The following is a 57,671-nucleotide window of genomic DNA, read 5'->3' as shown; positions in this document are numbered from 1 at the left end:
ATGCAGCGACGAAAATGCAACGCATGCAAATGACATCCTCCCTCCCAGCATCGGCGCAACGCTGGATCGCGCCCAGCCTGCTGGCGCTCGTCGCCATGGCGGGTTGCGCTTCCGCACCGCCCGTTGAAAACCAGGCTGCGGCGCCATCGACGGCAAGCCCCGCGCCAGCGCCAACCCCCGCTCCGTCCACATCTTCCCCGATGGGCGAGGCCGAGCACGAACAGAAATTCGCCCGCTGGGTCGCGGACTTCCGCGCCAGCGCCCGCGCGGCCGGCATCGACGAGGCCACGCTGCACCAGGCCTTCGACGGCGTGCGCTTCGTACCGCGCGTCGTCACGTCCGACCGCGCGCAGCCCGAATTCACGCGCACCGTCTGGGACTACCTCGACGGCGCGGTGTCGGCGCAACGCGTCGCCCGCGGCCAGGAGAAATTGCAGCAGCTGCGCGCCACGATCGACAGCGCGTCCGCGCGCTACGGCGTGCCCGCCGAAATCCTGGTCGCGATCTGGGGCATGGAGAGCAATTACGGCAGCAACGTCGGCAGCATTCCCACCATCGACGCCCTGGCGACGCTGGGCTTCGAGGGCCGGCGCGAGGAATGGGCGCGCGGCCAGCTGCTGGCGGCCTTGAAGATCCTGCAGAACCGCGACATCGAGCGTGCGCAGATGATCGGCTCGTGGGCCGGAGCAATGGGCCAGACGCAGTTCCTGCCCTCGAACTTCCTGGCCTACGCGGTCGACGCCGACGGCGACGGCCGCCGCGACATCTGGGGCAGCGTGCCCGATGTGATGGCCTCGACCGCGAACTTCCTGGCACGCTCGGGATGGCAACCCGGCCAGCCTTCGGCCATCGAGGTCCGCCTGCCGGCGGGATTCGACTACGCGCGCGCCGATGCCGATATACGCCAGCCTGCTGCGCAATGGGCCGGCGAGGGCGTGCAGACCATGAACGGCACGCCGTTGCCGGCGCTGGACGGCACCTCGATCCTGCTGCCGGCCGGCGCGCGCGGGCCGGCCTTCCTGGTCGGGACCAACTTCCGCACCATCCTGCGCTACAACAATTCGACCAGCTATGCGCTGGCCGTCGGCCTGCTGGCGCAAAAGCTCGCGGGCAGCGCCGGGGTCCAGGCAGCCTGGCCGCGCGAGCTGCAGTCGCTGAGCAGCAGCCAGGTGCGGGCGCTGCAGACGGGGCTGAACGCCCGCGGCTTCAACACCGGGACACCCGACGGCACCATGGGACCGGCCACGCGGCGCGGCGTCCGGCAATACCAGCGCAGCCTGGGACTGCCGGCGGATGGGTATCCGACACTGGAGTTGCTGCAGCGGCTGCAGTGACGCGAGTGGCACTGCGCGTGGAGGCCGGCATGCAGCCCTGGACGCCGATGGCGGGGCGACGGCGGATGGGGCGGCCAATGCGCTTCATCCGCCCCGCCGCGCCGCCTGGGCTAGGATAGCCGGGCTCCGCGGGTGTGACGGGGCGCGGAACAGGACAGCCAATGGAATTGCGGCAGCTGCGCTACTTCGTGCGCATCGTGGAAATGGGCTCGATGAGCCGGGCGGCACGCGAACTCGACGTGGTGCAGTCGGCTTTGAGCCAGCAGATCACGCGGCTGGAGAGCGAGCTGGCCGTGCGCCTGCTGCAGCGCACGCCGCGCGGCGTGGTGCCGACCGAGGCCGGCGTGGCCTTCTTTCGCGAAGCCCAGCTGGCGCTGCGCCATGCCGACCAGGCAGTGCGCAGTGCCCGGCGGTCGCGCCTGTCGGGCTCGGTCAGCCTGGGCCTGGCGCCCACCACGGCCACCATCCTGGCGCTGCCGCTGATGCGGGCCATGCGCGCGCGCTATCCCGACGTGCGGCTGCACCTGGTGGAAAGCATGTCGGGCCATCTCGCGGAGATGCTCAATGCGCGCGCGCTCGACATGGCCGTGCTGTTCGACTCCCGTCTGCATGGCAGCGAGGGCGGCCAGCCACGCCCCGGCGGCCGGCGCTGGCAGGTGCACCCGCTGATCGAGGAGCAGTTGTACCTGATCCGTTCGCTGCGCCATCCGCAAGGCGGTGCGCTGCCTGCAGCCATGGCGCTGGGCGACCTCGCACGCGAGCCGCTGATCCTGCCCACGGGCCAGCACGGCCTGCGCAGCACGCTGGACACGGCCTTTGCGCAGGCGCGCTTCACGCCGCATGTGGTGCTTGAAGTCGACTCGCTTTCCATGGTCATGGCGGCCGTCGATGCGGGCCTGGGGTCGACGCTGCAGCCCTGGGCGGCAATGAGCCGTTTCGAGGACGCGGCGCAGCGCTTCGATTCGGCATTGATCACCGACCGCGATGCACGGCGCACCAATTTGCTGTGCACCCTCTCCGAGGACGAGCTGTCGCCGGCCGCGCTGGCCGCGCGCGTGGTGCTGGTCGACTGCGTGCGCGAACTGGTGTCCTCGGGCGCGTGGAGCGGCACCACGCCTATCCATCACGAACGCTGATACCCCCATGCGCCGGGTCCCCTGCACCCGGGCCGCATCGATTCCTACAGTAGAGCTCCCCCCGAGAGAGAGACTGCAAGGAGAATTTCCATGGACACCGATGTTCTGGTCATCGGTGGTGGCAACGCTGCCCTCTGCGCCGCCCTGATGGCGCGCGAGGCGGGCATGCGCGTGCTGCTGCTGGAGTCTGCCCCGCGCGCCTGGCGCGGCGGCAACTCCGCCCACACCCGCAACCTGCGCTGCATGCACGACGCGCCGCAGGACGTACTGGTCGAAGCCTACCCCGAGGAGGAATACTGGCAGGATCTGCTCAAGGTCACGGGCGGGCTCACCGACGAGCATCTGGCGCGCCTGGTGATCCGCGCGTCCTCGACCTGCCGCGACTGGATGCGCCGCCATGGCGTGCATTTCCAGCCGCCGCTGTCGGGCGCGCTGCATGTCGCGCGCACCAATGCCTTCTTCATGGGTGGCGGCAAGGCCCTGGTCAATGCCTATTTCCGCAGCGCCGAGGCGCTGGGCGTCGAGATCCGCTACGAAGCGCCCGTCGAGCGGCTCGAGATCGAGGATGGCCGCTTCGTTGCCGCCTGGTGCGACGGCCAGCGCATCACCGCCAAAAGCTGCGTGCTCGCGGCCGGCGGGTTCGAATCCAACCGCGAATGGCTGCGCGAGGCCTGGGGCCAGAACGCGCGCGGCGAATGGCCTTCGGACAACTTCCTGATCCGCGGCACGGCCTACAACCAGGGCGTGCTGCTGCGCCACATGCTCGAGGAGCACCAGGCCGACCGCATCGGCGACCCGACGCAGGCGCACATGGTGGCCATCGACGCGCGCGCGCCGCTCTACGACGGCGGCATCTGCACGCGCATCGACTGCGTCTCGCTGGGCGTGGTGGTCAACCGCGAGGCCGAGCGCTTCTACGACGAAGGCGAGGACTTCTGGCCCAAGCGCTATGCGATCTGGGGCCGGCTCGTGGCGCAGCAGCCGGGCCAGGTCGCCTATTCGATCATCGACGCCAAGGCCATCGGACGCTTCATGCCGCCGGTATTCCCGGGCATCGTCGCCGACAGCCTGCCGGAGCTGGGGCAAAAGCTCGGCCTCGATGCCGGCACCTTCATGCAGACCATGGAGCGCTACAACGCGGCCTGCCGCGTCGGCAAATTCGACCACACGGCGCTGGACGACTGCCACACCGAGGGTGTGGCGCCCGCCAAGACCCACTGGGCCCGGCCGATCGACACCGCGCCGTACTACGGCTATGCGCTGCGCCCGGGCGTGACCTTCACCTACCTGGGCCTCAAGGTCGACGACACCGCCGCCGTGCGCTTTGCCGGCCAGGCAAGCCGCAACCTGTTCGTGGCCGGCGAGATGATGGCCGGCAACGTGCTGGGCAAGGGCTACACGGCGGGCGTGGGCATGTCGATAGGCACAGCCTTCGGCCGCATCGCCGGACGCAACGCGGCCCTGGCCGCACAGGGCCGGCCCGCCGTGGCCGGCGCCGTCCAAGACTAGGAACCGATTCATGCAAACCCTGTACTCCCTGACCGAAGACGCCAAGGCGCTCGCCTCGGGCCAGCCCGTCGCCGCCAGCAAGCCCGTCCACAAGGTCATTCCCATCCAGACCCTCACCCCGGAAGCCGAGGTGGCGCGCGCGCTGCAGATCTGCAATGCCTGCCGCTATTGCGAGGGCTTCTGCGCGGTGTTCCCGGCGATGACCCGCCGGCTGGAGTTCGCCGCGGCCGACGTGCATTACCTCGCCAACCTGTGCCACAACTGCGGCGCCTGCCTGCATGCCTGCCAGTACGCGCCCCCGCATGAATTCGCCGTCAACATCCCCAAGGCCATGGCCGAGGTGCGCGGCAAGACCTATGCCGACTATGCCTGGCCGCCGGCGCTGGGCAGCCTCTACCGGCGCAACGGCCTGACGCTGTCGCTGGCGCTGGTTGCCGCGCTGACGCTGTTCCTGGTGCTGGCGGTGGTGCTGCAGGGCAACGGCCTGGGCGCGCTCTGGGGCGCCGAGCTGGGCGGCGATTTCTACCGCCTGTTCCCGCACAACCTGCTGGTGGGCATGTTCGCGCCGGTGTTCCTGTTCGTGGTGTTCGCGCTGTTCATGGGCGTGCGCCGCTTCTGGAGGGAGGTCAAGCCAGCGACCAGCGGGGCCGATGTGAACCGGCCCGCCGCGGCCGAAGCCGCATCGGACGTGCTGCGCCTCAAATACCTCGACGGCGGCCATGGCAGCGGCTGCAGTAACGATGACGACGCCTACACCCTGCAGCGCCGCCGCTGCCACCACCTGACGTTCTACGGCTTCATGCTGTGCTTTGCCGCGACCTCGCTGGCCACGGTCTACCACTACGTGTTCGGCTGGGCCGCGCCCTATGACCTGCCCAGCCTGCCCAAGGTGCTCGGCGCGATCGGCGGCGTGAGCCTGATGCTGGGCACGGCGGGCCTGTGGCGCCTGAACCGCCGGCGCCATCCGGAGCATGGCGATCTGCAGCAAAAACCCATGGACCTGGGCTTCATCGCGCTGCTGTTCCTGGTCAGCGCCAGCGGCCTGGCCCTGTGGCTGGGGCGCGGCACGCCGGCGCTGGCGCTGCTGCTGTGCCTGCACCTGGGCGCGGTTATGGCGCTGTTCGCCACGCTGCCCTACGGCAAGTTCGCGCATGGCGTGTTCCGCACCGCCGCGCTGCTGCGCCACAACACCGAGAAACGCCAGCCCAACCCCATCGGGCTGGGTGCGGACTGAAGCGCAGTCCCTGCCATTTCCAAAAACCATACGAAAACCATAGGAGACTCCCATGCAACGTCGCACCCTTTTGCATACCGCACTGCTGGCTTCCTCGGCGCTTTCGCTGGCCACGCTGGCCCAGTCGCAGGACTTCCCGCCCAGGAAACCCGTGACCATGGTCGTGGGCTTCGCCGCCGGCGGCGCCGCCGATGCGTCCGCGCGGCTGATCGCCAAGAAGCTGGGCGAGAACATCGGCCAGAGCGTGGTGGTGGAGAACAAGGGTGGCGCGGGCGGCAACATCGCCCACGGCCAGGTGGCCAGCGCCGCGGCCGACGGCTCGGTCATCCTGTTCGGCTCGGTCGGTCCGCTGACCATCGCGCCGCACCTGATGAAGCTCAACTACGACCCGTTCAAGGATCTCGCGCCGATCTCCGGCGGCGTGAACTTCCCCAATGTGCTGGTCGTGCACCGTGGCGCGGGCGTGAAGACGCTCAAGGACTTCGTTGCGCTGGCCAAGAAGAAGCCTGGCAGCGTGGACTACGCCTCGACCGGCGCGGGCTCGGCCTCGCACCTGGCGGGCGAGCTGTTCAACCAGCGCGCGGGCGTGGAAATGGTGCATGTGCCCTACAAGGGCGGGGCGCCGGCGCTGCAGGACCTGCTGGGCGAGCGCGTGACCAGCTACTTCGCCGCACCGCCCACGGCCATGCCGCATGTCGAGACCGGCAAGCTGATTCCCCTGGCCACGACCGGCCTGGCGCGCCCGGCCTACCTGCCCGACATCCCCACCGTGGCCGAGGCCGGATACCCTGGCTTCGAAGCCCTCAACTGGTATGCCTTCGTCGGACCCGCGAAGACGCCCGCAGCCATGCTCGATCGCTGGAACCGCGAGATCGTCAAGGTGCTGAACGACGAGGAGGTCAAGAAGGCCCTGCTGCAGCATGGCCTCACGCCGCAGCCGACCACGCGCGCGGAACTGGCGGCGTTCATGCAAAAGGAATACGAGCAGTGGGGCAAGGTGGTGCGCGAGCGCAAGCTCAGCGCCAACTGACCCATTGAAGCCAGCCGCGCATGGCCGGGAGCAGTCCAGTCCGGGTCCTATGCGCGCCCCTTCGATTCCAGCAGCATGTCGAACAGCAGCTGCGCCGCGGCGGGAAGCGCCTTGCCGCGCCGGGATATCAGCCCCAGCGTGCGCGAGACCCGGGGTTCGGTGAGCGCAATCGCCGCCAGCCCCGCCTGCCCGTCCGGCGGCAGCGCCATCCGGGGCACCACGCCGATGCCCAGCCCGGCCAGCACCAGGCTGACCAGCGCCGGCACATGGTTGACCTCGCAGAACCAGCGCGGGCGTTGCTCCACATGGGCCAGCGCCTGGTCGATGAGAAAGCGGTTGCCGCTGCCCTGCGCCAGGGCAATGTATTTCTCCGCGCCCAGTTCGCTCCAGCGTACCGCCTTGCGCTTTGCCAGGGGATGGCGCTTGGGGCAGGCCAGCACAAAAGGTTCCTCGATCAACGGCTGGAACTCGATATCCGCTTCCTGCGTGCCGATGTAGGTGACGCCGAAGTCGGCTTCGCCGCGCGTCACCGCCAGCAGCACGTCGCTGGAGGCTTCATCCAGCACGCGGATGCGGATGCGCGGATAGCGCCGGTGGTACTCGGCAAAGACGCTGGGCAGGAAATAGCCCACGGCGGAGGGCACGCAGGCCAGCGTCACCTCGCCCGAAAGCCGCTCCGCCACATCCTGTATTCCCAGCAGCGCGCTGGCCAGTTCGTTGAGCACATTGCGCGCCTTGGGTACGAAGGCGCGGCCCACGGTGGTCAGCTCGACCTTGCGCGTGGTCCTGGTGAAGAGCGCGACGCCCAGTGCATCTTCGAGCTTGTCGATGCGCCGGGAGAGGGCCGACTGCGACAGGTGCAGCGCCTGCGAGGCGGCGCGCAGGCTGCCCAGATCGGCCACGGCCAGGAAGGCGCGCAGGTCGCCAAGATCGAAGTTCATGCAGTCACTTTCTTGCGTACAACGCAAAAATTCCTCGGATATTTGCACTTTACAGTGAATCAGGTGGATCGCAAGATGGGCACCAGAGGCAGGCACACAGCCGCCCATATCCAGGAGCAGGAGACAAATGAACGCCCATCACCATCCGCAGGCCCGCCGCCGCACCCTTGCCAAGGCTGTCCTTCTGTCGGCCATCGCCATTGCCACGCTGTCGGGTCCGGTCACGGCCGCCGCGCAGGAGTGGCAGCCCACGCGCCCCATCCGCCTGCTCGTGCCCTACGGGCCCGGCGGCAGCTCCGACGTCATCGCGCGCGCCATGGCGCTGGAGATGGGCCACGCCCTCGGCCAGTCGGTGGTGGTCGAGAACAAGCCCGGCGGGCAGGGCTCGATCGCCATGATCGAAGGCGCCCGGGCCGCGCCCGATGGCTACACCCTGGTGCTCGGGCATGTGGGCACGATGGCGGTGAATCCGGCCATGATGCCGAAGCTGCAATACGACGTGGACAAGGACTTCGCGCCAGTCACGCTGCTGACCCGGGTGCCGATGCTGTTTGCCGTCGGCCCGTCGGTCAATGCCAAGTCGCTGGACGAGTTCATCTCCCTGTCCAAGGCCCGGCCGGGCAAGCTGAACTACGGCTCGGCCGGCAACGGCAGCGCCGGGCACCTGGCGTTCGAGATGCTCAAGGACACGGCCCAGGTGAACCTGACCCATGTGCCCTACAAGGGCACGGGTGCGCAGATGACCGACCTGCTGGCGGGAACCATCGACGCGGCCTCCGCCGGCCTGCCGGGCTTCCTGCCGCACGTCAAAGCCGGCAAGCTGAGGATTCTTGCGGTGGGCGCCGCCGAGCGGCTGCCGGCGCTCCCGGACGTGCCTACGGTGGGCGAACTGGGATACCCGGGCTTCGAAAGCTCGCAGTGGTTCGGCCTGATCGCCCCGGCCAAGACACCGCCCCAGGTCATCGAACGCATCAACAAGGAAGCGCAGAAGGCGCTGAGGGCGGCCTCCGTCAAGCGCCGCCTCGAGGAGGACTCCAGCACCGCCGTGGGCTGGGGCCCCAGGGAATTCACCACCTTCATCACCTCCGAGAAGAAACGCTGGGGCGATGTCGTGCGCAGCGCGAAGCTCCAGGCCGACTGACACCATTCATTTTGTCCCTATGGATTGCAACGCCATGAACGCACGCACCGAAAACCAGATCCTCATTCCCGAAGACCAGCTGCGCAAGCTGGGCCAGGACGCCTTCCAGGGCCTTGGCCTGCCTGCAGAGCACGCCGCCGATGTCGTCGAGATTCTCCTGCTGGCCGATCTCTTCGGCCTGTCCACCCACGGGCTCAGCCGCATCGAGTCGTATGGCGAGCGGATCGACGTCGACGGCATCGCCAAGGCGGCTCAGGTCACCCAGGAGCGCGTGGCGCCCGGCATCTTCCGCGTCGATGGCGCCAACGGGGTCGGGCCCCTGGTGGGCATGCAGGGGCTGCGTGCGGCGATGGAGGCGGCGCGCGAATGCGGCATCGGCGCGGCCTTCGTGCGCGGCAGCAACCATTTCGGGCCGATCTCGCCCTACAGCTACATTGCCGCCGAGCAGGGCTTTGCCAGCATCATCGGCAGCAATGCCACCACCACCATCGCCCCCTGGGGCGGCAGCGATGCGCGCCTGGGCAACAGCCCGCTGGGCTTCGGCGTGCCCGGCCCGGACGGCGCGCACTTCCTGCTCGACATGGCCATGAGCGTCGTGGCGCGCGCCAAGATCCGCAATGCGCTCAAGGCGGGAACGTCCATCCCCGACAGCTGGGCCACGGATCCCCACGGCCGCAAGACCACCGATCCCAAGGCCGCGCTCGACGGCTTCCTGCAGCCCATCGGCGGTCACAAGGGCTATGGGCTGGCGCTGATGGTCGACCTGTTTGCCGGCTTGCTGTCCAATGCGGCCTATCTCACGCATGTGAAGTCGTGGGTCGATGCGCCGGACGAGCCGCAGAACCTGGGCCATTTCTTCATCCTCATCGACGTGCAGCGGCTGGGTTCGGGCGCTTGGCTTGCCGAGCGCATGAAGGACTTTGCGCAGATACTGCACGCAAGTCCGGCGGTGGAAGCCGACAAGCCGGTCATCGTCCCGGGTGAAATCGAGCTGCGCAACATGGCGCGCCAGCGCGCGCAGGGCATTGCGCTCGGCGCCGAGGTGCTGGCCATGCTGCAGGAGCGGGCGAAGCATTCGGGCCAATGAGGTAGCCATGAGCAATATCGACCAAAGCATCATCGAAGCGTTCTGTCCGACCGGCCGGCTGCGGGCCTCCATCAACCTGGGCAATCCCATCCTTGCGCGGCGTGCGGACGACGGCCGGCCGGCCGGGGTTTCCATCGACCTGGCCAATGCATTTGCGCGCCAGTTGGGCGTCGATATCGAGCTGGTGGTCTTCGACTCGGCTGGAAAGTCGGTCGAGGCGGTGACGGCGGAGCAGGCGGATATCGGCTTCTTTGCCGTGGACCCGGTGCGCGGCGCGGGCATCGCCTTCACGGCGCCCTATGTGCTGATCGAAGGCGCGTACCTGGTGCGGGAGGAGTCGCCGATCCAGGACAATGCCGAGGTCGATACGGCTGGCGTGCGCGTGGTGGTCGGCAAGGGCAGTGCCTATGATCTCTATCTGACGCGAGCGCTGCAATCCGCCGAGATACTGCGCGCGCCCACCTCGCCGGCGGTGGTCGAAACCTTTCTGGCGCAGGGCGCCGAGGTCGCGGCCGGGGTGAAGCAGCAGCTGGAATTCGATGCCGCCCGGCTGGGCGGCCTGAGGCTGCTGCCCGGGCGCTTCATGGTCATCCAGCAGGCCATGGGCCTGCCCAAGGGCCGTGGCGCCGCTGCGGCCCAGGTGCTGACCTCCTTTGTGGAGGAAATGAAGCGCAGCGGATTCGTCCAGAAGGCACTGGAGGAACACGGTATCGAAGGTGCCTCGGTTGCGCCGCTGCAGTGACGCACGGGCCGGGACAGGCGTCCAATGGCAAAAAAAGGGTGCCGCCGGGCACCCTTTTTTGTCGTTGCTGCTGGCTCGCAGCTTCATCCGCTGCCGCGCAGGCGGCTGCCCCTCACTGGTCCAGAGCAATGCGGTAGATGCTGTAGCTGCCGTTGCCGCCGTTGACGCCGGTGTCGTCTTCCCGGTCCAGGCTGACGTGGGCCAGGCCTGCAGCCCGGGCCAAGGCCAGCTCGTTCTTGCCGGACTTGAACAGCACCTTGCCCGCCGTCGCCACCCGGGCGAAGCGCCAGCTGCTGGTCGAACCATTGGCCGCGCGCGTGATGTTCTTCTGCGCCTTGACGTAGTTCAGCACCACCTCGCGGTTGGCGTCGGGCGAGGCCCAGACGATGTCGAAGGCCTTGCCCGTGCCCAGGATGAACGGGGCGCTGCTGTTGGCGCGGTAGTTGTTGGTGGCAACGATGAACTGCTGCGCGTTGTCCATGGGCAGCCCCTTGTAGCGCAGGTTTTTGATGCGCTCGCCGCCCTTGGACGGATCGTTGACGTTGTACTTCGCCTGGGTCACGTCGATCTCGTAGCTGATGTCCCGGCTGGTGAACACGTCGAAGTTGTAGCCGGGGAAGGACGAGCCGGGCTGCACGCCGGTCTTGCTGTCGTTGATCAGCCACTGGTCCTCGGCCTTGTTCGGGTCGATCTGGTTGAAGCGGTTGGCCGCGTTCTCCAGCCACAGCTTGATCTGCGCGCCCGTGACCTTCACCGCATGGATGGTGTTGTTGTCGTACAGGTACAGGTCGGCCGCCGCCGAGACGGTCATGGTGCCGGCCGCCACGTCGGTGAAGTCGCCGCTGCCGGAAAAGCCGGTCTTGAAGGGCGCCGTGACGGAAAGCACCGGCAGGCCGGCGTACTGGGGCAGGCTGGCCTGCACATAGCGGGCCACGTATTCCTGCTGCGCCTGGTTGACGATCTGCAGCGCGCCCACGTTGCCCACGTCGGCGAACATCGAGCTCAGGCGGAAGTCGCTGGTGCCGATGGGCGAGGCGACATAGCTGCGGGTCTTGTCGTGCAGTTCCTGCACGGCCGCCACCACGGCCGGGTCGGAGTCCACATACACGCTCTTGCCGGCCGCGTCCTTGGACTCGGTCATGCGCACCTGTACCTCGGTCCTGGCGGTGTCCACCGACCACTTCCTGGCTGCGGCGTCCCATTGGAGCGCGTAATTGATGACGCCCAGGCCCTTGCCCCAGGAGCTGGCCATGACGGCCGGCACGCCGTTGACGGTGCCCCGGACATTGTCTGCACCCTCGAATTTGTAGGCTGGGCTGGCGCCGCGGTCGGGGAAGATGTTGTGCTCGTGGCCCATCACGATGCCGTCGATGCCCGGCACTTCCTTGGTGATGTAGTAGCCGGGGTTATCCATATTGGCGAAGTAGCCGCTGGCGTCCATGCCGCCGTGCAGCAGCACGAAGACCAGGTCGGCGCCCTTGGCACGCACTTCGGGTACGTACCTGGCGGCGGTGTCGCGGCCGTCCTGCGTGCTGATTTTTCCTTCGAGCTTGTCCTTGTCCCAGTTCAGGATGCCGGGCGTGGTGATGCCGATCACGCCGATCCTGATCGGCAGCGTCACGGCCTTGCCGTCGGCCTGGGTGGCGGCGAGCTTGCGCTCCAGGATGACATAGGGGTCGACCAGCGGCTTGCCGCTCTTGAGGCTGGTGACGTTGGCCGTGACGATGGGGAAACCCGGTCCTTTGTCCTTGGAGCCGATCTTCGGGTCCACGCCCTCGACATCGAGTCCGCCGCCCAGGATCTGGCTGAGATAGGGCAGGCCGAAATTGAACTCGTGGTTGCCCAGGACGCCGGCGTCGTACTTCAGCGTCGCCATGGCCTTGTACATCGACAGCTGCTGCGTGGCCGGCAGCGGTGCGACCTGCGCCTCGTAGGTGCCCAGCACCGTGCCCTGGACGGTGTCGCCGTTGTCCACCAGCAGGTTGTTGGGGAAGTCGGCGCGCGCCTTGTGGATCAGCCTGGCGGTGCGCTCCAGGCCGACGGTCTTGTCTTCCTTGTCGGAGTAATAGTTGTAGCTGCGCGCGTAGTAGTGCAGGTCGGTGGTCTCCAGCAGCGCCAGCTGGGCCGTGGCATTTTGCGCGGCGGGTTCCGGGGCAGGCGCAGGGGCGTTGCCATCGCTGCCGCCGCAGGCTATCAGTGCGAGGGTGACAGGCAGCGCCAACAGGGGCGGCAAGCAGCGGTGCTGGCCGCGCGAAGCGGGTACGTCATGGGACATGGGAAGGCCTTTAGGATGGTTATGCAATGAAGGGCAAGACTATCGCAACGATGGCGCCCGCAGCGCGCTGTCCTTGCCAGGACTGCGCTGCCTGGCCATTCTTATGGCCGAGATTGACGGGCGTGTGACGGGTTGCCTCGATGTCATGCAGGACGCCGGCACTAGCCGCTGTCCGGCGCGGAAATTGCATGGGTGCTTACCGGGACATTTTTTGACCTGCGCAACCATCGCCAGTGCCTGGCCCGGTGATCCTTGCGGTTCAACGGGCCAGCGCCTGCCCCTCCACCCGCGTTGACATTTCCAGGAAGGCCACCGATATGACTGCCAGCAGCGAAAACGGGACTCTTTTCTCCCACGTCAAAGAGGGCGACACGCCCTGGCGCTCCGACGGCTTGAGGGATTTCTTCCTCTACCGCGACCTCGGAGTGGCCGATGCCACCCATGGCCGGGTGATCGCGCATCTGGTCAAGGCCAACAAGCCGCCGGAGGAGGGCACCGGCTGGCACCGGCATGTCGCCGATTTCCAGATCGTGCTCATGACCAAGGGCTGGGCGAAATTCATGTACGAGGACCAGGAGACGCTGGTGAAGGCCGGCGACTGCGTGCACCAGCGCCCCGGCATCCGCCACTACCTGTTCGACTACTCGCCGGATATGGAGTATCTGGAGATCGTCAGCCCGGCGATGTTCGGCACGGTGGATACCGATGCTCCCTGCGAAGTGCCCACGCCGGCAGCCTGGCCGCCGCAAGCCATTGCTGCGGCGCAAGCGCAGCAGGACGCGCAGGAAAATCCCCAGGCCGCGTAGCGGCCCGGCACCAGCGCTGCGGTATCGGCCGCCAGCGGCTCCCGCGCCGAATCCGCCTTCGGCCCGGGCGCGTGCCATCTGGTTCCATGGCTTCACCTCGCTGCAGTCAGCGGTTGCCGCTGTCTGAAGCAATAGCGGCTGGTTTTGACGCAGTTCCTAAGGTGCGGAGAATCTACCGGGCCGCGAAGCGCGGCAGTTCCTTCAGCTCCTCGGCCCGCAACCCCTCGCGGCTCATGACATGCGGCACCAGGAAGCCGCGCCAGCGCTGCTCGAAGGCCTCCACCTGCTGCAGATAGCGCGCATGGCTGGGCACATCGGTGCCGGCCAGCCGCTCGCCGAAAAGCACCAGGGCCAGGCCCGGCGAGAGCCATGACCCGCCGGACACGATGGCTGCCTGCCGAATGCGGCTCTCGCTGAACTCCCCCAGCAGCGGCTCCAGCGCCAGGTCCTGATCGAGAACGCGCGTGACGAAGCTGGCAGGCCAGACGGCGGGCAGCTGCGGCTTGATCTCTGGATGCTCGTCGTACCAGGCCTCGGCCAGCGCCTGCTCGTTGTCTTCGCTGCCGTGCTGCGCTTCGCGGATGGCAATGATGGATTGCAGGCGCGAGGGCATGGGCGCCGCGCGCTCGGCGGCCAGCACCAGGGCCGCCGGGACCGCGAAGGTCAGCGCCAGCCAGAGCCCGAGCGCCAGCAGCATGCTGCTGGCGCCGCTGACGGGCAGAACGCCGAGCAGCCCGCCCAGCGCCACCCACACGGCGCAGAACGCCGCCAGCGCGGCGATCCACTGTAGCCAGACCTGAGGGCTCGAACCCGGGTCCAGGGCGAGCGCGGGCAGGGTCGAGACCGCAAGCACAAGCCACAGGCAGATCAGGCGCCAGCCCAGGGCGGCGATCACGACAGGTGCGATGCCGTGAATGGACTGTACGCGCAGCAGACCCAGGCGTCCCTGTTCGCGTTCCTCCTGCACCAGCCCTGCGCACAGCAGCAGCGCGACCAGCGGTGCGAGAAGCGCCACCATGGCCGGCAGCCCGGGCAGGCCGGTGTCCTCGAGCAGCGGATTGCGCAGCGGCCCCGGGTCGCGTGCGTCCACATGCCGGCTGTCGAGCGAAGCCTTCAGGCGCGCGGGCAGGGCATCCAGGCGCTGTATGCCCAGGCCCAGCCCGGCCTCGACCGGCATGCGCGTGCTGCCCAGTTCGCCGCGGCCCAGCTGGTAGGTTGCGGTGGCGTTGGCCGGCCCCGGCACCGGGTTCTTCTGGAACTGCGCCATGGCCTGCTGCAGTTTCTGCTCGCGCATGGCGTTGTCTTGCGCTGCAGACGCGCGCCAGGCGCGCGCATCCAGGCCCGCCAGGGTGGCGGAGATAAACAGCACCACAAACAACACGCCCAGCGCCGCCCAGGCAACCGGCTGGCGGCGCAGCCGCAGGCCCTCGGCCTGCCAGTGGATCAGTCGGGGAAGCATCATGGGTTCAGCCTCCTGGCGCTCCACCCCATGGCGCCCAGCGCCAGCACCAGCCAGCCGGCCAGCAGGCCCCAGTCGGCCTGGCTGCTGCGCAGGGAAAATCCAGTGCCTGGTGGCGTGTAGCGCCACTCGGGCATGGCCTGCCATTGGGCGTTGCCGGCATAGCGGCTTTCAAAGGAAGTCATGCCTTGCGTGGCGTTCATGTCCCATTCATCCATCAGGGTCGTGTAGTGCTGGCGGTATTGCTCGGCTGCTTCCTCGAAATGCCGGCGGTGCGCCAGGTCGGTGCCGGCCAGCGCGCTGCCGATCGCGCGCATGGAGGCATAGGGCGTCACGGCCGTGGCCCAGCGCAGCGCCTGCTGCTGGGCCAGCTGCGCTCGCCACAGCTGCTCGAAATGCAGCGCATAGACCCGGGTGGCATAGGCATCGCGGTACAGGCGGCGCCTGGCATTGACGCCAAAGGGCAGGTCCTGCAGCCGCGCCGCGCCGGCCTGCGCCAGCAGCCGCCTGTCGAAGGCCTGCATGCGCTCGGCGGCGGTTCCGTCCCCCGGCAGCCCCTGGTCGATGTCCCGCTGGATGCGCGACCAGAACTGCTCGCCCGTGGGCAGCGGGGCGGCGCTCTCGACGGCCGATGCCGCCAGGCGCGGAACGATGAAGACCCAGCCGACCCACAGCGCCAGCAGCACCAGCAGCGCCGCGCGCGAACTGCGGCACTGCGATGACACCAGCACGGTGACGGCGGCCCAGACGGCGTAATACATGAGCAGCGCCAGCACCAGCAGCAGGGCTTCGGGCAGCGCCTGCCGGGCGGACAAGACCCAGCCGCTGGCCAGCAGCGCGGGCGCCAGCACCAGCGCCAGGCCCGCGCACAGCCCCAGCCACTTGCCCAGCACCAGCGCGCTGCCGCGCATGCCGCAGGCCTGCAGCATGCGCAGCGTGCCCTGCTCGCGCTCGTGCGTGACGCTGCCATGGCCCAGCACCGCGATCAGCAGCGGCACCAGCGCCAGCAGCACGAAGGCGGGGTGGAAGTCGCCCAGCCCGATCGACGGGGCGGCATCGGCGGCGGGCGCGAACAGCGCCATGTTGCGCCGGTGCGGCTCGAGCCACAGTGCCTGGCCGGTCTGCGCATCGATGCCGGGCTCGACGCTGGCCAGCGCCGATTGCGGCTTGAACGCATACATGCCGAAATGCGCCGCGCGGTGCGGGTTGCGCTCGCCCTGATGGTCCCATTGCTGGCGCGCCGCGCTTTCCACCCCGATGCGCTGCTGCTCGGCCGTGCGGTGCTGGTGCGCGGCGGATGCCAGCACCGCCACCAGCAGCAGCGCCAGCACCAGGCCCAGGCCCCAGAGCCGGCCGTCGCGCAGCAGCGCGCGCAGTTCCTTGGAAGCAATCGCCGCGATCATGATGGATGCGCCTCCAGCGTGCCGCGCGCGTGCTGCAGGTAGACGCGCTGCAGTTCCTCATGCGCGACATCGCGCGCATCGAACTCGGCCACCAGCTTGCCCTCCTTCAGGATGCCGATGCGGTCGGCGACCTCCAGCGCGTTGAACAGGTCATGCGTCACCATCAGGACCGCCATGCCGTCACGCCTGGCTTCGAGCACACTCTGGGCGAACTCGTTGGCCGCCGCCGGATCGAGCCCGGAGGTGGGCTCGTCCAGCAGCATGGCGCAGGCGCGCCGCGCCCGGGCAATGGCCAGCCCGACCTTCTGGCGCATGCCCTTGGAGTAGCCCGCCACCCGCAGGCCCTGCGACTTCTGCGCCAGGTCCGAGCCGCTCAGCAGCGCACCGGCTTCCCCGGTGCCGAGCGCGATGCCCGAGAGCTGGCAGAAGTAGCGCAGGTTCTCGATGCCCGTCAGATAGGGATAGAGCGCGACGTTTTCCGGCAGATAGGCCAGGCGCGAGCGCGCGGCCTGCGGGTCGCGCGAGGCATCGATGCCGTCGACCAGCGCCTGGCCCGACGCGGCCGCAACGAAGCCCAGCAGCGCGTTCAGCGTCGTGGTCTTGCCGGCGCCGTTGCCACCCAGCAGCGCATAGACGCTGCCGGCCGGGACAGCCAGGTCCAGCGCGTCCAGCGTCAGCCGGTGGCCGCGGCGGACGCTCAGGGCGCGCGTTTGCAGAACGGGAGCGCCGCTCATCAGAAGAAATACCGCAGCGTGGCACCGAAGCTGGTGCGGGGCACGGGCGAGACCATCAGGCCCGTGGCGCTGCCATAGGCGATCTCGGTGCCGTGGCGCTGCGGCTGGAAGGTGGCGTACAGCGACAGCTGCGTCTGCCCCCAGTCATAGGTGCCGCGCAGGTCGTAGCGCGTGTACAGCGGCATGCTGCGCTCCTGGGTGGTCGGCGTGCCCACGTAGTAGGGGATGTCCGAGATCAGATAGGCATCGGCGTTGAGCGTCAGCTGCCCCGCGCCCAGGCGCAGCCGGTGCTGGGCCCCGGCCTTGAACTGCGTCCCGGGAATGGACAGCTTGGCGCCGGCGTTGGCCGCGGGATTGTTGGCCTTGGCCTCGAGGATCCGGCCCACGCTGGCATAGACGCTGGTCGATGGCGTGGCGCGCCAGCGCGTCTCGAGCTCGAAGCCCTTGCGCGTGGTGTCGCCCACGGATTTGAAGGAGCCATCCGCCTGGCCGACGATCTCGTCCGAGTTCAGGATGTAGTAGGCCGCGCCCGACACCGTCCAGCCCTGGGCCGGCGCGGAGGTGAAGCCCAGGTCATAGGAGCGCACCTTGCTCGGCGCCACCCGGCTGATGACGCCGCCGGAGGCGCCCAGCGGGCCGGTCGCGCCGCTGCTGCTGATCTGCTCGGCGGAAGGCGAGCGCATGCCTTCGGCGACATTGGCGAACAGCTCCAGCTGCGGCATGAGGCTCCACGAAGCCCCGAGCTTGGGCGTGAAGACGCCCTTGCGGTAGGAGGTGCTGGCCGCGGGAAGCTTCAGGTTCCCGATGTCGTAGTCGAAGCGGTCATAGCGCGCGCCGGCGCTGAGCTTGACGGCCTCGGTGGCCTTCCACTGGCCCTGGGCAAACACGCCATAGGTCAGCAGGTCCAGATCCTGCGCATTCACATAGTTGGCCGAAGGCAGGCGGTTCGCGTAGATCCGTCGGTAGGCCTCGCCGCGGTCCTGGCGCAGCTCCGCGCCCAGCGACAGCGCCGCATTGCCGAAGCTGGCGTGGTTCAGCACCCGCGCGCCGAGGATATTGCGGTCGTCCACGCCCACCGTGTGCTGCGTGGCGTTGGCCGTGATGCCGCGGCTGCGGTTGAAAGTCTCCGCATAGGCCGTGGCGTGCCAGCCCTGCTCGCCCTCGGCCGGCGCGCGGTTGAACACCAGGCTGGTGCGGCGCGCGTTGCCGAAGCCGGGGTTGCCCGCCTGGCTCGAGCGCGGGTCCAGCCCGGCCTCGATCTGCGGCAGCAGCAGGTAACCGCCACCCGCATAGTCGGAGACGTAGCGGGTCAGCCGCAGGCTGTACAGGCTGCCGGCGCGCGCGGTGGACAGCTTCCAGGAGAAGCTGTCGCGGTCGGTGCGGGCGTCGCGGCGGTAGCCATCGTTGCGGTAGACATCGGCAACGAACAGCGAATCGACTTCCGCGAAGCTGTTGGACAGCACCAGCGAGGTGCGGCGCAGGCCATAGCGCTCGGCGCCCACGCTGATGCTCGATGGCGTGGCGCTGCCGCCGTTCCGGGTACGGATCTCGACGGCGCCGGCGCGGTTCTGGTCGCCATACAGCGCCGAGATCGGCCCCTTGATCACGTCGATGCGGTCGATCAGATCGGCGTTGAGCCATTCCAGGAACACCGGGCCGTGGCCGGCGCCGCCCTGGCTGGAGGGAATGTTCTGCGGCACGCCATCGACATGGACCGCGGTGTCGGCGCCATGCGTGCCCTGGGTCGCGAAGCCGCGCATGCGAAAGCCGTTGCCCGTGTCGCCCTGGTCGATGCTGTTGGCCAGCACGCCCGGCACCCGGCGAAACACATTGGAGATATCGCGGCCCACGTTGGTGCTGGCGATGTCGTCCTGGTTGAGCTGCTGCACGGTGGCCGGCAGCGCCTTGGGCTGCAGCGCGAGCGCAGCGCGTTCGCCCGGCGCGCGGGTGGCCGGGCCGGTGATCTCGCGCACCTCGACCGTGGACATGGTGGCGGTGGGTGCGTCGGAGGCACTGCCTTGGGCGTGCGCCGCGCCGGCCAGCGTCACCGCCAGCGTGGTGACGCCCAGCGCAATGGCGCTGAGCGGCGCCACGGGGCGGCTGAGGGTGGATGGGCTGAAGGAGGAGGGCAGGAAGGCCATATTTGTATTGGTCTGCAGGGTGCGTGGCGCGCCGGCGCGCATGCAGGCGCACCAGACGCGAACCAACGCGATGATGGAGATGGCACGGGGCCGCGAAAATCGAGAGTGGCCCGCTGGATGGCGGGAAGTCGTGCGCGCTGCCCGCGGCAAGGGGCGCAGGCAGGCGTTCCCCGGCCACGTGGCATCACGCAGGCGGGGCAGACGATCAATGGGCTATGCGCAGCTGTTCAAGACAGCGCAGGCGCAACCTTCAGGCCAGGGGCGGGCCACGCGGATCCGCCGCCAGCGCGCAGTGGCGCGCCGGCAGGCCGGCCGGAAGCACCGTGGGCGGCGCGCTGGCTTCTGCATGGAAGCTCAGCGCGGCGGGAATGGAGACGAGCGGCACCTGCTCGGCATGGAACAGGCACCAGAGGCAGAGATCGACCTCTGTTTCCTCGTGGTCCGGTTGCGCGGACGAGGACGCAGCCCCGGCAAAGGCCAGGGCCGCCACGCCGATCGGCTCGCTGGCATGCTGCGCCTGGTGCAATGGCCCGCCCAGCAGCAGGCACGCCATGGAAATGGCGAGCACCCAGCGCAGGGCGGATTGGCGAAGGCGAAGCATCTGTGAGGCTGGCGAAAGTGAACCGGAGATTGTGCCTCACCCAAGAGCAGGCAGGCGGATTTAGGCCGCGGATGGAGCCGGGCGTCGGTTTTCGCCCGTCTCAGGAAGGCTCGGCCGCCCTGCGCAGTGCCTGCTCCAGGTCCCGGGCCAGCTGCTCCACCGGCTCCACGCCAATGGCCAGGCGCACGATGCCCTGCTTGAACTCGCAGTGGCCTCGTTTGGCCTGCTCGGCCGCCGGATAGTACGCCGCCAGGCTATGCACGCCGCCCCAGCTGGCGCCGATCTGGAACACCTCGAGCGCATCGAAGAAGCGATGGACCTGCTCGCTGGACTGCAGCTTCGGGATGAACGACAGCACGCAGCCGCCGCCCTGGAACGACGCTGCCCAGCGCGCGTGGCCGCGGTCGCCGGGAAGCGGCGGGAATAGCACGCCGTCCACCGACGCATGCTGCGCCAGCCGCTGGGCGACCACCAGGGCCGAGGCGCACTGGTGCGCGTAGCGCAGCGCGAAGGTGTCCAGGCCGCGCAGCGCCAGGAAGCAGTCGTCCGGGCTCACCGCCTGGCCCAGCACGCTTTGCGCGGTGCGCAGCTTCTCGTACAGCGCGCGGCTGTCCGTGGCAATGGCGCCCAGCAGCAGGTCGGAGTGCCCGCCAAACCATTTGGAGGCGGCCTCCACCACGATGTCCACACCGGCCGGCACGCCCTGGAAGCCCAGCGGCGAGGCCCAGCTGTTGTCGAGCACCGTGAGCACGCCCGCCGCCTTCGCAAGCTGCACGATGGCCGGAATGTCCTGCATCTCCATCGTCAGCGAGCCCGGTGACTCCATGAAGATCAGCCGGGTCTCGGGCCGCAGGCACTGCGCCAGCTCGGCGCCCGCCGCCGGGTCATAGGTCTCGCAGACCACGCCGAAGCGCTGCAGGTAGTCCTTGGCAAAGGTCCGCAGCGGACCGTAGGCGGAGTCGGAAATCAGCACATGGTCGCCCGCCGTCAGCAGCGCCAGGCCGATCTGGCACAGCGCGGCCTGGCCCGAAGGCGCCGTCACGCAAAAACGCGCGCCCTCGAGGCGCGCGATGCGCTCTTCCAGTGCCCGGGTCGTCGGCGTGCCGGTCACGCCGTAGGTATAGCCATCGAACACGCGTTCCTTGCGTGTCGTGAAGTCGGCAATGCTGTCGAACAGCACCGTCGACGCACGCTGCACGGCGGGCGACAGGCTACGGAAATCATCAATTCTTTGGTCCACGGTGGGCGCTTTCTCTGGCATCTTGGTTCTGGTCTTGCAGGCCGCCCGGCGCGCACGGGCCGGGCAGGGCGTCATTCTGGCTTGATACCCAGGTCCGACACCACCCGCGCCCACTTGGCGGCCTCGGCGCGCACGAAGGCCATGGTCTCGTCGGGCGACTTGCTTCTGAGATTGATGGCCAGGCTGGAGATGCGGCTTTGCACGCGCTGGTCTGCCAGCGACTTGGCGGTGGCGCGATGGAGGGTGTCGATGACGGGTGCGGGTGTCTTGGCCGGCACGACCAGTGCCCACCACTGCCCGAAGTCCATGCGCGTCAAGCGCAGCTCGCTGGCGCTGGGCGTGTTGGGCAGCTGCGCGATGCGCCGGCTGCCGGTGACCATCAGCGGAACGATCTTTCCCGCGCCCAGCAGGCTGCTGGCGCTGGCCAGCGTGCAGAAGTGGCCGGTGACGATGCCGGCGGCGACGTCGGTGAGCGCCGGTGCCGAGCCCTTGTACGGGATCAGGTCCAATGGCGCCTTGCTTTCCTGGGCCAGCAGGCCGGCCGCGAGATGGCTGATGCTGCCATTGCCGCTGGTGGCAATGGTCAGCGGAGCCGGGGCCTTGCGCGCATCGGCCAGGAAGTTCTGGAACTGCCCTTGCTGGTATTTCTGCGCGCTCACGAACAGCACCAGCGGGGAGTCGCCCAGCAGCGTCACGCCGGCGGTGTCGTTCATGATGTCATAGGACACCCGCTGGAACACCGAGGGCGCGATGGCATGCGCCAGCTCGATCACGCTGGCGGTGTAGCCATCGGCCGGCGACTTGGCCATGGCATCGACCCCCAGCCGGCCCGAAGCGCCGGGGCGGTTGTCGACCACCACCGGCTTGCCCAGCACATCGCTCAGGTTCTGGCCCACGGCCCGCGCAAGAACGTCGGTGCTGCCGCCTGCGGTCCAGGGAACGATCAGCTTGATCGGGCGATTGGGGTAGGCAGGATCGGCCCACGCCTTGCCAAGGGGCGCCAGCGCGCCCAGGGCGGCGCCGCCCATTGCGATCAAGGCACTTCGACGATTGAAGGAGTCGTTCATTTTTGGATGCACCCATGCGATTTGCTTTGCCATGTAGAGCCAGAGAAACGCCAGGCGCTTTCTGGAAGCCAGGCGCCTACTCTAGAATCGCGCCCAATAACAATCAATGACAGGAATGCGGTCATCCATGACCAAATCTTATGGAGTGCCCATGAACTTCCGCCAGATCGAGGCTTTCAGGGCGGTGATGGTCACGGGATCGGCCTCGCGCGCCGCCGACCTGCTGCAGATCACCCAGCCCGCCATCAGCCGCAGCATTCTCGAGCTGGAGAAGGCCACGGGTTTCGCGCTCTTCGACCGCATCCGCGGCCGGCTCGTGCCCACGGCCGAAGGGCAGCTGTTCTTCCGCGATGTGGAGAACAGCTTCCAGGGACTGGACCGCCTGCGCCTGAGCGCGGCGCGCATCCGCGACTTCGGCAGCGGCGACATCCGCATGGCCAGCCTGGCCGCCATGGGCTCGACGCTGGTGCCGCACGCGCTGCGGCTGTTTCGCGCGCAGCACCCCGACATCGCCGTCACGCTTCAGGTCGGCGCCTCCTCCACTGTGCGCGAGCTGGTGATGGGCAGCCGTTTCGACGTGGGCCTGGCGGCCGACGAGATCGACGTCTCCGGGCTGGAGCACCAGCTGTTCGCCACGCCCAAGGGGGTCTGCGCGATGCCCGCGGGCCACCGGCTCAGCGAGCGCACGGTCATCACCCCCGAAGACCTGGCCGACGAGCCCTTCATCGCCCTGGCGCCGGAGGACACCGTGCGCCGCAAGCTGCAAAAGGTCTTCGAGGCCGGCAACGTGCGGCCCAGGATCGTGGCCGAGACACCAAACTCGTCCACCGTCTGCGCGCTGGCCATGGAAGGCCTGGGCATCGGCCTGGTCAACCCCTATGCCGCCGATGGCTACGCCGCGCGAGGCGTGGTTTTCCGGCCGTTCTCGGCCGCGGTGCATTTCCGCACGCTGCTGATCTTCCGCCCGGACCTGCCCAAATCCCGCATCGTGCGCGACCTGACTTCCTGCCTGCTCGAGGCGCGCAATGCGCGGGCCGAGCGGCTGGTCAGCTGAGTTCGGACTTCCTGCATCTCCACCGGCCGGCCGCGCCGCTCCTGCGGCGCGGCATAGCGCATTGCCGTTATCCTTCGCCCCCATGCCCACCCTCTTCGACACCCGCACCATGCGCTATCTGCTGGCCGTGGCCGACCTCGGCAGCATGACGGCGGCCGCGGCCCATCTCGAGGTCGCGCAGCCGGCGCTGAGCCAGGCGCTGCGGCGCGTGGAGCAGACGCTGGGCGTGCGCCTGTTCGAGCGCTCGCGCCGCGGCTCGGTGCTCAGCAGCGCGGGGCAGGCGGTGATCGAGGACGTGCGCGCCAGCCTGGCGCTGGCGGAAGGCGCCGAGCGCAAGGCGCGGGCGATTGCCGGGGGCAAGAGCGGACGGCTGCACATCGGCTTCGTCACGCACGCGGTGTACGACGTGCTGCCCCAGGCGCTCAAATTGCTGCACGCGCAGTTCCCGGGCACCCAGGTGGTGCTGTCCGAGATGGGCAATGCCGATCTGGTGCAGGCCTTGAGCGAAGGCCGCATCGACCTGGCCATGCTGCATACGCCCGTGGCCTTGCAGGGCCGGGTGCGGCAAAAGCTGGTGCGCCGCGATCCGCTGGTGGCGGTGCTGCCGGCCAGCCATCCGCTGGAGGCCGATGGCCATGCCGCCCTGGCTGATCTGGAGCGCCTCGGGCTGGTCTGGTTCCCCGAGGCGCAGCTGCCCGCGTTGCGCGCCGGCATCGCCAGTGCCTTCGCGCGCTCCGGTCTGGCGCTGCGCGTGGTGCAGGAGACCAACCGTTCGCTCACCGTGCTGTCGTGCGTGGCCGCCGGCGTGGGCGCCTCGCTGCTGCCGCAGTCCGCCGAGGTGCTGCACCACCGCGGCGTGCGCTTCGCGCCGCTGCGCGATGGCGAGTGGCTGCCGCACTTCGAGCTGAGCGTGCTGTGGCAGGCCCAGGGCAAGGCCACCCTGGCCAGCCAGCTGGCCGAACTGCTTTAGTCGAGCGAGATATTGGCGCGCTTGCCCAGCGCCGTCCACTGGCTGATCTCGCTGCGGCGGAACTGGTCCGCCTCCCTGGGCGTGGAGCCAATGACCTCGGCGCCCAGCGCCATCAGCTTGGCCTTGATCTCGCGGTCGTTCAATGCCGCAGCCACATCCTTGCTGATCTTCTCGACCAGTGCGGGCGGCGTGCTGGCCGGGGCAAACAGCCCGTTCCATTCATACACGTCCACGCCGGCCACCCCGGCTTCGACAAAGGTCGGGGTGTCGGGAAGCACCGGCGAACGGCGCGTACCTGCCACCGCCAGCGGCTTGAGCTTGCCGCTCTGGATATGCGGCAACGAGGACGCCAGGCTGGCAAAGAACACCGGCACGTTGCCGGCCATCACATCGACCAGGGCCGGGCCGCCGCCGCGGTAGGCGACATGGGTCATCGGGGCGCCGGTCTTGAGCGCGAACAGCTCGGCTGCCAGATGCTGCGCCGAGCCATTGCCCGACGAGGCATAGTCCAGCTTTCCGGGGTTGGCCTTGGCGTAGGCCACGACGTCCTTGGCCGATTGCGCGGGAAAGCGCGGATGGATCACCAGCACGTTGGGCACCTTGACCAGCAGCGACACCGGCGCAAAGGCCTTGAGCGTGTCGAAGGGCATGCGTTTCTTGAGCGCTGCGTTCTGCGCATGGTTGGACGCATCCACCATCAGCGTATAGCCGTCCGCGGGAGACGACAGCACGGCCTGCGCGCCGATGATGCCGCCTGCACCGCCGCGGTTGTCGACCACCACGGACTGGCCCCAGAGCTCGGTGAGCTTGGTGGCGAGAATGCGCGCGGCGACATCCACGGTGCCGCCGGGCGGATAGGTCACCACCAGGCGCACGGGCTTGTTGGGAAAATCGGTCTGGGCCTGCACGGCGGGGGCAAGGGCCAGGGCGGCGAGGCCCAAGGCCAGGGAACGGCGTTGCATGTTGTCTCCTGCGGGTTGAAGTTATTGGGGGATATGGAACAGCTCGGCCGCCGTGGCGCCCAGGATCTCGCGCCGCTGGGCGGCATCGGGCACCCAGTCGGCCAGCGCCGCCAGGCTTGTGCCGTAGTCGGCAAGATGCCGGTGCTGGGTATGCGGCCAGTCGCTGCCCCAGACCAGGCGCTGGGGGCCGAAGGCCGCCAGCAGCTGGCGTGCGCATTCCCGGGCCGCGGGCGCGTCCCGGTCGGGGCTGTCGCTGGCATTGCGGTAGGCCGCCGACAGCTTGACCCACACCCGCCCTGCATCCGCATGCCGCAGCAGTTCGGCAAAGCCGGCATCGGCGCTGGCCTGGAGGGGGGCGGGCCGGCCGAAGTGGTCGACGACAACGCGGCAGCCAGAGCGTGCCGCGGCCGCGAGCAGCGCCGGAAGATCCGCCGCTTCGCGGTGCAGCTCCAGGTGCCAGTCCAGCGCCCGGATGCGCGCCAGGAAGGCTTGCCACAAGGGCAGCGACAGATCGGGCAGGACCTGGCCCACCAGATTCAGGCGCACGCCCGTCACGCCGCCGGCAGCCAAGGCCGCCAGCTCGGCCTCGGAGGTGTCGGGCTCGAGCATCACCACACCGCGCAGGCGCTGGGGCTGCTGGCGCAGCACGCTCAGCAGATAGCTGTTGTCATAGCCCAGGAAGCTGGGTTGCACCAGCACTCCGTGGGTGATGCCATGCATGTCGAGCAGATCCAGATATTCGGCTGGCCTGGCATCGAAGTCGGGCGCATAGCGCCGCGCCGCGGTCAGCGGCATGTGCTGCATGAAGACGTGAGCGTGGGAGTCCACGGCGAGAATGGCGGTCATGGCGCGACTGTATGCGCCTGTGCCGCCATGCGTGAGGGCGGTGGTGGTGCCCATGCATAAGCGCAGCTTATGGCAGAGCGGCGGGCATAAGGCCTGTTCAGCTCCGTCCCGCCAGAGGGAGATGCCTGTCTACGGTGTCGATGGACAGCAGGCGCCAGCCCCCGCACCCTCAGTCCGCCGAGGACTCAACGGGATCATAGGCATGCTGGCGCCCCAGGGCGGCGGCCATGCAAAGCAAAGAGGCCAGGCCGCGGCGTACATCGGGCGCGTTGGCCATGCGCACCAGGCCCAGCAGCGAAGGCGTTTCTTCCATCCGCTCCATCCGCGCCGCCGCCATGCGCGCCGCATTGCCCACCGACCAGGCCGCGCCCATGCCGTCCTCGAAAGCCTTGGACAGCTTTTCCACCATATAGGCATCGCTCATGTCGACCACATCCGCCGCAGCGGACAGCATGTCCACGACATTGTTCAGCCGCCGCCCCGCCAGCAAGGGCTCCAGCCTGGCCACCAATTCGGCCAGGCCCTGCATGGCGGCAGCGTTCTGCAGCAGCCCCTGGGCCGCGCCGGCAAGGCAGGGATCCCGGGCCGTCGGGATATCGTTCGCGCCATCCATTTCTCCACTCCTTTGAATGATCCGGCAGCTCAGACCAGGCCACGTGCCACGGCCCAGTACATGCCCCGGTTGAAGCCCTTGCGCATCATCCCCCCGATGCGGTGCGGCGGCGTGGGCTTGACGTCCTGCCGGTAGTCGTACCACAGCGGCATGCCGGCATCGAGCCCCATCTGGGCAATGGCCACCACGCGGCCCTCGTAGGCGTCGCAGGTGCGGCCGAAGCGGATCTGCGCGGCGATGTTGTTGACGACCACCGGCGACTGGCTGTGGCATGCACCGCCGGCCTTGCTGACGGGCAGGTCCACGGTATCTCCCAGTACATAGACGTTTTCCATGCCCGATACCTGCAGGGTCTCGTGGTCGGTGGGCAGCCAGCCCTCGCCGTCCTGGGCCTGCGAGATTCCGCAGTCGCGTACCGCCTGTACCGCGCGGATGGGAGGCGTGGCCATCAGGATGTCGAAATCCTCCGACTGTCCTTCCTCCGAGTGGGCCACCTTGCGCTCGGGGTCGACACGGGACAGCGTGAAGCCGCGCAGAAAACGGATGCTGCGTTGCGCGAAGACCTCGGGCAGGATCTCGCAGGTCTGCTTTTGCAGGAACAGGCAGTTGCGCAGCAGCTGCGACACGGTGGGGTAGGTATAGAAGACCTCCACCTGCCCGCGCACGCCGCGGCGGCGCAGCAGCTCGTCGAGCATCAGCGTCGTCTCGATCGGCGCGATGCCGCACTGGTGCGGGACATTGGGCGTCTTCGGAAAGGTGACAGTGATCAGCACCCGCCCCTTTTCGATGCGCGCCAGCTTGTCGGCCAGCTGGCGCGCCGGCGCATGCTGGTAGAAATGGTCGCCGCCCTCGGCCAGGCCCTCGATGCGTTCGGGGCAGGGAACGCACCCCGTCGAAATGACCAGATGGTCGTAGCCGAAGCGCTTGCCGCTTTTGCAATGCACGGTTTGCAGCACGAAGTCGAAGCCTTGCACTTCCTCGACCTGGAAATCGATCTCGGGCCGCAGCAGGCCGCGCTGGCGGCGCCTGAGCTCCTCGCGGAAGAACGCGTCGAAGGCCACGTACATGAACGCCGGCTTGTAGTAATGCCAGGGGGAGTTGGACAAAAGGGTGATGCGGACCTTGCCGCCGCGCACTTCCGTATGGAGCTTGCTGGCCAGATGGTTGGCGGTCATGGTGCCGCCAACGCCCCCGCCGATGATCAAGATGTGATGCGCCATGCCTTGCCGCTCCCGTGAAGCATGAAAATTTCAGCCGCTAAAATTCGCAAGGGGCCTGGGTCCAACGCTGCAGTCCCGGGCGTTACCCCGGGACTCAGCCGTCTTGGCAAGCGCGCGGTGAAAGTGGCCGCTCGCTGCGAATATCTTGCGCAGCATAGGACGCCGGCATTGCGATCACAAGCTTGGCCCGGGCATTTGCCGGCGGCAGCGCCATAGGCGGTAGAGTGGGCTCTCTGTCATTCATTACGCTGAGGACGCCATGAAAGCCATCCAATTGACCGCTCCTGGCGGCCTGGACCGCCTGCAGATCACCACCCTGGCCGATGCCGCCGCGCCGCAGGCCCATGAAATCCAGGTCCGCATCCACGCCAGTTCGCTGAACTACCATGACCTGATGGTCGCCAGCCGCGAAGGGGCGACCGCGCCCGGGCGCATACCGATGGCGGACGGTGCGGGCGTGGTCACCGCCGTGGGCGCTGGGGTGACGGAGTTCGCAGTGGGCGATCACGTCGTCTCCTGCTTCTTTCCGCAGTGGCAGTCGGGCCGCTACGCGCCCAGCAGCTTTGATTTGGTGCCGGGTGACGGATGCGACGGTTTCGCGCGTGAAATGGTCACCATGCCGGCCACCGCCTTCACGCATGCGCCCCGGGGCTACAGCCACGAGGAGGCCGCCACGCTGACGACTGCGGGGCTCACGGCATGGCGCGCCCTGGTGGTCGACGGGCAACTGCAGGCCGGCGATACCGTCCTGGTGCTGGGTACCGGAGGGGTCTCGCTGTTTGCCCTGCAGATGGCCAAGAGCATGGGCGCCCGCGTGGTGGCGACCACCTCCAGCGCCGAGAAGGCGCAGCGGCTGAAGGACCTGGGCGCGGACGCCGTCATCAATTACCGGGAGACGCCCGAATGGGGCGATGCCGTCCTAGCCGCCACCGGGGGCCGTGGCGCCGACATCGTGGTGGAAGTGGGCGGGCCCGGCACACTGGCGCAGTCCATCCGCGCCTGCGCCGTGGGCGGGCATATCGCCCTGATCGGCGTGCTCACCGGCTTCAGCGGCAGCATTCCCACGGCGGAGCTGATGTCCAAGCAACAGACCCTGCAGGGGCTGATCGTCGGCAGCCGCGAGCAGCAGCAGGACATGGTGCGCGCACTGGAGCAGTTCAGCTGGAAACCGGTGATCGACAGCTGCTACCCGCTGGAGCAGCTGGCCGCGGCGTTTCGCCACCAGCAAAGCGGCGCGCACATCGGCAAGATCTGCCTGAGCTGCGCATAGGCCAGCCGCAGAGTGATGGCGTGCGCTCGGCGGCAGCGCAATTTGGAGGCTGCCCCGGGCGTCTTGGATATCGGGCAGCGCTCCCAGACCGTCGGGCAGGCCTGCGCATGGCGCAGCTGCCACCTCAATAACCCACTGCCATTGTCAACTTTTGCCGCTGGAAATTATCTATTTCTTCCCTATTTATTTTTGCCATATGAAATATTTAGCGAGAAGCAGAAGAAAAACACTCTCTTTTTGAAAAATCATTCATTAAATGCATTCAATTTCCGCCAATTCGTGTCATTCAAAATGCTTTGACCACTGCGTTTGCCGCACGATGGACGATATTGCTCGACGTTGTGCCAATCAGCAATAAAAAGAACTCATCTAAGAGAAACTTCTTTTAAAAAATAGGGTAAATTAGCCTTACTCGCGGCTTCTATCATGGGTAAGGGAAATTCAGGCATGCGCCATTTGCAGCGATTTTTTGTGCTGACAATGAATGGCATCGACCTTTTGACGAGAAACTTCCCATGAATCACCAAGCTTGCGGTTCTGCCGTCACGCAGGGCGCCAGCGCCCAACAAGTGCATTTGCACCGTCCTGCTGCCAGCGCCATGCCGCAGGCTGGCGCACTGCGCTGGCCGGCGGATGCCATCCAGGCACTGCTGGACCTGCCTTTCATGGAACTGATGTACCGGGCCCAGGCAGTGCATCGCCAGCATTGGCCGCAGGGAGAGATCGAACTGGCCACCTTGCTGTCCGTGAAGACCGGTGGCTGTCCGGAAAATTGCGGCTACTGCCCCCAGTCCTCCGAATTCGATACCGGTGTGAAAGCCGGGAAGCTTCTGAGCGTGGAAGAGGTCACCTGTGCCGCGAAGGCGGCGCGGGATGCCGGCGCCACCCGCTTTTGCATGGGCGCCGCCTGGCGCGCGCCCAAGGACCGCGACATCGAGAAGATGAACGAGCTCATTGCGGCGGTGAAAGACCTGGGCCTGCAGACCTGTGCCACGCTGGGCATGCTGCAGCCGCACCAAGCCGTGGCGCTGCGCAGCGCGGGACTGGACTACTACAACCACAACCTCGATACCGCGCCCGAGTATTACCAGGACGTGGTCAGCACCCGCCAGTACCAAGACCGCCTGGATACCCTGGCCGCCGTGCGTGAAGCCGGCATCAGCGTGTGCTGCGGCGGCATCATCGGCATGGGCGAGGCCCCGGTGCACCGCGCCGGGTTGATTGCCCAGCTGGCCAACATGCAGCCCTACCCGGAATCCGTGCCGATCAACAGCCTGGTGCGCGTGCCCGGCACGCCGCTGGCCGACAGCGACCCGGCGGATCCGCTGGATTTCGTGCGGGTGATCGCCGTGGCCCGCATCACCATGCCGAAAGCGCGCGTGCGCCTGTCCGCTGGCCGCCAGCAGCTGGGCGAAGCGGTGCAGGCCCTGTGCTTCATGGCGGGGGCCAATTCCATCTTCTATGGCGACAAGCTGCTGGTCACCGGGAACCCGGATGTGGAAAACGACGCCCGCCTGCTGCGAAAGCTCGGCTTGCAAGGGCTGCGCGCAACCGCCTGAGCATCGAAGGCTGCGGCAGTTCGGCAGCCTTTTCCCATCCCGTCCCATCCCGTTGTCTGCGCAGGCCCCTCGGCCCGCGCCTGGGCGCAGCCATGCCTGCGCCATGGAGAGTTCGTCCATGCATACTGCATCCCTGGCGGCCCGCAGCCTGAAGTCCGTCTGGCATCCCTGCACGCCCATGAAGCGGCACGAGACGGAGCCCTTGTTGGCCGTGCAACGGGCCCAGGGCCCGTGGCTGTACGACACGGACGGCAAGCGTTATCTCGATGCCATCAGCTCCTGGTGGGTCAATCTGTTCGGTCATAGCCACCCGCACATCCGTGCAGCGCTGGCAGACCAGCTCGAACAGCTGGACCACGTCATGCTGGCCGGCTGCACCCATGCGCCGGTGGTCGAGCTGTCGGAAAGACTGGCGGCACTCACCGGGCTGGGCCACGCCAGCTATGGCAGCGACGGTGCCTCTGCCACCGAAATGGCCCTCAAGATGAGCGCCCACTACTGGCGCAATCTGGGCAGACCGGAAAAGAATGGCTTTGTCGGTTTGGCCGGTGGCTACCATGGGGAAACCGTGGGGGCGCTGTCCGTCACCGACGTGCCGGTTTTCCGCAGCGCCTACGCGCCCCTGGTACGCCTGTCCGCCACGGTGCCCAGCCCCGACGCGCGCCTGGCGCGGCCCGGCGACTCGGCGGCGGACGTGGCCCGCCGTGCCGCGGCGGCACTGCAGGCCTGGCTGGAGCAGCACCATGCGCGTACCGCCGCTCTGGTGGTGGAGCCGCTGATCCAATGCGCCGCCGGCATGGTGATGTACGACCCCGCCTATCTGCGCCGGGCCCGCGCATTGTGCGATCACTATCAGGTGCATCTGGTCGTCGACGAGATCGCCACCGGCTTTGGCCGCACCGGCAGCATGTTCGCCCACCAGCAAGCGGGCATTCGGCCCGATTTCATCTGCCTGTCCAAAGGCCTGACGGGCGGCACGCTGCCTTTGTCCGCCGTTCTGACCACCGACGCCGTCTACCAGGCGTTCTACGGCACGGATGCCGCGCAAGCGTTCCTGCACTCGCATTCGTACACCGGCAACCCATTGGCCTGCCGTGCGGCGCTTGCCACGCTGGAGCTGTTCGAGCAGCTCGATACCTTGCAGGCCAACCGCCTGTTGGCGCAACGCCTGAGCACCGCTTTCGCACCGCTCGCCCAGCACCCGCGCGTGCGCCACGCGCGCCACCTGGGCATGGTGTGGGCCTGGGATATCGAGACCTCGCTGCCCGGCTTCGCGCAGCGCTACCACGCTGCCGCCAAAGCCCGCGGCTTGCTGCTGCGGCCCATCGGCTCCACCCTGTATTGCATGCCGCCCTATGTTCTGGACACCGATGAAGTGCAGCTTCTGGGCAGCCAAGCCCTGGCGGCACTGGAAGACTGTCTGCGGCAAGAGGCCCAGGCCCAATCCAACCCAAGGAACGACAAATGATGTCTTGCTTCGTCACCGGTACCGACACCGGTGTAGGGAAAACCTTGTCCAGCTGCGCCTTGCTGCATGCGCTGGCGGAGTACCACGCGCGCGTGGTCGGCATGAAGCCGGTGGCTTCGGGCGCCGAAGCCGATGGGCAGGGCGGCTGGGCCAATGAGGACAGCCTGGCGCTGCGCGCCGCCAGCACGCTGCGCGTTGACCCGGCATGGGACAACCCGGTCCTGCTGCCCGATCCCGTTTCTCCCCACATCGCGGCGCAGCGCGCCAACGTGCGCGTCACGCTGGCGCCGATCCTGGCAGCCTACGGGGAACTGCGCAGGCAGGCCGATGCGATCGTCGTCGAGGGCGCGGGGGGCTGGCAGGTGCCACTGTCGCCTGATCTGCGCATCTCGGACCTCGCCATGGCGCTGCAGCTTCCGGTCGTGCTGGTGGTCGGCCTGCGCCTGGGTTGCATCAACCACGCCTTGCTGACGGCGGATGCCATCCGCGCCAGCGGCTTGCCGCTGGCGGGCTGGATCGCCAGCCGTATCGACCCGGGCATGCGGGAGCCTGAAGCGAATATGGCATATCTGCGCCAGCACATGGGCGCTCCCTTGCTGGCAGACATCGCCTGGCAAGCCCGGCCGGACGCACGCACGGTGAGCGTGCAACTGCCCAGGGAATGGCAATGAAGGACCTGGCGCCCGATTCCTGGCTGCAGGAGCTGCCGCGGCAGTTGCAGGCCCTGCACGACCAGCACCTGCTGCGTACCCGCCGCCGCGTCGCGCCACGGCAGGGCGCGCACATCACCGTCGACGGCGAAACCATGCTGCAGTTCTGCAGCAATGACTATCTGGGCCTGGCCCGGCATCCCGCGCTGATCGAAGCAGCGCGCCAAGGGGCGCTGGAGTTTGGCGTGGGCTCCGGGGGCTCGCCCATGGTCAGCGGCCACAGCACGGCCAATGCCGAGCTCGAAACCGCATTGTCCAGCTATGTGCAACTGCCACGGGCGCTGTATTTCTATGCGGGTTTCGCCACCAATGCCAGCGTCATTCCCGCGCTGGTGGGCGAGGGTGACGAGATTTTTTCCGATGCCCTCAACCACGCCAGCCTGATCGATGGCTGCCGGCTCTCGCGCGCCAGCATCCGCCGCTATCCGCATGCCGATCTGGCGGCCCTGGAGCGATTGCTGGCCGCCAGCGCGGGCCGCCGCAAGCTGGTCGTGAGCGATGCGGTCTACAGCATGGATGGCGATGTCGCGGACATTCCCGGGCTGCTGGCGCTGTGCGAGCGCCACGATGCCTTGCTGATGCTCGACGATGCCCATGGCCTGGGCGTGCGCGGCCCGCAGGGCCGGGGCAGCCTGGCGGCCGTGGGCCTGACCGGGGCCCACGCCAGCCCGCGCTTGCTGTACATGGGCACGCTCGGCAAGGCGGCGGGGGTGGCGGGAGCTTTCGTGGCGGGCAGCGCGCCTTTGGTGGAATGGCTGCTGCAGCGCACCCGCAGCTACACCTTCGCCACCGCCGCACCGGGGCTGCTGGCACGTGCCCTGCTAGCCAGCCTTGCCGCCATGGAGCAGAGCGACAGCCTGCGCAGCCACCTGCAGGCGCGCATTGCGCAGTTGCGTGCCGGGCTTGCGCCTCTGTCGGCAGCCATGGGCTGGCGGCTGTTGCCTTCGGAGACGCCCATCCAGGCCCTGGTGATCGGCGACAACGCAACCGCCCTGCAATTGATGGCCGCCTTGAGCCGCCAGGCCATCTGGGTGCCGGCCATCCGCCCGCCCACGGTGCCTGCCGGTACGGCCCGGTTGCGTATCGCCCTGTCTGCTTGCCATACATCAGAGGATATTGAACGGCTGCTGCAAGCGTTGAAAGCGGCGGCTGGCGTCTTGCCCGGATGGCATGAGGAAGCGTAAAAGCCGCGGGCAGCAGGGCATGGCCCGCGCGCCGGAGCAGTTCCGCGGGAAGGCCGTGATCGACAGCAGCTACCCGCTGGAGCCTGCCGCGGCATTGCGCCAACAGCAAAGCGGCCGGCATGTCGGCGAGATCTGCCTGAGCCCCGCGTAGGCTGGATGCAGGCCGTCCCTTCGCAACCAGCGGCAGCGCAATGCGGCGTGTTGGTCCGGGCGCCTACAGAACACACGCACATCACAGCCAGCCGCACGACACGGAGCTCACATCGGTTGCCCCAATGCACCGCCGCAGACGCAAGCCGTCCGTATGGAAGCTGCCAGTCTTCCGTGTGCTCGACATGTCGGAAACTGCCACGGTGATCGACGTCTGCTTGCTTCTCCCAGTTAACCGCGTTTGATTAATATTGATAATTGAATTTATAAATCAATAGTTAATATTTTTATTGAAGTGGAAAGGCGATCCTTGCAGACATTTGTCTCTGACGAGCCTGCCACTCGGCAACGGAGGCACTGCCAGAAAGCTCGGCTTGCGTCCCTCAAAATTCGTTGAGGCAATGGAACCGATTGTTTCCAGTGGTTACGAACGGTTAGCCATCCCATAACTGAGGAACCGCCATGCCAATTGCTACCGGAAAATCCTGAAGGAACCTGCGCAGTGAAGCGGGTGTGATTCCCCTTACCAAGCATGGCCAGAAATCGTCATCGGTCCCATGACGATTGGGTTGCCTCCCCAGAGCAATAGCGAGCGGCGCAAGTCGTTTCGTGCAGGTTGCCGTCGCCGCCGAATAAAACCGGGGCGAATTTGCAAACGCGGTGATGTCCATCCCGCGTCTGATTATCGATTTCATCATTGAACGCCCTGCCGCCGGCGCAGTGCGTGGGGCCATTATTTTCTCTCGCTTTGCTGATGACGAATCCATAAGGATAATGAAATGCGCGTGAATCAATCGAAATCGTTGAATATCGTCGAACGTCTCAAGGACGGTTCCATTGTCCATATTCCCGTCGCTCAGCAGTCCATTGTCATTGTGGCCAAGCCAGGGGCGCAATATGCACTGATCGATATGGCAACCGGGAAATCGCCCAGCCACATCGTGGTCAAGCGCAAGGGAAATGCGCTGGTCATCGAGGAGCAAGACTCCTCCAGGGTGCTTGCCGAACTCCATGATTTCCATGATCAGCCGGATGCCGCCTTCATTCCCCAGGCGGAGCTCAGGGGATCGGCATTGGAGGGCGCGGCATTGACAGCGGAGTCGCCTGTCATGCACATGACGGCGGGGGGCGAGCCGGTCATCTGGATGGACAGCGAGAATGACTCTTCGGCGGCCCTGTTGTTCGGCCTGCTGGGCGCAGGTGGGGTTGCATTGGCGGCCGGTGGCGGTGGTGGCAGTGGTAGTGGCAATACTGGTGGTGGCAATACTGGTGGTGGCAGCGGCAATACGGGCGGTGGCGGCGCTGCGGTGGTCAGCAATACCGTCGTTGGCACCATCGTTGCGGGGCCCGTGGTGGCGGGAAACGATCTGCATGTCGAGGTATTCCAGGCCGACGGCATTACCAGGCTGGGCGAATCGGCGGTCAATGCGGACGGAAGCTTCTCTGTCGCCATCGGCAGCTATATGGGTGTGGTGATTGCCCGTGTCGTGAACAAAGGCGCTAACGCGGATTATCTTGACGAGGCCACGCAAACCCTTAAAAACCTCGATGCCAAGCTGTCGGGTATCGAGGTGGTGACAGAGCCCAATTCCACGGTGGCAATCAATATCAATGCGATTGCCACATTGTCCTATCTCAAAATCATGGAGTCGGCAGGCGGTTCGTTGCCCAGTGCGGCCCTGGTGGCGAGCGTCAACCAGGCCATTGCCGAACTGTTTTCCCTGCCCGGTCTGCATGGCATGGCCGTGGTGCCGACCAATGGCGGAGCATTTGACGCCGGCAATGGCATGAGCGCGGGCGAGGCCTATGGCGCCATCCTTGCGGCGCTGTCCGGCGCCGATGCCTTGAATGGCGGCGACAGCCAGAAATCGATCGAAGAACTGCTTGCCGGCCTTACGGTGACGGGCATTTCGGCGGCCTTGACGGAGATGGCACAGGCCCAGCTCGTCAAGGGGGCCGAGCACACTTCTGGCCAGACCGGCCAGAGTCTTGCGGGCTTTGTCGCGGGTGTCGTCGATACCTATGCGCCCCATTTCAATTCCGGTAGTGCCTCGCCAGCGGTCGACGAGAACATCGGCGCCGCTCGGACCGTCTACACGGCCGTTGCCAACGATGCCGCCGGATCGGTGACCTACAGTCTCAAGCCGGGTGCGGACGCAGCGCTGTTCCGTATCGACGCCGGCACCGGCACGGTGACGCTGCTCGGCAACCCGGATTACGAGACCAAGCCCCGCTATAGCTTCACCGTGGTCGCCACCGATGCCGTGGGCAACGCGAGCGAGCAGGTCATCAACCTGGCGATCAACAATCTGGACGATACGGCGCCGGCCATTACCTCGGGCGGCATGGCCACGGCGATCGCCGAAAACAGCGGCGCGGGCCAGGTGGTCTACACCGTGACCAGCACCGACAGCGCCGATGTTTCGACCGGAAGCCCCCGCTACAGCCTCAAGGCCGGCCTGGATGCGTCATTGTTCAGCATCGACGCCGGCACGGGCGCGGTGAAGCTGACCGGCAACCCGGATTACGAGACCAAGTCCAGCTACAGCTTCACCGTGGTCGCGACCGATGCCGCGGGCAATGCCAGCGAGCAGGTGGTGACGCTGGCGATCAACGATCTGGACGAATCTGCGCCGGTGGCCGTCCCCCAGGTGCTCAGGTTGTCCATCGGCGGAAGTCTCTCCGGTGGGAGCAACATATACAAAGCGGGCGATAGCGTCTTGGTTACCGTCATGCTGAACCAGCAGGTCGTTATTGACAACAGCAACGGCATGCCGCGCGTTGCGCTGGATATCGGCGGCCGCACGGTCTATGCCACCTATTTCGGGGGCGGGCCGTCGCAGCTGGAGTTCCGATACAGGATCGTGGCCGGGGACAGCAGCCCCGACGGCGTTGCCATCGCTGCCAATGCGCTGGAACTCCATGGCAGCACGATCAAGAATGCGGCCGGTACCGATGCACTGCTTGCGCACGGGCCGGTCGCAAACAGCGTGGTCCCGGTCGATGCAGTAGCGCCTGTGCTGACGTCGGGCGCGAAGGCTGCGGCCATCGATGAGAACAGCGGTGCGGGCCAGATCGTCTACACGGCCGCGGCGACCGACATCAATGAAGTGTTCTACAGGCTCAAGCCAGGCGCGGATGCGGATCGGTTCAGCATCGATGCCCGCACGGGCGCGGTGACGCTGACCGGCAATCCGGATTACGAGACCAAGCCCAGCTACAGCTTCACGGTGGTGGCAACCGATGCCGCGGGCAATGCCAGCGAGCAGGTGGTGACGCTGGCGATCAACGATCTGGACGATACGGGGCCCATATTGCCGGTGGACACCACGGCACCGACGCTGGTATCCAGTACGCCGGCGGACAACGCTACGAACGTGGCAGCGCGCAGCGATATCGTATTGACCTTCAGCGAGGACGTGATCGCCGGCAGCGGCGATATCGTCATTAGAGGTGACAGCCCCCTCCTTCCCGGCAGACCCGGGCGCATTTCTCTACGAACCATCTCCGTCGACGACACATCCCTGGTTGCTGTTGATGGCAACCGGGTCACCATCAATCTAGGTGGGGATCTGGAGCCTGGCTGGACCTATTATGTGCAGATGGCCAGCGGGGTGTTTGTCGATCGGGCCGGAAACGCCTACGCGGGAATCACCAGCACCACCGGGTTGAATTTTGCAATGGGTGGGTCTATTGAAGTCGAGCCCACCGTCAGCAGTGTCTCCATTGGCTCCACGGAAGAGCCGGGCAGTGTGCTCAATGCCGGCGATATCGTCTACGTGACCGTCACGCTGAGCGAGGCAGTGCTGGTGACCGGCGCGCCGCGCATTGCGCTGGACATCGGCGGTAGCACGGTTTACGCCACCTATTCTTCGGGCAGCGGCACGGCGGCGCTGGTGTTCCAGTACATCATCCAGGCTGGCCAAAATGCCCCTGGCGGTATCGGCACCGACTCCAACGCACTGCAGCTCAATGGCGGCACGCTCAAGAATGCGGCCGGCACCGATGTGATGCTCGCGCATGGGCCAGCCCAGAACCTCGACTACCAGGTCGACACGGTGGCGCCCAGGCTGATTTCGGGTTCAACGGCTTTTGCCATTGATGAAAACAGCGGTGCGGGCCAGATCGTCTATACGGCCGCGGCGACCGATATCAATGAAGTGTTCTACAGGCTCAAGCCAGGCGCGGATGCGGAGCAGTTCAGCATCGATGCCCGCACGGGCGCGGTGAAGCTGACCGGCAACCCGGATTACGAAACCAAGTCCAGCTACAGCTTCACCGTGGTCGCGACCGATGCCGCGGGCAATGCCAGCGAGCAGGCGGTGACGCTGGCGATCAACGATCTGGACGAATCTGCGCCGGTGGTCGCCCCCCAGGTGCTCAGGTTGTCCATTGGCGGAAGTCTCTCCGGTGGGAGCAACATATACAAAGCGGGCGATAGCGTCTTGGTTACCGTCATGCTGGACCAGCAGGTCGTCATTGACAACAGCAACGGCACGCCGCGCGTTGCGCTGGATATCGGCGGCCACACGGTCTATGCCACCTATTTCAGGGGCGGCCCGTCGCAGCTGGAGTTCAGATACAGGATCGTGGCCGGGGACAGCAGCCCCGACGGCGTTGCCATCGCTGCCAATGCGCTGGAACTCCATGGCAGCACGATCAAGAATGCGGCCGGTACCGATGCACTGCTTGCGCACGGGCCGGTCGCAAACAGCGTGGTCCCGATCGACGCAGTAGCGCCTGTGCTGACCTCGGGCGCGAAGGCTGCGGCCATCGATGAGAACAGCGGTGTAGGCCAGATCGTCTATACGGCTGCGGCGACCGATATCAATGAAGTGTTCTACGGGCTCAAGCCAGGCGCGGATGCGGAGCAGTTCAGCATCGATGCCCGCACGGGCGCGGTGACGCTGACCGGCAACCCGGATTACGAGACCAAGCCCAGCTACAGCTTCACGGTGGTGGCAACCGATGCCGCGGGTAATTCTAGTGAGCAGGTGGTGACGCTGGCGATCAACGATCTTACGGGGCCGGTTTTCGCCGGGAGCAGTGCAGTGACGGCGGAGGCGGTCAACGAGAACCGCCCTGAGGGCACGGTCGTCTATACGGCCCAGGCCAACGATGCCAATGGCGTGACCTATCGCCTCGGAGGCACGGATGCGCTGCTGTTCGCAATCGATGCCGACGGGGTCGTGAAGCTGACAGGCCGTCTGGACTATGAAACCAAGCAGAACTACAGCTTCACCGTGATGGCTACCGATAGCGCGGGCAATGCCAGCTCTCAGGTGGTGACGCTGCCGATCAACGATCGTACGGGGCCGGTCTTCGCTTCGGGCGCCACGGCGGAGGCGATTGCCGAGAGCAGCGCTTTGGGCACGACCGTCTACACGGCCGTCGCCAACGATGCCAGTGGCGTGAGCTACAGCCTCTCGGGCACCGACGCCGAGAAGTTCGAAATCGACGCCGCCTCCGGAGACGTGAGGCTGATCGGCGGCCTGGACTATGAAACCAAGCAGAGCTACAGCTTCACCGTGGTCGCCACCGACGGCGCGAACAATGCCAGCTCTCAGGCAGTGATGCTGCCGATCAACGATCGTACGGGGCCGGTCTTCGCCTCGGGCGCCACGGCGGAGGCGATTGCCGAGAACAGCGCTTTGGGCACGACCATCTACACGGCCGTCGCCAACGATGCCAGTGGCGTGAGCTACAGCCTCTCGGGCACCGACGCCGAGAAGTTCGAAATCGACGTCGCCTCCGGAGACGTGAGGCTGATCGGCAGCCTGGACTACGAAACCAAGCAGAGCTACAACTTCACCGTGGTTGCCACCGATGGCGCGAACAATGCCAGCTCTCAGGCAGTGACGCTGCCGATCAACGATCGTACGGGGCCGGTCTTCGCCTCGGGCGCTATAGCAACGGCGCAGGCCATTGATGAGAACAGCGGTGCAGGCCAGATCGTCTACACGGCCGCAGCGACCGATAGCAATGAAGTGACCTACAGCCTCAAGCCAAGCATGGATGCGGAGCGGTTCAGCATAGACGCCAGCACCGGCGCGGTGACGCTGATCGGCAACCCGGATTACGAAGCCAAGGCCGGCTACAGCTTCACGGTGGTGGCCACCGATGCCGCGAGCAATGCCAGCGAGCAGGTCGTCACCCTGGCGATCAACGATCTGGACGAAGTGGCGCCGGCCATCACTTCGGGCGGCACGGCCACGGCGATCGACGAGAACAGCGGTGCGGGCCAGGTGGTCTATACCGTGACCAGCGACGACAGCGCGGATGTTTCGACCGGAAGCACCCGCTACAGCCTCAAGCTCGAGGAGGGTACGGATGGGGCGCTGTTCAGCATCGATGAAGTCACCGGCGCGGTGACGCTGATCGGCAACCCGGATCACGAGACCAAGGACAGCTACAGCTTCACGGTGGTGGCCACCGATGCCGCGAGCAATGCCAGCGAGCAGGTCGTCACCCTGGCGATCAACAATGTGGACGATACGGCGCCGGCCATTACCTCGGGCGGCACGGCCACGGCGATCGACGAGAACAGCGGTGCGGGCCAGGTGGTCTACACCGTGACCAGCACCGACGACGCCGATGTTTCGACCGGAAGCACCCGCTACAGCCTCAAGCTCGGGGAGGGTACGGATGGGGCGCTATTCAGCATCGATGAAGTCACCGGCGCGGTGACGCTGATCGGCAACCCGGATCACGAGACCAAGGACAGCTACAGCTTCACGGTGGTGGCCACCGATGCCGCAGGCAATGCCAGCGAGCAGGAGGTGACGCTGGCGATCAACGATCTGGACGAAGTGGCGCCGGCCATTACCTCGGGCGGCACGGCCACGGCGATCGACGAGAACAGCGGCGCAGGCCAGGTGGTCTATACCGTGACCAGCACTGACGAGAACGATGTCTCCACCGGCACCACCAGCTACAGTCTCAAGCCCGACCAGGACAGGGCAGCATTCAGCATCAATGCCAGCACCGGCGCGGTGACGTTGATCGGAAACCCGGATTTCGAGACCAAGTCCAGCTACAGCTTCACGGTGGTGGCCACCGATGCTGCAGGCAATGACAGTGAGCAGGCGGTGACGCTGACTATCAACGATCTGGATGGCATCGTAGCTACCGTCACCAGTGTCGCCATCACCGGCTCCACAGAAGCGCCAGGCCGTCCGCTCAATGCCGGCGATGCGGTCTTCGTGACCGTGACCCTGAGCGAACCAGTGCAGGTGACCGGCATACCGCGTATCGCGCTGGAGATCGGCGGGACGAGGGTGTATGCGGATTATGTAGCCGAAGGCATGCGGGACGCTGAGATGCCTTCCGTCGCGCGGAATAGCGGCGAACCGTCCGCGAATCTTGCATCTCGGAGTGGCACGACGGCGCTGGTATTCCAGTACACGATTCTGGATGGCCAGAACGATGGCGACGGCATCGCCATCACGGCAGATGCGCTGGATCTCCATGGCGGAACGATCAAGAATATGGTCGGCAACGACGCCGTATTGACGCACGATCCGGTGGATGCCAACCCTGGTTATCCCATCGACACGATGGCGCCTCGGGTGAGCAACGTGGCCCTCAGCGGCACTTCCTACGGCGAGCACAGCATACTCAGCGTGGGTGATGTCGTCTTTGTCACCGTCACCTTGAATGAAACAATATTCATTGACACCTCTGGCGGCACGCCGTACATCGCGCTGACCATCGGTGCCGAGACGGTCAATGCCACCTACGTCGGGGACAACGTATCGTCGCAGTTGGTGTTTCAATACCAGATCGAGGCCGGGCAGACCGCTGCCAGCGGCATCGCCATCGCAGCCAATGCGCTGCAGCCCAATGGCGGCACGTTCAAGGATGCGGCCGGCAACGACGCGGTATTGACGCATGCGCTGGTGCCCGCCAATGCCGCTTACCAGATCGATACGACACCGCCCCAGGTGAGCAGCGTGGCCCTTGGCGGCCCCGATGACAGCGAGGGCAGAAGTCTGCGCGCGGGCGATACCGTCAGTGTGACCGTCACCTTGGATGAAAACACCTTCGTCGATCTGACCAACGGCTCGCCGCGCATCGCGCTGACCATCGGTGCCGCTACGGTCTATGCCAGCTATGTCTCGGGCAGTGGCACGTCGCACCTGCTGTTCCAGTACACGATCGAGGCTGGTCAGAACGATGTCAATGGCATCGCCATCGCGGCCAACGCGCTGGAGCACAATGGCGGCACGCTCCAGGATGCGGCCGGCAACAACGCAGTATTGACACATGTGGAGGTGAGCAGCAACTACCAGGTCGACACGATGGCGCCTCAGGTGAGCAGTGTGACATTCAGCGGGTCCTCCGACAGCGAGCACAGCATACTCAACGCGGGCGATACCGTCAGCTTCACCGTCACGTTGGATGAAGACACCTTTGTCGATCTGACCAACGGCACGCCGCGCATCGCGCTGACCATCGGTGCTGCTACGGTCTATGCCAGCTATGTCTCGGGCAGCGGTACGTCGCACCTGCTGTTCCAGTACACGATCGAGGCTGGTCAGACCGATGTCAATGGCATCGCCATCGCGGCCAACGCGCTGGAGCACAATGGCGGCACGCTCCAGGATGCGGCCGGCAACAACGCAGTATTGACACATGTGGAGGTGAGCAGCAACTACCAGGTCGACACGATGGCGCCCCAGGTGAGCAGTGTGACATTCAGCGGGTCCTCCGACAGCGAGCACAGCATACTCAACGCGGGCGATACCGTCAGCGTCACCGTCACGTTGGATGAAGACACCTTCGTCGATCTGGCCAACGGCACGCCGCGCATCGCGCTGACCATCGGTGCCGCTACGGTCTATGCCAGCTATGTCTCGGGCAGTGGCACGTCGCACCTGCTGTTCCAGTACACGATCGAGGCTGGTCAGACCGATGTCAATGGCATCGCCATCGCGGAAAATGCGCTGGCTCTCGATGGGGGCGCGCTCAGGGATGCGGCCGGCAACGAGGCCGCATTGCTGAACCGGGCAGTGGCCGACAACCCGGGCTATTTGGTCGACACGACGGCGCCCCAAGTAAGCAATGTCAACCTTCGCGGCTCCAACGACGGCCAAAACCGCCCCCTCAGCGCCGGCGATATCGTCCGCGTCACGGTCACGTTGAGCGAAGCCGTGCAGATCACCGACGAGCCACGCATCGCGCTGACCATTGGCACTACCCAGGTCTTTGCCAGCTTCGCCGGGTATGCCGCAGGCAGCAATAGGGGGTTGGTGTTCGAGTACACGATCCTGCAAGGCCAGAACGATGCCGACGGCATCGCCATCGGTGCACTGGATTTCAATGATGGCGCGATCAGCGATCTGGCTGGCAACGCCGCCGGCTTGACGCATGCTTTCGTGAACGGCAATACCGGCTATGTGGTGGACACGGTGCCGAGGGTGCTCGCGGTCGGCATCGGTGCCAGCCGCTATAACGGCCCACCCACTGTAGGCGACTCGATCGAACTCGTGTACCAACTGACCGTAGGCGTGCAGGTCACCGGAACGCCGCGCATCGCGATGACCCTCGGCACCACCGAGGTCCTGGCCGACTATGTCGGGTATTACTATGGCCGCAGCGATACGCTGCAGTTCAAGTACACGATCCCGCAAGGCCAGCGAGATTCCGTGGGCCTCACCATAGGTACACTGGATCGCACCAATGGCACGGTCAGCGATCTGGCTGGCAACGACATCGGTGCGGCGCTCGATATTCCGTACCGCATTAACGAATTTGTGGTCGACACGCCACCGAATGTAGTCGCGGTCGTATTCAGCGGCTCCAACGATGGCGAGGACAGAGCTCTGCACGCGGGAGATACCGTCAGCGTGAAGATCACATTGACCGACGCCGTGCAGGTCAGTGGCACGCCGCGTATTGCACTGACGATAGGCACCACGCGGGTCTTTGCCGAATACGTGGGGCTCGCCTATGGCAACTACGACAAGGAGCTGGTGTTTCAGTACACAATCCTGGACGGCCAGACCGACACCGACGGTATCACCGTCGACGCGCTGGATCTACATGGCGCCTGGATCTTTGATCGGAGCTACAACGCCGCGGACTTCACGCATGGTTTTTGGGGTAGCAATACCGGGTATATGGTGGATACAACGGCGCCCACGTTGACCTCGGATGCTACGGCTGCTGCCATTGATGAGGACAGCGGTGCGGGGCAGATCGTCTATATGGCTACTGTCACCGAAGGCGATGCGGTGACCTATAGCCTCAAGGATACGGATTTGGCGCTGTTCAGCATCAATGCCGCCACCGGCGAGGTGACGCTGACCGGCAACCCGGATCACGAGACCAAGGACAGCTACAGCTTCACGGTGGTGGCCACCGATGCTGCAGGCAATGCCAGCGAGCAGGAGGTGACGCTGGCGATCAACGATCTGGACGAGGTGGCGCCAGCCATCACCTCGGGCGGCACGGCCACGGCGATCGACGAAAACAGCGGTGCGGGCCAGGTGGTCTATACCGTGATCAGTGACGACAGCGCAGATGTTTCGACCGGAAGCACCCGCTACAGCCTCAAGCTTGGGGAGGGTACGGATGGGGCGCTGTTCAGCATCAATGCCGCCACCGGCGAGGTGACGCTGATCGGCAACCCGGATCACGAGACCAAGGACAGCTACAGCTTCACGGTGGTGGCCACCGATGCTGCAGGCAATGCCAGCGAGCAGGAGGTGACGCTGGCGATCAACGATCTGGACGAGGTGGCGCCGGCCATCACCTCGGGCGGCACGGCCACGGCGATCGACGAAAACAGCGGTGCGGGCCAGGTGGTCTATACCGTGACCAGCGACGACAGCGCGGATGTTTCGACCGGAAGCACCCGCTACAGCCTCAAGCTCGAGGAGGGTACGGATGGGGCGCTGTTCAGCATCGATGAAGTCACCGGCGCGGTGACGCTGAATGGTAACCCGGATTACGAAGCCAAGGCCGGCTACAGCTTCACGGTAGTGGCGACGGATGCCGCGGGCAATGCCAGCGAGCAGGTCGTCACCCTGGCGATCAACAATGTGGACGATACGGCGCCGGCCATTACCTCGGGCGGCATGGCCACGGCGATCGACGAGAACAGCGGTGCGGGCCAAGTGGTCTATACCGTGACCAGCGACGACAGCGCGGATGTTTCGACCGGAAGCACCCGCTACAGCCTCAAGCTCGAGGAGGGTACGGATGGGGCGCTGTTCAGCATCGATGAAGTCACCGGCGCGGTGACGCTGATCGGGAACCCGGATCACGAGACCAAGGACAGCTACAGCTTCACGGTGGTCGCGACGGATGCCATGGGCAATGCCAGCGAGCAGTTGGTGACCCTGGCGATCAACGATCTGGACGAAGTGGCGCCGGCCATCACCTCGGGCGGCACGGCCACGGCGATCGACGAGAACAGCGGCGCGGGCCAGGTGGTCTACACCGTGACCAGCACAGACGACGCCGATGTCTCGACCGGAAGCACCCGCTACAGCCTCAAGCTCGAGGAGGGTACGGATGGGGCGCTGTTCAGCATCGATGAAGTCACCGGCGCGGTGACGCTGATCGGGAACCCGAATTACGAGGCCAAGAACAGCTACACGTTCACCGTGGTCGCGGCCGATGCCGCGGGCCATGAAGGCGAGCAGCTGGTGACGCTGCAGATCCTCAATGTGGACGAAACGGCGCCGGAAATTACCTCGGGCGACACGGCCACGGCGATTGCCGAGAACAGCGGCGAGAACCAGCTGGTCTATACCGTGACCAGCACCGACACGGATGTGGCCGCTGGCGCCGCCGCCACCAGCTACCGCCTCAAGCCCGTTGAGGGCCAGGACGCAGCGCTGTTCGACATCGAGGCCGACACCGGCAAGGTGACGCTCAAAGGCAACCCGAATTACGAGGCCAAGAGCAGCTACACGTTCACCGTGGTCGCGACCGATGCCGCGGGCCGTGAAGGCGAGCAGCTGGTGACGCTGCAGATCCTCGATGTGGACGATACGGGGCCGGTCTTCGCCTCGGGCGCTACGGCAACGGCGCAGGCCATTGACGAGAACAGCGGTGCGGGCCAGATCGTCTACACGGCCGCGGCGACCGATAGCAGTGAAGTGACCTATAGCCTCAAGCCAGGCATGGATGCGGAGCGGTTCAGCATAGACGCCAGCACTGGCGAGGTGACGCTGATCGACGATCCAGATTACGAGACCAAGCCCAACTACAGCTTCACTGTGGTCGCAACCGATACCGTGGGCCATGCCAGCGAGCAGGAAGTTACGCTGGCGATCAACGATCTTGGGCCGGTCTTCGCCCCTGACTTGCCGATGGATGCGGTTGCCGAGAACAGCGCTGCGGGCACGGTTGTCTACAGGGCCGTCGTCCTTGGGTCCGAAACCGTGACTTACACCCTGGAGGGCGAGGACGCACAGCAGTTTGAAATCCATCCCACCTCCGGAGACGTGGAGCTGATCGGCAGCCTGGACTACGAAACCAAGCAGAGCTACAGCTTCACCGTGGTCGCCACCGATAGCGCGGGCAAGGTCGGCTATCAAGCAGTGACGCTGCCGATCATCGATGTGGACGATACGGGACCGGTCTTCACCTCGGGCGCCACGGCGACGGCGCAGGCGATTGCCGAGAACAGCGCTGTGGGCACGGTGGTCTACACGGCCGAAGCCAGTGATCCCAGTGGCGTGAACTACAGCCTGCAGGGCGAGGACGCGCAGCAGTTTGAAATCGACTTCACCGGCAGCGTGACGCTGATCGGCAGCCTGGACTACGAATTCAAGCAGAACTACAGCTTCACCGTGGTCGCCACCGATGGCGCAAACAATGTCAGCTATCAAGCAGTGACGCTGCCGATCATCGATGTGGACGATACGGGGCCGTCGCTGCAGTCCAGTTCCCCAATGGATAATGCTGGGAACGTGGCTGTAGACAGCGATATCGTGCTGACCTTCGACGAGGCCGTGTTTATCGGCAGCGGCAATATCGTCATCATTGGCCAACCCGCGGGTGCCCCCCTTCGCACCAGCGGGGCGGAGAATCCACTTATTATCCCGGTCAACGACACATCCCAGGTCACTATCGACGGCAATATAGTCACCATTAATCCGTCAATCGAGCTGCAGCCGAACTGGACCTACCATGTGGAGATAGAAAGCGGGGCGTTCACGGATGAGGCCGGAAATGCCTATGCGGGAATTGCCGACGACACCACGCTGAATTTCAGCACGCCTTTTACCGAAGTTCCTCCCGAATCGTCGGCGGACTCCACCATCGTTGTATTTGACCTGATCCAGGGCGTGAGTTCCAACCACAGCGGCCGGACCTTCGACGCCGACACCAGCTACACCATTTTCATCCATATGGATAGCGAGGGGGGAGACCTCCGCCCCGCAGGCGCTTGGACGGGAGGCAGCAACCTGGGGCAGGATGACAAGATTGTTCTGGTGGGGTCGGGAGCTCCAGTGGGATCAGGTAACGCAGAGATTGTCTCCCACAGAGCTGACTCAACTGCTGAAAATTGGTTGGGGCCGGGAATCCAGCCACTTGTTCCGCCCACTCAGTTAGCACTGCTTTACAGCCATGGAGTATTTGCATACGTTAATCGTGGAGCGCCTGATCTTTGGACCGGCGCGTGGAGCGCGAACCCCAATGCGGACCACGCCTTTGGCGAGATCTATTTCACATCGTTTGCTGCCGCAGGGGCACCCAATGTGCTGAGCACCCAGGGGTTGGTGTAACCGGTCCAAGGCGTCAACTTCCTCCATTCCTGGCTCTCGTCACGGGAGCCAGGGCTGTTGCGATGCTATCTCCATGAACTCCCTTCCCTTACTGCGCCGTCTGGCCGAGCAGCGTCAATTCGAGTCATTGCTCGAAGCCTGTGACGCCGCCGCGCCGCACAACCCAGGCGAACAGGTGCTGCTGGCCCTGGCGTACGCCCATCTGGGCGAAGCGCAAGCTGCGCGAGACTGCCTGGAATCGCTGGACCCAAAGGAGCTCGATGTCGATGCCCGCGTCGATCTGGCAGCCGTGCAACTGCTGCTTGGCAATGTGGACGAAGCCATGCGGCTGCTGGAGGCGGCGCGCGCCGAGGCGCCCGGGCATGCGCTGCTGCTGGCGCGGCTGGGGGCCTGCCGGTGGCAACAGCAGGACCTGGCCGCGGCGCAGGCGTTGTATGAACAAAGCCTGGCGTTGCAGCCACGCATACTGGTGTTCGAGCAACTGCTGCGCATGCATGTGCAAAGAGGCGCCCTGGAGCAGGGTGAGCTGCTGCTGACACGGACCGAGGCGTTCTGGGAGATGGAGCGTGCGCAGTGGCCGCAGTCGCAAGCGCTATGGCATGACCAGCAACTGCGCGGCCTGCGCCTGGAGCTGTGCCTGGCGGCGGATGACCTGGCCGCGGCCGATGCCTGGCTCGATCGGCAGCAGGCCCAGCTGAGCGAGCAGGACTGGTGCGCGCTGCTGCAAGGCTACGCGCTGCGCCTGGCCGAACGCGGGCAGCATGCCGCGGCCGAGGATGCGCTGCGCCGGGGGCTCAAGCACCATCCGGAGCAGCTGCCGCTGTACCAGCAGCTGGCTGAGCTGGCAATGGTGCAGGGGCGCCCGGGCCAGGCCATGGCCTTGCTGCACCGGGCGCTGCGCCTGGCTCCCCAGCCCACGCCGCAACGCTTGGTGTTGAAGATCAAGCTCGCTGGGATCGCCAGCCAGGCGCATTCTCCGCTGGCGCTCGAACTGGCCAGCCAGGCGCTGGAAGAAGCGCAGGCGCTGCAGCCGGGCGACGATGCTACACCGGAGCAGATTACCCAGGGACGCGCGCAGGCGCAGGTAGCGCTGGCCGGCGCACAGGCGCAGGAGCAGCAGCATGCCGAGGCCGAGGCCGGATACCTGCAGGTGCTGCAGGACCATCCCGGGCTGCCAGCGGCCCTGCAGGGGCTGGGCCATCTGTATCTGCAATGCGGGCGCATCGACGAGGCCCTGGCGTTGTTCGAGGAACTCAAGCTGCAGGACCCCGTGCGCGGCCACGCGGCGTTGATTGGCGCACGGCGCTTTCCAGAAGACGATGCAACCCTGCAGCGCCTGGAGCTCGATGCGCGCCGCCCCGGCCCGGAGGGGCCGGTACAGCCCAGCCTGCTGCTGCAGCTGGCGGCCGCCTGGGAAAAGCGTAAGGATTACGCCAAAGCCTTTGCCCTGGCGGATGAAGCCAGCGCCGCCAACCGCCGACTTCTGCGCTACGACCCCGCGGCCCACCGCCAGGCCTGCGCGCGCATCCGCCATGCGTTCAGCCGCTCGCTGTATGAGCATCGGCCTGGCCTGGGCAACCCCTCGACGCTGCCGGTGTTCGTGCTGGGCATGCCGCGCTCGGGCACGACCCTGGTGGAACAGATCCTCGCGGGCCACAGCCAGATCCATGGCGCGGGCGAGCTGGGCCTGATTCCCGGAGTGATCGCCGGGCTGGAGCGCTGGGAGCGGCACGCGGGATCGGGGCGCGGCTTTCCCGACTGCGTCGATGACCTCAGCGCCCAGGTCGTCGACGGAATCACCGCCAATCTGCTCAAGGAACTGCAGGACTATGCGCCCGGAGCGCGCCATGTGGTGGACAAGCTGCCGCACAACTTCGAGAACGTTGGCCTGATCAAGCTGTTGTTCCCGAAGGCACGCATCGTCTCGGTGCGGCGCGACCCGCGCGATATCGCGATCTCCAACTATTTCACCGATTTCGCGGCCAAGCATGGCGGTCTTGGGTATTCCTACGACCTGGGCTGGATCGGCGAACAGCTCGCCGACCACAACCTGCTGATGCACCACTGGAATCAGCTGTTTCCCGGCGAGATGCTCGAGGTGCGCTACGAAGATGTGCTCGAGCACCCGGAGCGCGAGGCGCGGCGCATGCTGGATTACATCGGTGTGGCGTGGGAGCCCGAGGTGCTGAACTTCAGCGAGCTGCAGCGGCCGGTGAAGACTGCCAGCGTCTGGCAGGTGCGCCAACCGCTGTACCAGAGCTCCAAGGCCAAGTGGGAGCACTACCAGGAGCATCTGGGTCCGCTGATCCGCGGCACCAATGCGCCGATCCGGTGGGAGCCCATCACCGACATGGTGGCGCTGCCCGTGCCGGGCCTGCTGGAAAACGCCGTGGCGCTCTACAGGGACGAGCAGCTCGATGAGGCGGAGCAGGATCTGCTGCAGCTGCTGCACCATCTGCCAGAACATGCCGCGGGCAATTTCATGCTGGGGCTCATCTATGTGCGCAAGGGCCATCTTCAGGAGGGCATCGCGCGCATGGAGCAGGGCTTTGCGCGCTGCAGGTGGAATGCCGATTGGCGCCGCGATCTGATCCAGGCATATGAATTGGCGGGCCAGCAGGACAAGGCCGATGCGCTCAAAAGCCGTGGCGCCGGGCGGGAGCAGGGTGAAGCGGTGGAGCAGGATACCGTGGGAGAGATCGAATGCTAAGGGCAATGGCAAATTCCGGGCGCGGCTGGATGCTGTGCGCGTTGCTGCTGGCATGCGGCGCACCCGCCGCGGCGCAGCCGGTCGATGGCCTGCAGGCGGCCCTGCAGGCGGCGCTGGGCTGGCACCCCGCGATCAACGGCAAGCAGGCACAGATCAAGGCGCGTGAATATTCGGCGGATGCCGCGCGCGCCCAGCGCCTTCCGACGCTGTCCTTCCAGGCGCAGCAATATGGCTCGGGCAATGGGGATTCCGCCAGTGGCGCGGGCTCTTCCCTGCCCACCACGCTGCGCGCGCGCCAGCCGTTGTGGGCCTTTGGCCGCATCGACAGCGCCATCGCGCTGGCCGATGCCGAAACCACGCGCGAGCGCGTGGACCTGCTGCGCGTGCGGCGCGACCTGCTCGACCGCACTTCGCGCGCCTATGCCCGCGTGCTGGGCAGCCGCGCGCTGCTGGCGGTGGCGCAGGCCAACCTGGCGGCGCACCGCGATCTGCTGGCGCAGATCCAGCGCCGGCAGACCGGCCAGCTGGCCTCGGTGGCCGATGTGCGCCTGGCGACCACGCGCATGTCGCAGGCCCAGGCGCGCGCCGACCGCTATCTGGGGGATCTGGAGATCGCGCAGAGCGATCTGCGCGCGCTCACGCGGGTGGAATTGGCCGCCGAGCAGCCCGTGCCCGAAGGCCTGCTCGCGCTGGGCGATGCCGCGATGCTCAGGCAGGCGGCGCTCGACAACAGCGCCGAGATCCGGCTCAAGCGCCAGGAGATCGATCTTGCCGCAGCTGGGGTCGAGCAAGCGAGCAAGGCCTCGATGCCCACGCTCTACATGCAGGCGGACAAGGACCACGGCCGTGCCGGCTACCGCGAGGCCGTGCGCGTGAGCCTGGTGTTCGAGGCCACGCTCGAAGGCATGGGCTATGCCGCGGGCAGCCGCACCGGCGCGGCCATCGCGCGCCAGCAGGCGGCCGAGGATGGCCTGGCCGATACGACCAACGAGATCGAGCGCAGCGTCAGAAGCCTGCAGCGAAGCCGCCAGCTGCAGGAAGAGATGATCGAGGTGCAGGGAGCGACGCTGGGAGAGCTGCAGGAAGTGCTGGCCTCCTACCAGCGCCAGTATGTCGCGGGCAGCAAGAGCTGGCTCGAGGTGCTCAATTTCCAGCGCGAGCTGAGCGAGCAGCAATTGCAACTGGCGCAGGCGCGCAGCGACTGGACCCTCCTTTCGCTGCAGCTTGCGGCCCTGGTCGGCGGGCTCGATCCGCTGGTCGAATCGGAAATGAAAGCGTTCTGAGCCATGCAGAGTTCCGTTCCTAAGAATTTCACGGCCCCTTCTGCTGAGCTGATCGGGCGGCTGCTCGCGCGGCTGCAGGTGCCCTTCGATGCGCAGTCGCTGGCCCAGGCCTGGGCGCAGCCGGACGTGAACGCCGAAAGGGGCCCGGCCCACTGGCTGGGCCAGGTGCTGCGCCAGGCCGGCTTGAAGAACGTGATGCCGGTGGCGCTGGCGTGGCGGCGTTTCGACCGGCGGCGCCTGCCGGCGCTGGTGCTGCACGAGGGCGGCTGGTTCCTGGTGGAGCGCCAGCCCTTGGGCCCGTTGCTGCTGAGCGGCGCCGATGGCCAGCAGCAGCCCATCGACGACGCGGCGCTGCAGGACGCGGTGGTGCTGTGGCTGCGCGCCCCGGTGGCCAGCGCCAAGGTGCCGGTCACGGGCAATCTCGCGGCACGCCTGGTGTGGCGCGAGCTGTTTCGCGACCGCGGCTGGCTGAGCAAGATCGTGGTCGCCACGGTGCTGGTCAACCTGCTGGCCGTGATGACCTCGATCTTCGCGATGCAGGTCTACGACCGGGTGGTGCCCACCATGGCCTATGCGACGCTGACCACGCTGGTTTCCGGCATGTGCCTGATCGTCGTGCTGGACTGGCTGCTGAAGACGACGCGGGCCCGGATCATCGACAGCCTGTCGTGCGCGGTGGACCAGCGCGTGTCGCAGCAGGTCTACGAGCATCTGCTGCACCTGCGCCTCGACCTGCAGCCGCGCAGCCTGGGCACGCTGGCCGCGCAGGTCAGCAGCCTCGACGCGGTGCGCAATTTCTTCAGCTCCGGCGTGATCTTCGCGCTGGTCGATCTGCCCTTCGCGCTGCTGTTCCTGGCCTTCATCGCCATCATCGGCGGCGCGGTGGGCTGGGTCTATGCGCTGATGCTGCCGGTGGCGCTGGTGCTGGGCTATTCCACCCAGTTGCGCCTGCGCGCGCTGCTGCGCCAGCAGATGCTGCGCAGCCACGAGCGCCAGGGCCTGCTGGTCGACACCATCCGCGGCGCCGAGTCGATCCGCGCCAACAACGCGGCCTGGCAGTTCTCGCAGGACTGGCAGGCGATCACCGCCAGCATCGACGGCTACGGCGTGCAGCAGCGCGAGATCAGCAGCATTTCCTCCGTGAGCACCTCGAGCCTATCGACGCTGGCCTATGTGGCGGCGATCGTGGTCGGCGTCTGGCAGATCGAGGCCGGGCTTTTGACCATGGGCGGGCTGATCGCCTGCAGCATCCTGGGCGGGCGCGTGATCGCGCCGATCGCCCAGAGCGCGCAGTACATGGTGCAGTGGCAGCATGTGACGCAGGCGCTGCAGATGGTGCACCAGGTGCTGCAGCTGGAGGGCGAGCGCCGCCCCGGCCAGCACCTGCTGCTGCCCGACGAGTCGCCGCGCACGCTGGAGGTGGAGAAGCTGCGCTACGCGTACCCCGAGTCGCCGGTGTGCCAGCTCGATATCGAGCAGCTGCGCTTCAAGGCCGGCGAGCGCGTGCTGCTGGTCGGGCCCGTGGGCTGCGGCAAGTCGACGCTGCTGAAAGCCTTGGCCGGCCTGTACCGGCCCAGCGAGGGGCGGGTGCGGCTGGGCGATGCCGACCTGTGGGAGCTCGATCCGCAGCTGGTGGCAAGCCAGGTGGGGTACCTGCCGCAGAGCCCGCATCTGTTCAAGGGCACGCTGCGCAGCAACCTCGCGCTGTCGGGCGCGGGCGGCGACTCGCGCCTGCTGCAGATCACGCGCGAGCTGGGCATCGACGCCATCGCGGCGGCCAGCCCGCAGGGCATGGAGCTGGCGATCAGCGAGGGCGGCGAGGGGCTCTCGGGCGGGCAGCGCCAACTGGTGGCCGTGGCGCGCCTCTTGATCAGCCAGCCCCGCATCTGGTTGCTCGACGAGCCCACGGCGTCGCTCGATGCCGAGGCCGAGCAAAAGGTCTGGCGCACGCTGGAGTCGGCCCTGGGGCCGGACGACGTCCTCATCGTCGCGACCCACCGGCCGGTCGCGGCCGCGCGCCTGGCCACACGCGTGATCGCGATGCAGCAGGGCCGGATCGTGAAGGATGGCGCGCCGGAAGTGGTGCTGGCGCAGTTGCTGGCGCGCCCGGCCCCCGCGGTGAAGATGGCAAAAGAGGTGAGCATCAATGTGGTCTGATCGTTTCTCTCAGGATGAAGACGCGCGCCGGCAGGCGCATGTGCGCAGGCTCCAGAATGTCCACCGGGGGAACCAGGGCTGGTTGCTGGGCCTGCTTTTCGTGGCGGTGCTGGTCTTTGGGGTGTGGGCCACGATGTTCCGCATCGATGAGGTCGCGCGCGCCGGGGGCGAGGTCATCGCCCGCAGCCGGGTGCAGGTCATCCAGTCGGTGGACGGCGGCGTGCTCGAGCAACTGCTGGTGCGCGAGGGCGACCGGGTGGAGCCGGGGCAATTGCTGGCGCGCCTGGAGCAGACACGCTTCGGCGCCTCGGTGGGCGAGGTCGAGGCGCGGCTTTTTGGCCTTCAGGCCAAGATCGTGCGGCTGCGCGCCGAGGTCACGGGCGAGGGGCGGCTGGCTTTTCCCGCGGACCTGGTGGCGCGCTCGGGGGAAACCGCGCGCGTCGAGGAGGCCCTGTTCAGGCAGCGCCGCCAGGGCATCGACGAGGAGCTCAGGACGCTGCGCGTGGCCGTCGACCTGGCGCAAAAGGAGCAGCGCATCGTGGACCAGCTCTATGCCGACGGCGATGCCAGCGGCTCGGAGGTCCTGCGCGTGCAGCGCGGGTTCAACGAGGCGCAGGCGCGGCTGGCGAACCGGCGCAACAAGTTCCTGGAGGACGCGCGCATCGACCTGGCCAAGGCCGAGGACGACATCGCGCAGGGTGCGCAGACGCTCACGCGGCGCAAGCAGGAACAGTCGGACAGCGTGTTCACCGCGGTGGTGCCCGGCATCGTCAAGAACATCCGCGTGACCACGGTGGGCGGCGTGCTGCGCGCGGGGGAGGAGCTGATGCAGATCGTGCCGGTCGATGACGAGCTCATGGTCGAGGCCAAGGTCAGCCCGGCGGATATCTCGCGCGTCGTTCCGGGCCTGGAGGCGACCCTGCGCTTCGATACCTTCGACTACACCATCTTCGGTGGCGTCAAGGGCCGCGTCGCCTATGTCAGCGCCGACAGCCTCAAGGAGGAAACCAGCCGAGGCGTGGACACCTACTACCGGGTGCGCATCGAGCCCAGCAGCCTGCCGGTGACCACGACCACGGGGAGGACGCTGGAGATCCTTCCGGGCATGACGGCGCAGGTGGACATCCGCACCGGCGAGCGCTCGCTGATGGATTACCTGCTCAAGCCGCTGCGCAAGACCATGAACGAATCCTTTGGAGAGCGCTGAAATGGCGAATGCAACTAACGTGGTGCCGCAGGCGGGCCAGGTCGCGCGCAGCCAGCGCGAGCAGCTGCTCGGGCAGCGCGGCCGGGTCATCTGGTTCACCGGCCTGTCCGGTTCTGGCAAATCCACGCTGGCCTATGCGCTCGAAGCGCGCCTGCATGCGGCGGGGCGGCATTGCGTGGTGCTGGATGGTGACAACCTGCGCCACGGCCTGTGCGCCGACCTCGGTTTCTCGCCCGCGGACCGGCACGAGAACCTGCGCCGCGCGGCGCAGGTCGCTCGGCTGTTTGCCGAGTCGGGAACGATCTGCCTCGCCGCCTTCATCTCCCCCATGCGCGCCGACCGGGAGATGGTGCGGCAGATCGTCGGGCCGCAGGACCTGTACGAGGTGTACCTCGACTGCCCGCTCGAGGCCTGCGAGGCGCGCGACGTGAAGCAGCTCTACCAGCGCGCGCGCGCGGGCGCGATTGCCGATTTCACCGGTGTGAGCGCGCCCTACGAGCCGCCGCTGGCGCCGCAACTGGTGCTGGCGACGCAGAGCCAGTCCATTGAGGAGTGCTTGCAGTTGTTGGTCGAGTTGAGCGCTGGATAAGCCGTTCGGGGTGGGCCCGCCTGGGCGGCCCCGCTGAACCATGGATGGCCTTGCCTCCGATCTTGAGCGCAGGCCGTCCATCCTTCGACGGGCTCAGGACGAACGGATAAAAAAGCGTTCGTGGTGAGCCTGTTAACCGTTCGTGGTGAGCCTGCCTGGGCGGCCCCGTCGAACCATGGACGGCCTGCCTCCGAACTTGATCGCAGGCCGTCCATCCTTCGACGGGGCTGCCCCAGCCAGGCCCGGGACGAACGGATGCGTCGGCCCTTACCTCCCCGCACCCCGCGCCGCCAGGAACTGCTGCCCCACGGCCGTCACAACCTCGGCGCGCGCCGCCGTGCGCAGCTGCACCAGGGCGATCTGGCGGCTCTCCGCGGCCTGGGCGATGGGCACCACCCGCAGCCGCGGGTTGCTGTCCCAGGCATGCCGCGCCAGCAGCGGCAGCATGGCCACGCCCATGCCGTCGCTCACCAGCTCCACGATGGTTTCGATGGAGTTCAGTTCCATGAATTCCTGGGGCTTGGCGCGCAGCCGGCGCAGCGTGCGGTCGACCAGCTCGCCGGTGTGCTCGGTACGGTCGAAGCGGATGAACGGATAGCGCTCCACCATGGTGGCAGGCTCCGTTGCCCGGGCGGTGCGCGGCGCCAGCAGCACCATCGGCTCGGCATACAGCGGTGTCCAGACCAGTGCCGGGCGCTTGAGGGCTGGATCGTGCACCACCACGGCCGCATCGAGCTCCTGGTTTTCCACCTGGGCGATCAACCGGCTGGACTTGCCCGAGACCACATGCAGATCCACCGCCGGGTGATGGCGCTTGAGCTCCAGCGTGGCGCGCACCAGCTCGCTCAGCGCCGAGACGATGGAGCCGAATTGCACGGTTCCGGCCAGCGGCGCATTGGCCTGGGTGCCGTGCTTGGCCTGCTCGTACAGCGCCACCAGCTGCGTGGCGATGGGCACCAGGGCCCGGCCGTGCTCGTTGAGCGCCACCTGCTTGCCCTGGCGGGTGAAAAGCGGGCGCTTGAGGTCCTCCTCCAGGGTGCGCATCTGAAGCCCTACGGCCACCTGGGTCAGGGCCACGCGGTGACCGGCGGCCGTGAACGATCCTTCGGTGGCCACGGCCAGGAAAGTGCGCAGGATTCGCAGGCTTGGCATAAAAGTTTTTCTTTCAATAGATGGAAGAATTTACAGCTTTCGCAAAACGCTTTCTATCATCAAAATCGCGCCAATCATCCTGCAAGCTGCCAAATTTCTGGAGTTTCCCCATGTCCGAACACCTGTCCCGCCGGCTTTTCACTTCCTGCGCTGCCCTGCTGGCCTGCGGCGCCCTGGCCACCCCGGCCCTGGCTGCCGACGCCTGGCCTTCGCAGCCCCTCAAGATCGTGGTGGGCTTCGCTGCCGGCGGCGCCAACGACATCGTCGCGCGCATCCTGGCCAAGGAGCTGCAGCAGAGCCTGGGCCAGAGCGTCGTGGTCGAGAACAAGGGCGGCGCCGGCGGCCTGCTGGCCAACGACATCGTCGCCAAGTCGCCCAAGAACGGCTACACCCTGCTGCTGGGCTCCATCGGCAGCAACACCATCGCCCCGGTGCTGGCCAAGAAGCTCTCCTACGACGCGCGCAAGGACCTCGAGCCCATCTCCCTGGTGGCCGAGTCGGGCAATGCCCTGCTGGTGAACGCCAAGCTGCCCTACAAGAGCGTGAAGGAAATCATCGACGCCGCGCGCAAGGAACCCGGAACCATCAACTACGCCTCCTCGGGCAGCGGCTCCACCCTGCATCTGGCCGGCGCGCTGTTCGCGCAGCAGGCGGGCGTGGAACTGGTGCACGTACCTTACCGCGGCAACGGTCCGGCCATTGCCGATGTCTCCGGCGGCCAGGTCCAGGCCATCTTCTCCGGCATTCCGCCCGCCATGACCTCCGCCAAGACCGGCCAGACCCGCATCCTGGCGGTGACCACCAAGGAGCGCGTGAAATCCCTGCCCGACGTGCCCACCGTGGCCGAAGCCGGCCTGCCCGGCTATGCCTTCACTTCCTGGTACGGCCTGTTCACCACCGGCGGCACGGATCCGGCCATCGTCAACAAGCTGGCGCAGGAAG

At 66.7% G+C, this 57,671-nt stretch carries 38 protein-coding genes (1 of these 38 cut by a window edge); 24 read left to right on the top strand and 14 right to left on the bottom strand.

The window, feature by feature from the left end; genetic code table 11:
• Window positions 1-23 precede the first annotated feature (23 nt).
• The 5 genes from M9799_RS19465 to M9799_RS19445 all read left to right on the top strand — a co-directional run bounded on the left by M9799_RS19465 (window position 24) and on the right by M9799_RS19445 (window position 6,243).
• Window positions 24-1,334 (top strand): lytic murein transglycosylase, encoded by a 1,311-nt coding sequence (locus M9799_RS19465; RefSeq protein ID WP_231044771.1) that lies wholly within the window; start codon window positions 24-26, stop codon window positions 1,332-1,334.
• A gap of 161 nt (window positions 1,335-1,495) precedes the next feature.
• On the top strand, window positions 1,496-2,470 hold the full coding sequence (locus tag M9799_RS19460; RefSeq protein WP_231044770.1) for a LysR family transcriptional regulator: 975 nt from the start codon (window positions 1,496-1,498) through the stop codon (window positions 2,468-2,470).
• A gap of 90 nt (window positions 2,471-2,560) precedes the next feature.
• Window positions 2,561-3,979, top strand: coding sequence for an FAD-dependent tricarballylate dehydrogenase TcuA (tcuA, locus tag M9799_RS19455; RefSeq protein ID WP_231044769.1), 1,419 nt, complete (start codon window positions 2,561-2,563; stop codon window positions 3,977-3,979).
• A gap of 10 nt (window positions 3,980-3,989) precedes the next feature.
• Window positions 3,990-5,213, top strand: coding sequence for a tricarballylate utilization 4Fe-4S protein TcuB (gene tcuB / locus M9799_RS19450; RefSeq protein WP_231044768.1), 1,224 nt, complete (start codon window positions 3,990-3,992; stop codon window positions 5,211-5,213).
• A 52-nt stretch (window positions 5,214-5,265) separates the two neighbouring features.
• Window positions 5,266-6,243 (top strand): Bug family tripartite tricarboxylate transporter substrate binding protein, encoded by a 978-nt coding sequence (locus M9799_RS19445; RefSeq protein ID WP_231044767.1) that lies wholly within the window; start codon window positions 5,266-5,268, stop codon window positions 6,241-6,243.
• A gap of 47 nt (window positions 6,244-6,290) precedes the next feature.
• Here M9799_RS19445 and M9799_RS19440 read toward each other — a convergent pair whose 3' ends face one another.
• Window positions 6,291-7,184, bottom strand: a complete 894-nt coding sequence (locus tag M9799_RS19440; protein ID WP_231044766.1) for a LysR family transcriptional regulator — start codon at window positions 7,182-7,184, stop codon at window positions 6,291-6,293.
• A gap of 127 nt (window positions 7,185-7,311) precedes the next feature.
• Between M9799_RS19440 and M9799_RS19435 the strand changes: the two genes are divergently transcribed.
• The 3 genes from M9799_RS19435 to M9799_RS19425 are packed head-to-tail and all read left to right on the top strand — an operon-like array spanning window position 7,312 to window position 10,154.
• Window positions 7,312-8,325 (top strand): Bug family tripartite tricarboxylate transporter substrate binding protein, encoded by a 1,014-nt coding sequence (locus M9799_RS19435; RefSeq protein WP_231044765.1) that lies wholly within the window; start codon window positions 7,312-7,314, stop codon window positions 8,323-8,325.
• A 34-nt stretch (window positions 8,326-8,359) separates the two neighbouring features.
• A complete protein-coding gene (locus M9799_RS19430) occupies window positions 8,360-9,412 on the top strand; it encodes an Ldh family oxidoreductase (protein ID WP_231044764.1) in 1,053 nt (350 codons plus the stop codon).
• A 7-nt stretch (window positions 9,413-9,419) separates the two neighbouring features.
• The gene (locus M9799_RS19425) at window positions 9,420-10,154 is read left to right on the top strand and encodes an ABC transporter substrate-binding protein (RefSeq protein ID WP_231044763.1); all 735 of its coding nucleotides are present in this window, start codon (window positions 9,420-9,422) and stop codon (window positions 10,152-10,154) included.
• Between the two features lie 112 nt (window positions 10,155-10,266).
• On the opposite strand, the gene M9799_RS19420 is transcribed toward M9799_RS19425, so the two are convergent.
• Window positions 10,267-12,429, bottom strand: coding sequence for a bifunctional 2',3'-cyclic-nucleotide 2'-phosphodiesterase/3'-nucleotidase (locus M9799_RS19420; RefSeq protein WP_231044762.1), 2,163 nt, complete (start codon window positions 12,427-12,429; stop codon window positions 10,267-10,269).
• A gap of 317 nt (window positions 12,430-12,746) precedes the next feature.
• Between M9799_RS19420 and M9799_RS19415 the strand changes: the two genes are divergently transcribed.
• Complete coding sequence (locus M9799_RS19415; RefSeq protein ID WP_231044761.1) at window positions 12,747-13,235, top strand: cupin domain-containing protein; 489 nt, start codon at window positions 12,747-12,749, stop codon at window positions 13,233-13,235.
• Window positions 13,236-13,407: 172 nt separating this feature from the next.
• Here M9799_RS19415 and M9799_RS19410 read toward each other — a convergent pair whose 3' ends face one another.
• From M9799_RS19410 to M9799_RS19380, 7 genes are all read right to left on the bottom strand, one after another.
• Window positions 13,408-14,697: a DUF3526 domain-containing protein gene (locus tag M9799_RS19410; protein WP_231044760.1), complete on the bottom strand. Its 1,290-nt coding sequence runs from the start codon at window positions 14,695-14,697 to the stop codon at window positions 13,408-13,410.
• Window positions 14,694-16,097, bottom strand: a complete 1,404-nt coding sequence (locus M9799_RS19405) for a DUF3526 domain-containing protein (protein WP_231044759.1) — start codon at window positions 16,095-16,097, stop codon at window positions 14,694-14,696. Before M9799_RS19405 ends, M9799_RS19410 begins: the two co-directional genes overlap by 4 nt.
• On the bottom strand, window positions 16,094-16,831 hold the full coding sequence (locus tag M9799_RS19400) for an ABC transporter ATP-binding protein (protein ID WP_231044758.1): 738 nt from the start codon (window positions 16,829-16,831) through the stop codon (window positions 16,094-16,096). Before M9799_RS19400 ends, M9799_RS19405 begins: the two co-directional genes overlap by 4 nt.
• A complete protein-coding gene (locus M9799_RS19395) occupies window positions 16,831-18,972 on the bottom strand; it encodes a TonB-dependent receptor (RefSeq protein WP_231044757.1) in 2,142 nt (713 codons plus the stop codon). The genes M9799_RS19400 and M9799_RS19395 overlap by 1 nt, the downstream gene beginning before the upstream one ends.
• Before the next feature lie 250 nt (window positions 18,973-19,222).
• Window positions 19,223-19,573: a hypothetical protein gene (locus tag M9799_RS19390; protein WP_231044756.1), complete on the bottom strand. Its 351-nt coding sequence runs from the start codon at window positions 19,571-19,573 to the stop codon at window positions 19,223-19,225.
• Window positions 19,574-19,673: 100 nt separating this feature from the next.
• A complete protein-coding gene (locus tag M9799_RS19385) occupies window positions 19,674-20,813 on the bottom strand; it encodes a trans-sulfuration enzyme family protein (RefSeq protein WP_231044755.1) in 1,140 nt (379 codons plus the stop codon).
• A gap of 71 nt (window positions 20,814-20,884) precedes the next feature.
• Window positions 20,885-21,880, bottom strand: coding sequence for a Bug family tripartite tricarboxylate transporter substrate binding protein (locus tag M9799_RS19380; RefSeq protein ID WP_231044754.1), 996 nt, complete (start codon window positions 21,878-21,880; stop codon window positions 20,885-20,887).
• Between the two features lie 127 nt (window positions 21,881-22,007).
• On the opposite strand from M9799_RS19380, the gene M9799_RS19375 reads away from it, so the two are divergent.
• Window positions 22,008-22,934: a LysR substrate-binding domain-containing protein gene (locus tag M9799_RS19375; protein ID WP_231044753.1), complete on the top strand. Its 927-nt coding sequence runs from the start codon at window positions 22,008-22,010 to the stop codon at window positions 22,932-22,934.
• 82 nt (window positions 22,935-23,016) lie between these two features.
• Window positions 23,017-23,904: a LysR family transcriptional regulator gene (locus tag M9799_RS19370; protein ID WP_231044752.1), complete on the top strand. Its 888-nt coding sequence runs from the start codon at window positions 23,017-23,019 to the stop codon at window positions 23,902-23,904.
• Here M9799_RS19370 and M9799_RS19365 read toward each other — a convergent pair.
• The 4 genes from M9799_RS19365 to M9799_RS19350 all read right to left on the bottom strand — a co-directional run bounded on the left by M9799_RS19365 (window position 23,901) and on the right by M9799_RS19350 (window position 27,545).
• Complete coding sequence (locus tag M9799_RS19365) at window positions 23,901-24,866, bottom strand: tripartite tricarboxylate transporter substrate binding protein (RefSeq protein WP_231044751.1); 966 nt, start codon at window positions 24,864-24,866, stop codon at window positions 23,901-23,903. The two genes, M9799_RS19370 and M9799_RS19365, sit on opposite strands and share 4 nt — an antisense overlap.
• A gap of 21 nt (window positions 24,867-24,887) precedes the next feature.
• Window positions 24,888-25,712: an amidohydrolase family protein gene (locus M9799_RS19360; protein WP_231044750.1), complete on the bottom strand. Its 825-nt coding sequence runs from the start codon at window positions 25,710-25,712 to the stop codon at window positions 24,888-24,890.
• Window positions 25,713-25,881: 169 nt separating this feature from the next.
• Window positions 25,882-26,325 (bottom strand): DUF1641 domain-containing protein, encoded by a 444-nt coding sequence (locus M9799_RS19355; RefSeq protein ID WP_231044749.1) that lies wholly within the window; start codon window positions 26,323-26,325, stop codon window positions 25,882-25,884.
• Window positions 26,326-26,354: 29 nt separating this feature from the next.
• The gene (locus M9799_RS19350) at window positions 26,355-27,545 is read right to left on the bottom strand and encodes an NAD(P)/FAD-dependent oxidoreductase (protein ID WP_231044748.1); all 1,191 of its coding nucleotides are present in this window, start codon (window positions 27,543-27,545) and stop codon (window positions 26,355-26,357) included.
• A gap of 259 nt (window positions 27,546-27,804) precedes the next feature.
• Between M9799_RS19350 and M9799_RS19345 the strand changes: the two genes are divergently transcribed.
• From M9799_RS19345 to cysC, 12 genes are all read left to right on the top strand, one after another.
• Window positions 27,805-28,815, top strand: coding sequence for a zinc-dependent alcohol dehydrogenase family protein (locus M9799_RS19345; RefSeq protein WP_231044747.1), 1,011 nt, complete (start codon window positions 27,805-27,807; stop codon window positions 28,813-28,815).
• A 515-nt stretch (window positions 28,816-29,330) separates the two neighbouring features.
• The gene (gene bioB, locus M9799_RS19340; protein ID WP_377009090.1) at window positions 29,331-30,374 is read left to right on the top strand and encodes a biotin synthase BioB; all 1,044 of its coding nucleotides are present in this window, start codon (window positions 29,331-29,333) and stop codon (window positions 30,372-30,374) included.
• A gap of 118 nt (window positions 30,375-30,492) precedes the next feature.
• The gene (gene bioA / locus M9799_RS19335; protein ID WP_231044746.1) at window positions 30,493-31,842 is read left to right on the top strand and encodes an adenosylmethionine--8-amino-7-oxononanoate transaminase; all 1,350 of its coding nucleotides are present in this window, start codon (window positions 30,493-30,495) and stop codon (window positions 31,840-31,842) included.
• Window positions 31,839-32,513 (top strand): dethiobiotin synthase, encoded by a 675-nt coding sequence (bioD, locus tag M9799_RS19330; RefSeq protein ID WP_231044745.1) that lies wholly within the window; start codon window positions 31,839-31,841, stop codon window positions 32,511-32,513. The genes bioA and bioD overlap by 4 nt, the downstream gene beginning before the upstream one ends.
• Entirely contained in the window at window positions 32,504-33,736 is a 1,233-nt protein-coding gene (bioF, locus tag M9799_RS19325; RefSeq protein WP_231044744.1) for an 8-amino-7-oxononanoate synthase, read from the top strand. Before bioD ends, bioF begins: the two co-directional genes overlap by 10 nt.
• Entirely contained in the window at window positions 33,723-33,887 is a 165-nt protein-coding gene (locus M9799_RS19320; RefSeq protein WP_231044743.1) for an MDR/zinc-dependent alcohol dehydrogenase-like family protein, read from the top strand. The genes bioF and M9799_RS19320 overlap by 14 nt, the downstream gene beginning before the upstream one ends.
• Window positions 33,888-34,665: 778 nt before the next feature.
• The gene (locus M9799_RS19315; RefSeq protein WP_263726043.1) at window positions 34,666-47,631 is read left to right on the top strand and encodes a cadherin domain-containing protein; all 12,966 of its coding nucleotides are present in this window, start codon (window positions 34,666-34,668) and stop codon (window positions 47,629-47,631) included.
• 73 nt (window positions 47,632-47,704) lie between these two features.
• On the top strand, window positions 47,705-50,341 hold the full coding sequence (locus M9799_RS19310; RefSeq protein WP_231043617.1) for a tetratricopeptide repeat-containing sulfotransferase family protein: 2,637 nt from the start codon (window positions 47,705-47,707) through the stop codon (window positions 50,339-50,341).
• A 5-nt stretch (window positions 50,342-50,346) separates the two neighbouring features.
• Window positions 50,347-51,624 carry a TolC family protein gene (locus M9799_RS19305; protein WP_231043618.1) on the top strand — a complete coding sequence of 426 codons (1,278 nt, stop codon included), beginning with the start codon at window positions 50,347-50,349 and terminating at the stop codon, window positions 51,622-51,624.
• 3 nt (window positions 51,625-51,627) lie between these two features.
• A complete protein-coding gene (locus M9799_RS19300) occupies window positions 51,628-53,781 on the top strand; it encodes an ATP-binding cassette domain-containing protein (protein ID WP_231043619.1) in 2,154 nt (717 codons plus the stop codon).
• The gene (locus M9799_RS19295; RefSeq protein ID WP_231043620.1) at window positions 53,771-54,988 is read left to right on the top strand and encodes a beta-barrel domain-containing protein; all 1,218 of its coding nucleotides are present in this window, start codon (window positions 53,771-53,773) and stop codon (window positions 54,986-54,988) included. The genes M9799_RS19300 and M9799_RS19295 overlap by 11 nt, the downstream gene beginning before the upstream one ends.
• 1 nt (window position 54,989) lies before the next feature.
• Window positions 54,990-55,577: an adenylyl-sulfate kinase gene (gene cysC, locus M9799_RS19290; RefSeq protein ID WP_231043621.1), complete on the top strand. Its 588-nt coding sequence runs from the start codon at window positions 54,990-54,992 to the stop codon at window positions 55,575-55,577.
• 267 nt (window positions 55,578-55,844) lie between these two features.
• On the opposite strand, the gene M9799_RS19285 is transcribed toward cysC, so the two are convergent.
• Window positions 55,845-56,729: a LysR family transcriptional regulator gene (locus M9799_RS19285; RefSeq protein WP_231043622.1), complete on the bottom strand. Its 885-nt coding sequence runs from the start codon at window positions 56,727-56,729 to the stop codon at window positions 55,845-55,847.
• 110 nt (window positions 56,730-56,839) lie between these two features.
• Here M9799_RS19285 and M9799_RS19280 point away from each other — a divergent pair, with 110 nt between their 5' ends.
• Window positions 56,840-57,671, top strand: the 5' portion of a protein-coding gene (locus tag M9799_RS19280) for a Bug family tripartite tricarboxylate transporter substrate binding protein (protein ID WP_231043623.1). Its footprint extends 158 nt past the window's final position; only the first 832 of its 990 coding nucleotides appear in the window; it begins with the start codon at window positions 56,840-56,842; its stop codon lies beyond the right edge, outside the window.

The sequence above is a fragment of the Comamonas endophytica genome, assembly GCF_023634805.2.
Lineage (GTDB): Bacteria > Pseudomonadota > Gammaproteobacteria > Burkholderiales > Burkholderiaceae_C > Comamonas > Comamonas endophytica.
Note: the sequence above shows the minus strand (reverse complement) of the source record. Positions and strands in the feature narration are given on the sequence as shown.

Coding starts and splice junctions, on each gene's coding strand:
- bioB (WP_377009090.1), top strand. CDS start 29,331: ATGAATCACCAAGCTTGCGGTTCTGCCGTCACGCAGGGCGCCAGCGCC.
- M9799_RS19365 (WP_231044751.1), bottom strand. CDS start 24,866: ATGCAACGCCGTTCCCTGGCCTTGGGCCTCGCCGCCCTGGCCCTTGCC.
- M9799_RS19420 (WP_231044762.1), bottom strand. CDS start 12,429: ATGTCCCATGACGTACCCGCTTCGCGCGGCCAGCACCGCTGCTTGCCG.
- M9799_RS19460 (WP_231044770.1), top strand. CDS start 1,496: ATGGAATTGCGGCAGCTGCGCTACTTCGTGCGCATCGTGGAAATGGGC.
- M9799_RS19430 (WP_231044764.1), top strand. CDS start 8,360: ATGAACGCACGCACCGAAAACCAGATCCTCATTCCCGAAGACCAGCTG.
- bioF (WP_231044744.1), top strand. CDS start 32,504: ATGGCAATGAAGGACCTGGCGCCCGATTCCTGGCTGCAGGAGCTGCCG.
- M9799_RS19440 (WP_231044766.1), bottom strand. CDS start 7,184: ATGAACTTCGATCTTGGCGACCTGCGCGCCTTCCTGGCCGTGGCCGAT.
- M9799_RS19435 (WP_231044765.1), top strand. CDS start 7,312: ATGAACGCCCATCACCATCCGCAGGCCCGCCGCCGCACCCTTGCCAAG.
- tcuB (WP_231044768.1), top strand. CDS start 3,990: ATGCAAACCCTGTACTCCCTGACCGAAGACGCCAAGGCGCTCGCCTCG.
- M9799_RS19360 (WP_231044750.1), bottom strand. CDS start 25,712: ATGACCGCCATTCTCGCCGTGGACTCCCACGCTCACGTCTTCATGCAG.
- M9799_RS19305 (WP_231043618.1), top strand. CDS start 50,347: ATGGCAAATTCCGGGCGCGGCTGGATGCTGTGCGCGTTGCTGCTGGCA.
- M9799_RS19345 (WP_231044747.1), top strand. CDS start 27,805: ATGAAAGCCATCCAATTGACCGCTCCTGGCGGCCTGGACCGCCTGCAG.
- M9799_RS19415 (WP_231044761.1), top strand. CDS start 12,747: ATGACTGCCAGCAGCGAAAACGGGACTCTTTTCTCCCACGTCAAAGAG.
- M9799_RS19465 (WP_231044771.1), top strand. CDS start 24: ATGCAAATGACATCCTCCCTCCCAGCATCGGCGCAACGCTGGATCGCG.
- M9799_RS19355 (WP_231044749.1), bottom strand. CDS start 26,325: ATGGATGGCGCGAACGATATCCCGACGGCCCGGGATCCCTGCCTTGCC.
- M9799_RS19370 (WP_231044752.1), top strand. CDS start 23,017: ATGCCCACCCTCTTCGACACCCGCACCATGCGCTATCTGCTGGCCGTG.
- M9799_RS19295 (WP_231043620.1), top strand. CDS start 53,771: ATGTGGTCTGATCGTTTCTCTCAGGATGAAGACGCGCGCCGGCAGGCG.
- bioD (WP_231044745.1), top strand. CDS start 31,839: ATGATGTCTTGCTTCGTCACCGGTACCGACACCGGTGTAGGGAAAACC.
- bioA (WP_231044746.1), top strand. CDS start 30,493: ATGCATACTGCATCCCTGGCGGCCCGCAGCCTGAAGTCCGTCTGGCAT.
- M9799_RS19310 (WP_231043617.1), top strand. CDS start 47,705: ATGAACTCCCTTCCCTTACTGCGCCGTCTGGCCGAGCAGCGTCAATTC.
- M9799_RS19395 (WP_231044757.1), bottom strand. CDS start 18,972: ATGGCCTTCCTGCCCTCCTCCTTCAGCCCATCCACCCTCAGCCGCCCC.
- M9799_RS19315 (WP_263726043.1), top strand. CDS start 34,666: ATGCGCGTGAATCAATCGAAATCGTTGAATATCGTCGAACGTCTCAAG.
- M9799_RS19375 (WP_231044753.1), top strand. CDS start 22,008: ATGACCAAATCTTATGGAGTGCCCATGAACTTCCGCCAGATCGAGGCT.
- M9799_RS19320 (WP_231044743.1), top strand. CDS start 33,723: ATGAGGAAGCGTAAAAGCCGCGGGCAGCAGGGCATGGCCCGCGCGCCG.
- M9799_RS19425 (WP_231044763.1), top strand. CDS start 9,420: ATGAGCAATATCGACCAAAGCATCATCGAAGCGTTCTGTCCGACCGGC.
- M9799_RS19405 (WP_231044759.1), bottom strand. CDS start 16,097: ATGATCGCGGCGATTGCTTCCAAGGAACTGCGCGCGCTGCTGCGCGAC.
- M9799_RS19390 (WP_231044756.1), bottom strand. CDS start 19,573: ATGCTTCGCCTTCGCCAATCCGCCCTGCGCTGGGTGCTCGCCATTTCC.
- M9799_RS19350 (WP_231044748.1), bottom strand. CDS start 27,545: ATGGCGCATCACATCTTGATCATCGGCGGGGGCGTTGGCGGCACCATG.
- M9799_RS19300 (WP_231043619.1), top strand. CDS start 51,628: ATGCAGAGTTCCGTTCCTAAGAATTTCACGGCCCCTTCTGCTGAGCTG.
- M9799_RS19400 (WP_231044758.1), bottom strand. CDS start 16,831: ATGAGCGGCGCTCCCGTTCTGCAAACGCGCGCCCTGAGCGTCCGCCGC.
- M9799_RS19380 (WP_231044754.1), bottom strand. CDS start 21,880: ATGAACGACTCCTTCAATCGTCGAAGTGCCTTGATCGCAATGGGCGGC.
- cysC (WP_231043621.1), top strand. CDS start 54,990: ATGGCGAATGCAACTAACGTGGTGCCGCAGGCGGGCCAGGTCGCGCGC.
- M9799_RS19285 (WP_231043622.1), bottom strand. CDS start 56,729: ATGCCAAGCCTGCGAATCCTGCGCACTTTCCTGGCCGTGGCCACCGAA.
- M9799_RS19445 (WP_231044767.1), top strand. CDS start 5,266: ATGCAACGTCGCACCCTTTTGCATACCGCACTGCTGGCTTCCTCGGCG.
- M9799_RS19410 (WP_231044760.1), bottom strand. CDS start 14,697: ATGATGCTTCCCCGACTGATCCACTGGCAGGCCGAGGGCCTGCGGCTG.
- tcuA (WP_231044769.1), top strand. CDS start 2,561: ATGGACACCGATGTTCTGGTCATCGGTGGTGGCAACGCTGCCCTCTGC.